Genomic DNA, 57,671 nt, shown 5'->3' on the forward strand with positions numbered 1-57,671 from the left:
GTGCATGCGCTGGAAGGGCACGAACAGCCGGGCGGCGTGCTTCATGTCGAAGCCCGCGCCGTTGTCGCGCACGAAATACTGCCGCAGCACGCGCGTGCCGAGGGGATCGACGATTTCCCGGCAGCCGAGTTCGACGCGCGCCCGCGGCACGCGCGCGGTGAACTTGCAGGCGTTGTCGCACAGGTTGGCGAGCGCGATCCCGAGCAGGCGGCGGTCGCCCCAGACCGTCAGCCCGGGGGCGATCACGAACTCGATGTCGCGCCCCGGCCAGCTCTCGCGCACGCGCTCGGCCACCTCGCGGGCGAGCAGGTCGAGCTCCAGCCACTCGAAGGACGGCTCGCTGCGGGTGACGCGGGCCAGCTGCAGCAGGTCCTCGATGAGCAGGTTCATGCGCGCGCATTCGCCGCGGATGCGTGCGAGGTATTCCTGCGCTTCCACGGGCAGGGCGGCGCCGTGATCCTCCTCGAGCGCCTGCGCCCAGCCGCCGATGCCGCGCAGCGGTGCGCGCAGGTCGTGCGACACCGAGTAGCTGAAGCTCTCCAGCTCGCGGTTGGCGAGTTCGAGCTGGCTGCGCTGCTGGTGCAGGGCCTGCAGGGTCTCGCCGAGCGCGTCGGCCATGTGGTCGAACTGCGCACCGACCTGGGCGATCTCGTCCTTGCCGGACATGCCGAGGCGGTGCTCGTAGTGACCCTTCTCGATCGCCCGCGCGCCCTTGTGCAGTTCCTGCAGCGGATCGAGGATGCGGCGATGCACCAGGAAGAGCTCCAGGCCGATCACGAGGCCCAGTGCGAGGATGAGGCCCGCGATCAGGCGCTCCTGATCGGCATGCAGCCGTTCCAGCCGGGCCTGGCCGAGATCGAGCAGGCGCAAGGTGTCGCTGGCCACCTGCTGCGTCGCCTCCATGAAGTGCACCGAGGCCATGCGCTGCGCGTCGAGCAACTCGGGCGTCGGCGTGCTGCCCGCGGCCTCGCGCAGGCGATCGGCGGCGAGCGCCTCGAACAGCGCCGGCAGTTCCGCGTGGCGTGCGCGCAGGCCCGCGATGATCGGCTCGCCGGGGGTGCCGTCCATCAGCGCGGGCGCGAGCAGCGCGCCGAGCGCCTGGTGGCTCTCGTACCAGCGCGCGCGCGCGGCCGGCGAGGGCTCGGCGAGGAACTCGAAGATGCGCGAGCGCATCTGCGCGGCGCCCACCGGCCCGATCTGCGCCGACATGCGGCCGCGCTCCAGTTCGGCGCGCAAGGCCAGGTTGTTCGCGATCCACAGCCCCGTGGCGACCACGACGGTGATCAGCGACGCGATCGCGATCGCCCATTGCTGCCTGCGGATCAGCACGCGAATCCCTCCGTCTCGATGAGCCTGCTCCTGCTTTCCGACTAGTCCAATCCCCTAGGGGCATGCACGGAATTTTACCGATTGTCCCTAGACGCCCCGGAGCGGGAACATGCAGGCGACGGAAATGCATGCCGCCGGCAAACCCCGGGCGGATGCGGAGTTTAACGGCACTCCCCGGATGGGTTCCATCTTCGCGCGGAGCGCTCCGTGAGCGAAGTCCGCACGGAACAGGAATCGTCGCAGCGCCACAAGGCGGGTGCGGCACAAGTGGAGAAGCCTCAAGTGTCCCAAGCCCCCCAGGCTCCCGCCTCGAAGGATTCGCAGCTCCTGCCCCTGGCTGCGCTCGCCGCGCCCGGGTTGGCGGGGGCGCTGCTGCTCGGCGCGCTCGTGCCGGGCGCGGCGGGCGTCGTCGCGGCGGGCGTCGTCGGCGTCGCCGGCCTCGCCCTGCCATGGTGGATACTGCGTCGCGAGCGCGCCCGCCAGGCTGACGTCGCGGCGCGCGTGGCCACGGCGGAGCGTGCGCGCCTGGCCGAGCGCGAGGCCTACCTCGCCAGCCTGCAGCAGTTGGCGCAGGCCGCGCTGGCGCGCTGGCACGACCACGTGGGCATCTCGCGCAGCCAGACCGAGACCGCCGTGGGCGCGCTCGCCGGCGAGTTCGCGCACATCCTCGAGCGCCTGCAGGACGCGCTGCTGCGCTCGCGCCAGTCCACCGCCGACCGCGGCGAGGACAGCGTGGTCGGGGTGATCGGCCATGCCCGCGGCGAGCTCGACCGCGTGCTCGCCGGGCTCAACGCCGCGCTCGCCGAGAAGCAGAGCCTGTCGCAGGCGGTCGCCCGCCTCGCCCAGGTCACCGAGGAGCTGATGCGCATGGCGAGCGAGGTCGGCGAGATCGCCAAGCAGACCAACCTGCTCGCGCTCAACGCGGCGATCGAGGCAGCCCGCGCCGGCGAGTTGGGGCGCGGCTTCGCGGTGGTCGCCGACGAGGTGCGCAAGCTCTCCGACCTCTCCGGCGCCACCGGCGAGCGTATCCGCGCCAAGGTCGAGAGCGCCCACGCCGCGATGGCCGAGGCGCTCGCAGCGGCCGAGCACATGGCCCGCGGCGACGCCGTCCTGGTGCGCGACTCCGAGGCGGCGATCGGCAGCGTGGTCGGCCGCTTCGACCAGGTCGGCAACGCCATGGCGCAGGCCGCGCGCGCTCTCGAGGAAGACAGCACCGCGGTGCAGTCCCGCATCGAGGGCGTGCTGGTGCAGCTCCAGTTCCAGGACCGCGTCAGCCAGATCCTCGAGGCGGTGCGCGCCGACATGGCGCGCCTCGCCGCCCAGGTCGCCGAAGACGAGGCCCGCCTCGCCGGCGGGCGGGTGCCGGCGCCGATCGACGTCGCCGCCTGGATCGCCGCGCTCGAGCGCACCTACACCACCCTCGAACAACACGCCCGCCGCGCCGACGCGAACCCCGCCCCGGCTGGCGGCGACATCACCTTCTTTTGAGCAGGAGTACTCCCCCATGTCCAAGACCGTGCTGATCGTCGACGACTCCGCCTCGCTGCGCCAGGTGGTGAGCCTGTCGCTCAAGGGCGCCGGCTACCAGGTGATCGAGGCCTGCGACGGCCGCGACGCCCTCGGCAAGCTCGGCGGCCAGAAGGTTCATCTCATCATCTCCGACGTGAACATGCCCAACATGGACGGCATCGCCTTCGTGCGCGAGGTCAAGAAGAACCCGAGCTACAAGTTCACCCCGGTGATCATGCTCACCACCGAGGCCGCCGAGGAGAAGAAGCGCCTCGGCCAGGAAGCCGGCGCGCGCGCCTGGGTGGTCAAGCCCTTCCAGCCGCAGCAGATGCTGGCGGCGGTGTCCAAGCTGGTGATGTGAGCGCGCCGACCATGGACACCCCTGCACTCGACACCCCCGCGGCCGGCGTCGCCCGCCTCGCCCCCGAGGGCGAACTCGGCATCTACACCGTGGCCGCGCTGCGCGAGGCCTGGCTGCAGGCGCTCGCCACCCACGAAGCGCTAGAGATCGACCTCGGCCGCATCGACGAGATCGACACCGCCGGCCTGCAGCTCATGCTGATGGCCAAGCGCAGCGTCGGGCGCAGCGTGCGCTTCGTCAACCACTCCGCCGCGGTGCTGCGCCTGCTCGACCTCGCCCGCCTCGGCGGCGCGCTCGGCGACCCGCTGCTCGAGGACGCCGCGCCGGCCACGCAGGAGGCACGCTGATGGACCTCTCCCAGGCCCTGGCCACCTTCCTCGACGAGAGCCGCGAGCTGCTCGCGCAGATGGAGGAGATCCTCCTGCGCGCCGAGACCGCCGCGCTGCCGACCGACGAGCTGCACGCGCTGTTCCGTTGTGCCCACACCATCAAGGGCTCGGCCGGCCTGTTCGGGCTGGACGCGGTGGTGCACTTCACCCACGCCGTCGAGAGCGTGCTCGACCGCATGCGCAACGGCGAGCTCGAACTCTCCGACGCCCTGATCAACCTGCTGCTCGAGTCGCAGGACCACATCGCCAGCCTCGTCGCCGCGGTCGCCGCCGAACTTCCTCCGCCCGAGTTCGAGGGCGCGCCGCTGCGCGCCCGCCTCGAAGCCTTCTGCGCCACGACGCCCGCCACCCCTGCCGCACTGCCGGCGACCGTGGCGGGGGGGGACCCGGTCGTCTGCTCCGCGACCGAGGCCGCGCCCGCGCTCGAGGTCGGCGGCAGCGTGGCGCTCGGCGCCGAGCACTGGCACCTGTCGCTGCGCTTCGCGCCCGAGGTGCTCAGGAACGGCATGGACCCGCTCGCCTTCATCCACTACCTGCGCACCCTCGGCGAGCTCGTGCACGTCGAGACCATCGCCGACACCCTGCCCGAGCTCGCCGCCGGCGACCCGGAAAACTGCTACCTCGGCTTCGAGATCGCGCTGCGCAGCACGGCCCCCCGCGCCGAGATCGAGGCGGTGTTCGAGTTCGTGCAGGACAGCGCGCGCATCGTGCTGGTGCCGCCGGCGGCGCGCGTCGAGGAGTACCTCGCCCTCATCGAGGCGCTCGACGAGGACCCGCGCCGACTCGGCGAGATCCTCGTGACCTGCGGCTCGGTCACCGCGCGCGAGCTCGAGGCCGCGCTCGCCGCCCAGCACGTGCAGGCCGAGGCGCCGCGCGTGGGCGAGCTACTGGTCGAGCACGCCGGTGTGCCCGCCCAGGTGGTGCAGGCCGCGCTCGGCAAGCAGAAGGCCGCCGAGGAGCGCCGCGCCAGCGAGACGCGCAGCGTCAAGGTGCCCGCCGACCGGCTCGACGCGCTCATCGACCAGGTCGGCGAGCTCGTCATCGCCGGCGCCGCCACCCAGCTGCAGGCGCAGCAGGCCGGCAGCCGCGCGCTGCAGGAGACCGCCGCCAACCTGCTGCGCCTGGTCGAGGACGTGCGCGACGCCGCGCTGCGCCTGCGCATGACCCCGATCGGCGAGGTCTTCAACCGCTTCCCGCGCGTGGTGCGCGACCTCGCGCGCGAGCTCGGCAAGGACATCGAGCTGGTGATCCGCGGCGCCGAGGCCGAGCTCGACAAGTCCATGGTCGAGAAGATCGGCGACCCGCTCATGCACCTCGTGCGCAACGCCCTCGACCACGGCATCGAATCGCCCGAACGCCGCGCCGCGGCGGGCAAGCCGGCGCGCGGCCGGGTCGAGCTGCGCGCCTTCCACGAGTCGGGCAGCATCGTCATCGAGGTCGCCGACGACGGCGGCGGGCTGGACGCGCGGCGCATCCTCGCCAAGGCCGTCGAGCGCGGCCTGGTCGCGGCGGACGCCGTGCTCTCCGAGGCCGAGATCCACCGCCTCGTCCTGGCGCCGGGCTTCTCCACCGCGGCCGAACTCACCAGCCTGTCCGGCCGCGGCGTCGGCATGGACGTGGTCAAGAGCAGCGTCGATGCGCTGCGCGGCACCCTCGACATCCACAGCGCGCCGGGCTGCGGCACCACGATGCGGCTGTGCCTGCCGCTCACGCTGGCGATCATCGACGGCTTCCAGGTCGGTGTCGCCGGCGCCACCTTCATCCTGCCGCTCGACGCGGTGGTCGAGTGCATCGAGCTGCCGGCCGACGCCGGCGCCGCCGGCTACCTCGACCTGCGCGGCCAGGTCCTGCCCTTCCTGCGCCTGCGCGCCCTGTTCGCGCTCGAGGGCGCACCGCCGCCGCGGCAGAACGTGGTCGTGGTGCGCTTCGGCGGGCGCCAGGCGGGGATCGCGGTGGACCATCTGCTCGGCGAATGCCAGGCGGTGATCAAGCCGCTCGGGCCGCTCTTCGAGCGCGTCGCCGGCATCGCCGGCTCCACCATCCTGGGCAGCGGCGAGGTGGCGCTGATCCTGGACGTGCCACAACTGGTCCAGCGTGCGATCGCGCACGAGGGCCGCGACACCGGGGGTGCGCCGCGGGCGCGCTTCCTTGCTGCATGAATGCTGCAGAAGAAACCGGAAACAGGGGAAAGCGAATGTTCAGGAACATGAAGGTGGGTATGAAGCTGGGGCTGGGCTTCGGCCTCGTGCTGGTGCTGCTGGGGACGCTGCTCGCGGTGGGCATCCTGCGCCTGACCGACATCAAGCACGATGTCGACGTGGTGGTGGACGAGCTGTGGCCCAAGACGCAGCTGCTGCAGGACGGACTGGTCGGGGTCAACGAGATCGCCCTCGGCGGGCGCGAGCTGGTCATCGCCGAGAACGGCGAGCAGATCGGCCGTGCCAAGGACCGCATGCTCGGCGGGCGCGAGCGCATCGGCAAGGCCTGGGACGCGCTCGCGCCGATGCTGGTGCAGCCGCGCGGCAAGGAGCTCTTCGCCGAGGTGCTCGACAGCCGCCAGCGCTTCATCCCGGCGCAGAACCGCCTCATCGAGCTCGTCGAGCAGGGCCGTGCCGACGAGGCGCGCGCCTTCCTGCGCGGCGACTACGACGCCATCGCGGTGCAGTACCGCCAGCGCGTGAACGCGCTCACCGCCTACCAGGGCGAACTGCTCTCCGGTACCGGCAGCGCGACCGCCGCGACCGTCGCCGCGGCCACGCTGACCATGTCGGTGCTGGGCGGCATCGCCCTGCTGGTGGGCGTGGCGGTGGCGATCCTGATCACCCGCGGCCTGCTGCGCCAGCTCGGCGGCGAGCCCGACTACGCCGCGGAGATCGCGCGCAAGGTCGCCGCCGGCGACCTCACGGTGGACGTGCAGTTGCGCGCCGGCGACAGCGCCAGCGTGCTGGCGGCCATGCAACGCATGGTGGGCAGCCTGTCGCACACCCTGGGCGAGGTGCGCGGCGCGGCCGACGCCCTGTCGGCGGCCTCCGAGCAGGTGAGCGCGACCTCGCAGTCGCTGGCGCAGGGCTCGTCCGAGCAGGCCGCCAGTCTGGAGGAGACCTCGGCCTCGATCGAGCAGATGTCGGCCTCGATCGGCCAGAACACCGAGAACGCCCGCGTCACCGACGGCATGGCGAGCAAGTCCGCCGCCGACGCCGACGAGGGCGGCGATGCGGTGCGCGCGACGGTGGAAGCGATGCGTTCGATCGCCGACAAGATCGGCATCGTCGACGACATCGCCTACCAGACCAACCTGCTCGCGCTCAACGCCGCGATCGAGGCGGCGCGTGCCGGCGAGCACGGCAAGGGTTTCGCGGTGGTGGCGGCCGAGGTGCGCAAGCTCGCCGAGCGCAGCCAGGTCGCGGCGCAGGAGATCGGCGAACTGGCCGGCTCCAGCGTGAAGACCGCCGAGCGCGCGGGTGCGCTGCTCGAGCAGATCGTGCCCTCGATCCGCAAGACCGCCGAGCTGGTGCAGGAGATCACCGCCTCGTCCGAGGAGCAGTCGGCCGGCGCGGGGCAGATCAACATCGCCATGAGCCAGATCAGCCAGACCACGCAGCAGAACGCCTCGGCTTCGGAGGAGCTGTCGGCGACCGCCGAGGAGATGAACAGCCAGGCCGAGCAGCTGCAGCGCCTGGTGGCGCAGTTCCGCCTCGACCCGCAGGCGCAGCTCGCCGGCGGCGATGGCGGCGCCGCGCGCACCACCCGCGGCCAGCCGGCGCCTGCGCGCAGCACGCGCGAGCCGCGCCGCATCGGCCTCGGCAACGCGCAGCCGGCTTTCGCGTCCGCCGCCGCGGACCCGGAATACGTGCGCTTCTGAGCGGGGAGCGCCATGTCGCAATCCAGCCTTCAGGCGGTCGTCCCCGCCACCGCCAGCCTGCGCGCCGGCGCGGCCGCGGGCGGCCAGTACCTGGTGTTCACGCTCGGCGGCGAGGTCTTCGCCATCGACATCCTGCAGATCCGTGAGATCATCGAATTCGGCGAGCTCACCGAGGTGCCGATGACGCCGCCCACCGTGCGCGGGGTGATCAACCTGCGTGGCGCGGTGGTGCCGGTGATCGATCTTGCCGCGCGCTTCGGCCGCGAGCGCATTCGCAGCGGGCGGCGCAGCTGCATCGTCATCGTCGAGGTGGGTGGCGAGGCCGGCACGCAGACGCTGGGCGTGATGGTCGACGGCGTCAGCGAGGTCATCGACATCGCCGCCGCCGACATCGAGCCGGCGCCGTCCTTCGGGGCCCGCATCCGCACCGACTTCATCGCCGGCATGGCGCGCCGCGAAGGGCGCTTCGTGATCCTGCTCGAGGTCGGGCGGGTGTTCTCGATCGACGAACTCGCCGGCATCGGCGCGCTCGCCGGCGCCGCCGAGCACTGAGCCGGTCCTCCGGGAGGCCACGCATGTCCGAGATCAGCATCACCCAGGCCGAGTTCGAGCAGTTCCGCGCGCTCATGCATCGGGCCGCCGGCGTCGACCTGCCGCCGCAGAAGATCAGCCTGGTCAGCGGCCGCCTGGCGCGGCGGCTGCGCGCGCTCGGGCTCGCCAGCTTCGGCGACTACCATCGCCTGGTGTCGAGCGCCGGCGCGCACGACGAGTTCGAGCGCATGGTCGACCTGCTCACCACCCACGAGACCTATTTCTTCCGCGAACCCAAGCACTTCGACTTCCTCGCCGAAAGCGTGCTGCCCGCGCTCGGGCGCACGCGCACGCCGCGCTTCTGGAGCGCGGCGAGCTCGTCCGGCGAGGAGGCCTACAGCCTGGCGATGGTGCTCGCCGACCGTCTCGGCGGCGACGCGCCCTGGGAGGTGTTCGGCTCGGACATCAGCCGCGAGGTGGTGGAGAAGGCGCGCGGCGGCGTCTATGCGATGAACCGCATCGACGGCATCCCGCCCGACTACCTGCGGCGCTACTGCCTGCGCGGCGTAGGCAGCCGCGACGGTACGCTGCAGGTCGACGCGGCGCTGCGCCGACGGGTGCGCTTCGCCCAGGTCAATCTCAACGGCAACCTCGCCGGTGTCGGCGACTTCGACGTCGTCTTCCTGCGCAATGTGCTGATCTACTTCGACCTGCCGACCAAGCGCCGCATCGTCGAACGCATCGTGCGCCAGATGCGGCCGGGTGGCTGGCTGTTCATCGGCCACTCGGAGAGCCTCAACGGCCTCGACCTCGGCCTGCGCCAGGAGCGGCCCACCATCTACCGGCGAATGTGAGCATGCGGCCGGCTTCGCGCAACACGATCGAGATCTTCCTGCAGCCCGGCGAGTTCTGGTTCGGCGACCGCGACACGCGCATCCGCACCCTGCTCGGCTCCTGCGTGTCGATCACGATGTGGCATCCGCGCCTGCGCATCGGCGGCATGTGCCACTTCATGCTCCCCGAGCGCGGCGTGCGTGCGTGCGCCGATGGCCTGGACGGGCGCTATGCCGGGGACGCGATCGCGCTCTTCCTGCGCGAGCTGCGCGCCGCCCACACTCGGCCGCAGGATTACCAGGTCAAGCTCTTCGGCGGCGGACGCATGTTCCGCAGCCGCCACGCCGCGGGCGCTCCCGCCGCGCTCGACGTCGGCACGCGCAACGTCGAGGCCGCGCGCATGCTGCTGCGCACGCACGGCTTTCGCGTGCGCGCCGCCCACGTCGAGGGCGAGGGCCACCGCAATCTGATCTTCGACATCGGCAGCGGCGAGGTCTGGCTGCGCCACGTCGCTCCGGCGGCGGCGAGCGCCGCGGTGATCCACACCGAAGTCCCCTCCCAAGCCCACCCCGGAGTTCACCCGGAATCCGCGAGCGAGGCCGCATGAACGCCCCCATCCGTGTCCTCGTCGTCGACGACTCCGCCGTGGTGCGCCAGGTGGTGAGCGAGATCCTCTCCGCCGCACCCGGCATCGAGGTCGTCGGCACCGCCTCCGATCCGCTCTTCGCCATGGCCAAGATGCGCCGCGACTGGCCCGACGTGATCACCCTGGACGTGGAGATGCCGCGCATGGACGGCATCAGCTTCCTGCGCCAGCTCATGGCCGAGCGCCCGACCCCGGTCATCGTGTGCTCCACGCTCACCTCGCGCGGCGCCGAGACCACCATGCAGGCGCTCGCCGCCGGCGCCGTCTCCATCATCGCCAAGCCCACGCTCGGCCTGAAGGGCTTCCTCACCGACTCCGCCCAGGAACTCGTCGCCGCCGTGCGCGCCGCGGCGCGTGCGAACCTGCGCGCGCTACGGGCGGGGGCGGGCGTCGGCGGGGGTGGTCCCGGCGTTGGTGGTCGAGCAGGGTCCGGAGCTGAAATCGGCTCCGCAACGGGGCCTGGCGGAGCGGGCGTGGCTGCCGCTCCGGGCGTCGGCGTGGCGGCCGCGCGCGGTGCAGCGGGCGCCGGACCGGCCGGGTCGGGCGCGCGCGGCGGATCGAACGGCGCGCCCGGCGGCGCGCTCGCGCGCCCGGCCGCGGCGACCGCGATCGTGCCCGCCGCCGTGGCGCCCGCGCGCGCCGAGGCCATGGCCGAGACCACCGACCGCATCATCGCGCTCGGCACCTCCACCGGCGGCACCCAGGCCCTCGAGGCGGTGCTGCGCGGCCTGCCGCGCACCGTGCCCGGCATCGTCGTGGTGCAGCACATGCCGGAGAAGTTCACCGCGATGTTCGCCCAGCGCCTCGACCAGGTGTGCGCCCTCGAGGTGCTCGAGGCCCGGGACGGACAGCGCGTCCTCCCCGGACGGGTGCTCATCGCACCCGGCGGGCGCCACATGACGGTGCGGCGCAGCGGCGCGCAATACCTCGTCGAGGTGCGCGACGGCCCGCCGGTGAACCGCCACCGCCCCTCGGTCGACGTGCTCTTCCGCTCGGTCGCCCGCTGCGCCGGGCGCAACGCGCTTGGCGTGATCATGACCGGCATGGGCGACGACGGCGCCCGCGGCCTGCGCGAGATGTTCGACGCCGGCGCCCAGACCATCGCCCAGGACGAGGCCAGCTCCGTGGTCTTCGGCATGCCCAAGGAAGCCATCCGCCTCGGTGCGGCCACCCGCATCCTCGCGCTCCAGGCCATCGGCCCCGCCATCGAGCAATACACCCGCGCCAGCTGAGCCCCCGCCCCGCGGTGCGACGTTTCCGCAGGAGCGACGCGGGACGGCGACCCCCCGCCGCGCGTCCTCGCCGTCCCGCACGCAGCAATCGCGACTCGCGTCGCTCCTACGGTGCGGCTGCGGGTGCGCGCTGGTTTCTGTGGGAGCGACGCGAGTCGCGATCGGGCGGTTCGGCGGCGGTGGGCGGTGGTGGCTCGAAGGCCGCGATCGCGACTTGCGTCGCTCCTACGGTGCGGCTGCGGGTACGCTGGTTTCTGTGGGAGCGACGCGAGTCGCGGTCGTGTGGTTCGGTGGCGGTGCTGGCGGGGGGGCGGGGGGCGTGCTTGAATGCAGGATCTCTCCGCGCTTTGCCGCCCCATGTCCAAGGTCTTCATCTCCTACCGCCGCGACGACAGCGCCGGCTTCGCCGGGCGGCTCGCCGACGCGCTCGAACGCCGCTTCGGCGCCGACAGCGTGTTCCGCGATGTCGACGACATCGCCGCAGGGGCCGATTTCGGTGTGGTCATCGAGCAGGCCCTGCAGCAGGTGCAGGCGGTGCTGGTGGTGATCGGTACGCGCTGGCTCGACGCGCGCGACGGGCGCGGGCGTCGGCTCGACGATCCCGGCGACTACGTGCGCCGCGAGGTCGAGCTCGCGCTCGCCTCGGGGAAACCCATGATTCCGGTGCTGGTCGGCGGGGCGACGATGCCCGCGGCCGAGGCGCTGCCGGCGACCCTGCGCGGGCTGGCCAACCGCAACGCGCTCGCGCTCGGCGATGCCGGCTGGGTTGCGGATCTCGCCCGCCTGGAGGCGGCGCTTGTGCAGTGGGTGGCGCCGCCCGTGTCGCCCGCACCGGTGCGTGGACGGCGGGCGCTCGCGGCCGCGATCGCGGCGCTGGTCCTCGCACTCGGCGGCGGCTGGTGGTGGCTGCGGGATGGCGACGGCGGGCTGCAGGCGATCGTCGGCGCATGGAGCGCCGAGGTCGCCTATCCGTGGAACCTGACGCTGCGCGAGCATTACGTGTTCACGCTGGAGGACGGCCGCATCGGCGGCAGCGCGAGCTTCCTCGGCGTGCCGCGCGCGCTGGAGGCGGTGGCGTGGGGGGACGGGCGGCTGCGCTTCCTCACCCGCAGCGAGACCGTGTCCGGCAACGAGCCGCCGCGCGAGATGGGCCAGCTCTACGAGGTCTGGCGCGAGGGCGAGACGCTGCGCGTGCGCCTGCAGATCCGCCGCAGCCATTCGGTCGATGCAGCACTGGAGTTCACCGCGCAGCGCCAATGAGGCCGGCTCAGCACTGGGCTGCACGGCCCGATCGCGACTCGCGTCGCTCCCACGGCAAGCACCGCGCGTCCGGAGCCGCATCCGATCGCGACTCGCGTCGCTCCCACGGCAAGCACCGCGCGTCCGGAGCCGCACGCGATCGCGACTCGCGTCGCTCCCACGCCAAGCACCGCGCGTTCGGGGCCGCATCCGATCGCGACTTGCGTCGCTCCCACGGCAAGCACCGCGCCTGCGGGGCCGCAGCCGATCGCGACTTGCGTCGCTCTCACGCCAGGCGCCGCGCGTCCGGAGGCGTGCTGTAGGAGCGACGCGAGTCGCGATCGAGCGGCGCGGCTGGATGTCGGTCGGTGCGAATGCGCTGCTTGCTGGCCGTGACCGGCCGGGCGTGGCAAAGTAAGGGCCGGCTCCGACTCCCAACCCGACCCCGCGCGCGCCAACATGTACGGCATCACCGACCTCTTCACCTTCGTCCTCGGCACCATCTTCATCGTCCTGCTGCCCGGCCCCAACTCGCTCTACGTGATGGCGGCGGCCTCGCGCTGGGGGGTGCGCGCCGGCTACCAGGGCGCGGCGGGGATCTTCGTCGGCGACACCGTCCTGATGCTGCTCGCGGTGACCGGCATGGCCTCGGTGCTGCGGGCCACGCCCGAGCTGTTCATGGTGATCAAGTACGCGGGCGCGGCCTACCTGGCCTGGGTGGGGCTCGCGCTGCTGCGCGGCGCGCTGGCGACCTGGCGGCGCGGGGACGAGACGGCGGACGCGGTCGGCGACGGCAAGCCCGACTATCCGCCGCTGCGCAGCACGCCGCACCCCTTCCGCACCGCGCTGCTGATCAGCCTGATGAACCCGAAGGCGATCCTGTTCTTCGTGTCCTTCTTCATCCAGTTCGTCGATCCGGCCTACGAACACCCGGCGCTGTCCTTCGTGATCCTGGGTGTGATCGTGCAGGTGTGCAGCGTGCTCTACCTGTCCACGCTGATCTTCGCCGGCGCGCGCCTGGCTGCGCAGTTCCGCCGCCACCGCCGCATGGCTGCGGGGGCGACCGCGGGGGTGGGCGGGGTCTTCATCGGCTTCGGCGCCAAGCTCGCGACCGCGACGCTGGGCTAGGAGTCTGCGCGGCAGAACTCCAGAGCGTGTTTTCTAGCAGAATGATTGGCGAACCGCGAGGTGCTGCACGAGACTGAGGCCGTGGTCAAGTTGCTTTGCGACGGCGCGGCGCGCATGCCGGACGGCAACGGGGACAGGTTTGCCCCCTTTTCCCGTCATGCCGTCCTCAATGTGCTCATCCTGCGCAGGTTCAGCGCCATACAGACGAGCTTCCACTCCGCTTTGACGCGCTCCAGGCCCCGCAGGCTGAACTGCCGGAATCCCAACACGTTCTTGATCCAGCCGTTGGGCGGTTCGGCGATCCATTTCCGTTTTCGGTAGGCGCTCTTGCCCGCCTCGCTCTCGAGCTTGTCGGCCATCTGCGCGGTGTGCGGATTGCGTTCGCGATCGAAGCCGAGTCGGCGCTTACCTTCCCGGCCCAGCGCCACCACCAGTTCGGTCCCGCACCCGTCGAGTTCCCGGAACGTTTGCTCCGAGCGGTAGCCGGTGTCGGCCAGCGCCTGGCGCGGTCGGTGTTCGACGTTGTCGCGCACGGCCTGCAGTACCCCCGCCAGTTGCCCGGCGTCGCTGGCGTTGTTGGTCAGCTCGGCCGCCACGATGATGTGGGCGGTCTCGTCGACCGCCGTCTGGGCGTTGTAGCTCGGATCGAAACCGCCGCCGGCGCGCTTCATGATGCGGCTGTCCGGATCGGTGAAGTTCTCCTGCGCCTTGTCCTCGGGCACTCCAAAGTCGCGCTTGTAGCGCCCGCCCTTCGGTTTGCCGTCACCGCCGCGCGGGCGACGCTCGTCATCGTCGCTGCGCCCGCGCGCCTGATCGGCCTCGCGCTGGCGCTGCTCGAGCCGCGCCCGGGCTTCAGCAATCGCCGTCAGCCGCGCCTCGCGCCGCGCGATCTCGGCCGGCACATCCCACTCGGGCTCGTTCCGCTCGGCGTCGTCGGCGGCCTTGGCCCGATTGAGCAGCGCCTCGATCTGCCGTTTCAACTCGGCCTCCGCCTTCACCATATGGCCGTAACTCATCGCCTTGTGGCGGCTGGCGTTTGCCTTGACCTTGGTGCCGTCGATGGCCACCGTCCCGAGCTTGACCAGCCCCATCTCGCGGGCCAGTCGCACCACCTGCACGAACAACTCGCTCAGCTCCTTCAAATGGACCGCGCGAAAGTCGCTCAGCGTGCGGTGGGCCGGGAAGTTGTCTGCCGCCAGGACCCGGAACGCCACATCCTCGTGCAGCTTGCGCGCGATCTTGCGCGAACTGAACACGCCCGTGGCGTACGCATACAGCAGCACCTTGACCATCATGGCCGGATGAAACGGCTGGTTGCGCGGTCCGCCACCGGCATACCGGGCGTGGAACGCGCTCAGATCCAACCCGTCGACCGCGTCGCTGATGAAGTACGCCAAGTGGCCTTCGGGTAGCCACTCCTGCAGCGCCTGGGGCAGCAGCATCTGCTGCTGCGGGCAATAGGGCAGATAGCTCGTCATCTCGACAGTCTACCGGCCCCGAAACGCCCGCGAGGACTTAACTCACCGACGCTTGGCTTCTGCCGCGCAGACTCCTAGGAGTCTGCGCGGCAGAACTCCAGAGCGTGTTTTCTAGCAGAATGATTGGCGAACCGCGAGGTGCGGCACGAGACTGAGGCCGTGGTCAAGTTGCTTTGCGACGGCGCGGCGCGCATGCCGGACGGCAACGGGGACAGGTTTGCCCCCTTTCCCCGTCATGCCGTCCTCAATGTGCTCATCCTGCGCAGGTTCAGCGCCATACAGACGAGCTTCCACTCCGCTTTGACGCGCTCCAGGCCCCGCAGGCTGAACTGCCGGAATCCCAACACGTTCTTGATCCAGCCGTTGGGCGGTTCGGCGATCCATTTCCGTTTTCGGTAGGCGCTCTTGCCCGCCTCGCTCTCGAGCTTGTCGGCCATCTGCGCGGTGTGCGGATTGCGTTCGCGATCGAAGCCGAGTCGGCGCTTACCTTCCCGGCCCAGCGCCACCACCAGTTCGGTCCCGCACCCGTCGAGTTCCCGGAACGTTTGCTCCGAGCGGTAGCCGGTGTCGGCCAGCGCCTGGCGCGGTCGGTGTTCGACGTTGTCGCGCACGGCCTGCAGTACCCCCGCCAGTTGCCCGGCGTCGCTGGCGTTGTTGGTCAGCTCGGCCGCCACGATGATGTGGGCGGTCTCGTCGACCGCCGTCTGGGCGTTGTAGCTCGGATCGAAACCGCCGCCGGCGCGCTTCATGATGCGGCTGTCCGGATCGGTGAAGTTCTCCTGCGCCTTGTCCTCGGGCACTCCAAAGTCGCGCTTGTAGCGCCCGCCCTTCGGTTTGCCGTCACCGCCGCGCGGGCGACGCTCGTCATCGTCGCTGCGCCCGCGCGCCTGATCGGCCTCGCGCTGGCGCTGCTCGAGCCGCGCCCGGGCTTCAGCAATCGCCGTCAGCCGCGCCTCGCGCCGCGCGATCTCGGCCGGCACATCCCACTCGGGCTCGTTCCGCTCGGCGTCGTCGGCGGCCTTGGCCCGATTGAGCAGCGCCTCGATCTGCCGTTTCAACTCGGCCTCCGCCTTCACCATATGGCCGTAACTCATCGCCTTGTGGCGGCTGGCGTTTGCCTTGACCTTGGTGCCGTCGATGGCCACCGTCCCGAGCTTGACCAGCCCCATCTCGCGGGCCAGTCGCACCACCTGCACGAACAACTCGCTCAGCTCCTTCAAATGGACCGCGCGAAAGTCGCTCAGCGTGCGGTGGGCCGGGAAGTTGTCTGCCGCCAGGACCCGGAACGCCACATCCTCGTGCAGCTTGCGCGCGATCTTGCGCGAACTGAACACGCCCGTGGCGTACGCATACAGCAGCACCTTGACCATCATGGCCGGATGAAACGGCTGGTTGCGCGGTCCGCCACCGGCATACCGGGCGTGGAACGCGCTCAGATCCAACCCGTCGACCGCGTCGCTGATGAAGTACGCCAAGTGGCCTTCGGGTAGCCACTCCTGCAGCGCCTGGGGCAGCAGCATCTGCTGCTGCGGGCAATAGGGCAGATAGCTCGTCATCTCGACAGTCTACCGGCCCCGAAACGCCCGCGAGGACTTAACTCACCGACGCTTGGCTTCTGCCGCGCAGACTCCTAGGCCGGCGGGGTCTCCACCCCGGCTGCAGCTTCCGGCGCGAACATCACCCAGCGGTTGCGCCCGGCGCGCTTGGCGCGGTAGAGCGCCTGGTCGGCCTCGCGCAGCAGCTGTGCGCCATCCTCGACGCCGTGCCGGTACGCGCTCGCGCCGATGCTCGCGGTGACGCGGGCGAAGCGCCCGCCGGACAGCGCCACCGGCGCGCGCGTCACCTCGAGCACGCGCTCGAGTGCCGGGCGGAAGTCGCCGTCCACCAGCAGCAGGACGAACTCGTCGCCGCCGAGGCGGGCCAAGGTCTCGCCCGCGCGCAGGATGTGCTGCATGCGCTGCGCGAGCTCGACCAGCAGGCGGTCGCCCTCGGCGTGGCCGACGCTGTCGTTGACCGGCTTGAAGCCGTCGAGGTCGAGCATGCACACGACCAGCGGCTTGCCGCGGCGCGCATTGCCCACCGCTTGCTGCAGGCGGTCGTCGAGCAGGCGGCGGTTGGGCAGGCCGGTGAGGGCGTCGAAGTTGGCGAGCGAGCTGAAGTGGTCGCGCTGCGCCGTCAGCGCGCTGATGTCGGTGAACACGCCGACGTAATGCTCGATGCGGCCGGACTCGTCGAGCACGGTGGACATCGACGCCTTCACCACGTAGATCTCGCCCGATGCATGGCGGTTCCAGATCTCGCCCTGCCAGCGCCCGTCGCGCGCCAGGCTGGCGTACATCTCGGCGAAGAAGGCCGCGTCGTGTCGGCCCGAGCCGAGCTCGCGCGGGTTGCGCCCGAGCAGGGACGCCTTGGCATGCCCGCTGAGCGCCTCCATCGCCGGATTCATATCCACGATGCGCACCGCGGCGTCGGTGACAAGGATGCCCTCCTGGCTGGCGTCGAAGACGCGTGCGCCCAGGCGCAGGCGCTCCTGGTCGCGGTGCGTCCCGGTCTCGTCCTGGAGATAGCCGAACCACTCGCCGACGCCGTCAGTCCGCGGCTGGCAGCGCGCCTCGCCGCGGATCCGGCGTTCGCCGTACAGCGGGTGCACCACGCGGAAGGAGGCGTTCCAGTCGTGCATGCCGTGGCGCGCATGGCGGATCTCGTCCCGCACCCGTGCGCCGTCGTCGGGATGCAGGCGGGCGTAGAAGGCTGCGGCGTCATGCTCCGCCTCTTCTGCGCGGCAGCCGATCAGCGCCTCGATCTGGCGGCCGACGTAGGGGAAGCTCACCTTGCCGTCGTCTTCCACGCGACACTCGAAGAGCACGCCGGGCACGCTCTCCGAGAGTTGACGCAGGCGCTTCAGCGCCCCGGCGCGCTCCTGCTCGGCGCGGTAGCGGTCGGTGATGTCGATATGCGTGCCGAACATCCATTCCGGCGCGCCGTCGGCGGTGTGGGTGCGCAGCACGCCGCGATCCTGCACGTGGATCCAGTGTCCGGCGCGGTGGCGCATGCGGGTCTCGTGCTCGTAATACGGCGTCTCGCCGCGCAGGTGACGGCGCACCGCGGCATCCGAGTCGGCGAGGTCGTCCGGGTGGGCGAAGCGCCGCCAGGTGTCGATCGACAGCGGTTCGAGCTCGTCGAGGCGATAGCCGAGCATCTCCGCCCAGCGCGCGTTGAAGATGGCCGCCCCGGTCTGCACGTTCCATTCCCAGGTGCCCGCGCGCGTGCCCGCGAGGATGGACTCCAGGCGCTGGCGTTCGTCGGCGAGGCGCGCGGAGTTGTCCGCGAGTTCGTGCCGCGAGCGTTCGAGCGCGGCATAGGGGCGGCGGATACCGTCCACCACCAGCGCGCGGAAGAGGAGGGCGTGCGCGGCGATCTTGTAGAGATGGCCGGCGAGGTTGTACAGGTCGGTGACCTGCGCGTACATCGTGAAGAAGAGCTCGCTCAGCGCCATCAGCCCGGCCGCACCGAACAGGGCGGGGGCGTCGAAGCCGCAGGGCGCGCGCATGCGGCGCAGCAGCAAGGCGGCGGATGCGGCGAACAGCAGCACCAGGCCGATCTCGATGCCGATCTTCAGCCCCGTCAGCCCCTGGCCCGGGATGAAGGTGCGCGGCGCCCACTCGGGCCGCGGCAGGAAGAGCGCGTGCGCCAGGCCCACGTAGGCGCCCACCGCGAGCAGCAGCAGGCCGGGAGACAGGCCGGGGCGCACCCGCCACGGCAGCAGCACCGCCGTCAGCATGCCGAGCGCAGCCAGCAGGCGCGCGGCGATCCAGAAATCGATCGCCTTCTCGGGGCTGCTCGGCGTGATGAAGTCCGGCATGCCGAGGTAGGACAGCATGTGGGTGAAATCCAGCACCGCCACACCGAGGAAGCAGCACCCCAGGATGCGCGTGTTGGCCGCCGCGCTGCGCTCGGGCGTCAGCCATGCGACCGCGAACACCAGCACGGCGGCGACGATCGAGGCGGTCTCCAGCGCCAGGTGCAGCGGCAGGTAGTGCGCCAGCCCGGCGGCCCAGCGCGTGGGCAGCCACCACAGCGCGAGCACGCCGGCGAGGCCGACGCCGAGCACGCCGAGGCTGCGCTGCGCGGCGCGGGCGTGGGTCGGGTGGACGTACGCCATCTCAGCCTGCCTTCCAGTCCTCGATCGGAACCGGCCGGCCGAACAGATAGCCCTGGAACAGCTCGCAGCCGCGCGTCAGCAGCAGCTCGTGCTGGGCGGCGGTCTCGACACCCTCGGCCACCACCTTCAGGTCGAGCGAGCGGCTGAGCGCGAGGATCGCGCGCACGATCGCCTCGCTGCTGGTGTCCTTCTCCATGTCGCGCACGAACATCTGGTCGATCTTGAGCTGGTCGAAGGGCAGGCGCTTGAGATAGGACAGCGAGGAATAGCCGGTGCCGAAATCGTCGAGTGCGAACCTCACCCCCAGGGCCTTGATCTGGCGCATGCGCAGCACCGTGGTCTCGATGTCGCCGATCACCACGCTCTCGGTGAGCTCGATCTCGAGGCCGCCGGGGCGGATGCGGTGGCGCTCGATCGCCGCCGCCACCTTGCCGACGAAGTCGGGCTGGTGGAACTGGCGCGCGCTGACGTTGATCGACAGGCTCAGCCCGGCCGTGGAGGGCGTGCGCTGCCATGCACGCAGTTGCGCACAGGCGGTCTCCAGCACCCACTCGCCGATCGGCACGATGAGGCCGGTCTCCTCGGCGAGCGGGATGAAGGCGGCGGGCGAGATCATCTCGCCCTCGGCGTCGAAGCAGCGGATCAGCGCCTCGGCACCGATCACGCGGCCGTTGCGGTCGAGTTGCGGCTGGTAGTACAGGCGGAAGCCGTTGCCGGCCAGCGCCGCGCGCAGCTTCAGCTCCAGGTCGGCGCGCGCGGCCACCACCGCCTGCATCGCCTCGCTGAAGAAGCGGATCAGGTTGCGGCCGTCGTCCTTGGCGCGCGCCACCGCCACCTCGGCCTGCTTGAGCACCGCGTCGGCCGCCGCGTTGCGGCCGCGGAACAGGGTCAGGCCCAGGCTCGCGCCGACGTGGTAGGGGCCGCTCGCGAGGCCGAGCTCGCAGGGCGCGGTCACGCAGCGGTGCAGGTGCTCGGCGATCTTCTCGGCGCGGCCGATCGCTTCGTCGCGGTCCGCGCCCAGGTTCTCGACCACGATCGCGAAGTCGTCGTCGCCCACCCGCGCCACCGTGTCCTCCTCGCGCAGCGCGCCGCGCAGGCGCTGCGCCACCTCGCGCAGCAGGGCATCGCCCACCTCGTGGCCCTGGGTGTCGTTGAGCAGCTTGAAGTGGTCGATGTCGAGCAGCATCAGCATGCCGCTCGCGCCGCTGCGCGCGCTCGCTGCGATGGCGTGGCGCAGGCGGTCCCACATCAGGCTGCGGTTGGGCAGGCCGGTGAGGGTGTCGTAGTAGGCGAGCTGGCGGATGCGCGCCTCGGCCTCGCGGCGCCCGGTGATGTCCTCCTTGATCGCCACATAGTGGCTGACGCTGCCGTCGGCCTGCTTGATCGGCGCGATCGTGGCGAGCTCGGTGTAGGTGCCGCCGTCCTTGCGGGTGTTGATGAACTCGCCGCGCCACACCTCGCCGCGGCCGAGCGTGGCCCACAGGTCGGCATAGGTGGCGGCGGGGGTCTTGCCGGCGTTGAGCAGGCGCGGGTTCTGGCCGATCGCCTCTGCGGCGGTGTAGCCGGTGGTGCGCACGAAGGCCTCGTTGACATACTCGATGCGACCATCGGTGTCGGTGATCACGATCGTGTTCGGGCTCTGCTCGACGGCCAGTGCGAGCTGGCGCAGGCGCAGCTCGACCTCCTTCTGCGCGGTGATGTCCTGGCCGATCGAGTGCACTTCGACGCAGCGCCCCTCCTCGTCGAGCACCGGCAGGTCGAGCCAGCGCAGCCAGCGCGTGCGGCCGTCGGCCTGGCGGAGGCGGCGATCGGTGGTGAGCGTGCCGGCGCCCTGCAGCATCCGCGCGATGGCGGCGTGGACCTCCGCGCGCTTCGCCTCCGGCACGTTGTCGATCCAGCGCGTGCCCGGCAGGGACGCGGCCTCGGTGCCGAGCAGTTCGGCGTAGCGCTCGTTGCAGGTCAGCAGCGTGGTATCGGGCCGCCAGGCGCAGGTCGCCTCCCGGCGGCTGTCGATGAGGGCGTCGAAGCTGCGCTTGCTGCGCGCGAGCTGGCGGCGGCTGCGGTGCAGGGCAGCCTGCAGCGCCAGCAGCAGGCCCAGGGTGGCCAAGGCGATGATCGTGGCGACGGTCGCGGTCTGCCGCCAGGGCGCGAATTGCTCGGAGATCGCGCGGCCGATCACCACGTAGAAGGGGTAGTCGCGCAGCGCCTGGAAGGCGAAGCTGCGCTCGACTTCGTCCGCGATGCCGACGTAGCGCGCGCTGCCGGACGTCTCGCCGCGGCGGATGGCCAGGAAAGGCTCGGTGCTGGTGATGTCGGCGACCCGGCTGGCGCCGTGGTCCGGCAAGCGCAGCACCAGGCGGCCGTCGTCGCTGCGCCGGATGCTGACCATGCCCTGGCGACCGGCGTCCACCCCGAGCAGCAGGTCCTGCAGGCGCTGCAGGTCGAGCGCGACCGCGACCACGCCGACGAAATCGCCCGCCGGGTTGCGGATCGCTTCGTAGGCCACCACGACCTCGCGCGGGCCGGCCTTGTAGATCACGGGCTCGGAGGAGGCGAGCGCGTCCTGGCGGTGTTCGCGGGCGTGGCGGAAATATTCGCGGTCGCCGATGTCCCATTGCGGCGGCGTGTCGAGGGTGCTGGCCAGGATCTTGCCCTGCGCGTCGGTCACCAGGATGGCGACGGCTTCCGGAAAGCCGCGCGCCAGATGCTGCAGCTCCAGCTGCAGCTGCACCAGCGAGGCCTCCCACGCGGGGGTGCCCGCGTTCTCGTGCAGGCCGATGCGGATGTACTTGTCGCGCATGAACCCGATGCTCATCTCGATGCGGCGCAGCGCGCCCTCGATCTGCGTGGCTAGCACGCGCACCTCGTTGCGCAAGGCGGTGGTGGTGATCGTCTCGGCCGAGCGGTGGGAGAACAGCAGGAAGGCGGCGAGCAGCCCGAACACCAGCAGCACCGCCACCGCCGCCTGGACCAGCGGACGCTCGAAGACGCCGCCGCGCGGGGCGCTCATCGGACCCCCTGCGCACGCGTGCTGCGCGTCGGCGCCCGGTGCGGGACGAGGAAGCGGCGCGCGGAATCGGACATGGGGAGCAATCGGACAGGGAACAAGCCGCAATTATCCGGACAGCAGCAGACAGGTCACTGCACTATGTCACGACGGGCGACGCAAATCCGCCCGGCATGCGAGCGGGACACGCACGGCGCGGTCCGCGATTCATGGAAAATGGCGGCCTCTTCGATCCTCCGCGGAAGCCACCATGACCCCCACCTTCGCCCCCGTCGCCCTCGAACACGCCAGCCGGCTCCTCAACCACGGACCCACGGTGCTCGTCACCAGCGCCCAGGGTGGTCGGCGCAACGTGATGGCGGCGGCGTGGTCGATGCCGGTCGAGTTCTCTCCGCCGCGCATCGCCATCGTGATCGACAAGCGCACCTTCACCCGCGAACTGATCGCCGCCAGTGGCTGTTTCGGAGTGTGCATCCCGGGCGCGGCGCTCGCCGACCTGACGTTTGCGGTGGGCAGTTGCAGTGGCCGCGAGGGCGACAAGTTCGCGCGCTTCGGCATCGCGGCGCTCGCGGGGCCCGTGCTGGGCGTGCCGCTGATCGAGGCCGGCTGCGCGGCGTGGATGGAGTGCCGCCTGATCCCCGAGCGCCACACCGAGGACGCCTACGACACCTGCTTCGCCGAGGTCGTGGCCGCGGCCGCCGACGCGCGGGTGTTCTCGTCCGGGCGTTGGGACCTGCGCGCCGACAACGCCGAACTGCATACGCTCCACCACCTCGGCGCCGGCAACTTCGCCCGCGCCGCCGACGTCGTCCGCGCACGCCCTCTGTAGGCGCGCCGGCAGGCGCGATCGGCCGGACGAAACCGGTCTTTACCCGCCGGAAGGGGGCGGTCCCTTCGGCGGTGCGGCGATCGCCATGCGCAGTCCCCACAGGCCCAGCAAGGCGAGGCCGAGGAGCGCGAGCACGCCGGGCTCCGGCACGGGCCTGCCGACGGTGGCCGCTGGTGCGCTCGCATCGGGGTGGGTCACGAAGCCGATCGTGAAGGGCGGATCGTCCGCCACGCAGCCTTGTGCGGACGCACAAACACCCAGCAGGTAGTTGCCCGGCGCCAGCATGTCGACGGAGAAGTCCAGCCAGCCCTCGGAGATGCACGGGTTGGGCGGATACTCGGCGCTGCCCACAAAGCAGGCCTCGTCGGGCAGGCCGCTCTCTCGCACCAGGCGGATCGGCAGGGCTTCGTCGTCGAAGCCGTCGAGGCGGGCGAGGATCGCAAGCGGGCCGCCGGCGAAGTGGAAGCGGAACACGTCGATGCTGTCGTCGCCGCCGATGCTGCCCTGGATGCGTTCGATGGAGGTTCCGACCACGTCCTGCGGCGAGGCGAAATCACCGGCGTCGCCGCGTTCCTGGAACACCGCGCCGGCGTGCGCGGCGAACGGGATGCAGCAAAGCAGCAGGCTGCAGAGGATGCGCGCGATCATGCTGGCCTCCTTGCTCCGGAGTGTCGGGTACTGCCCTCCCTTGGGGTGAAGCATTCGCCGTGCCCGACGATCAGGCCATTGATTATCTGCGCCTATTTTTGAAGGTTCGGCACCGGGTGTAAAAAATTCCGACACTTCCATGCCGGCCAGCGGCCGGTTTCAGCTGTGCCGCCGTGCCTTGCCTTCGGCCTTGTCGCGGTACATCGCGGCATCGGCGTGGCGGGCGAGGGTGGTGGAGTCGCTGCCGTCCTGCGGGTAGTGGGCGAGGCCCATGCTCACCGAAACCGCGAGCTCTCCACCGTCGATCATGAACGGGCGGTCGATCGCCGCGCGGATCTTGTCCGCGACCACTCTGGCGTCTTCGGCCGACGCGATCCCGGGCAGCAGCACGACGAACTCGTCGCCGCCGATGCGCGCCGCGGTGTCGGACTCGCGGATGCTCTGGCGGATGCGCGCCGCCACGCCTTCGAGCACGCGGTCGCCGACGACGTGGCCGAGGCGGTCGTTGATCGGCTTGAAATCATCGATATCGACGAACAGCAAGGCCAGCCCGCCGTCGTCGCGGCGGGCGGACGCGAGCGCCACCGCCATGCGGTCGTCGAAGAGCGCGCGGTTGGGCAGCCCGGTGAGCGCGTCGTGGCGGGCGAGGTGCTCGAGCTCGCGGCGGCGGTGTTCGAGCTCGGCCAACTGCTGCCCGATCTGGGTGCGCAGCTCGGCGAAGCGGCGGGCGAGGGCGCCGATCTCGTCCTGACGCTCGACCGGCAGCGCCGGGGCCTGGTCGTTGTCGTAGAAGTTCTGCACCGCGGCGCCCAGCACCTCGATCGGATGGGTGATCGCGCGGGCGAGGATGGCCGCGAGCAGGATGCCGGTGAGGCTCATGCCGATGACGATCTGCAGCATGATCCCGCGCAGCGGATCGAGCTCGGCGAGCACGGCGGCGCGTGGGCGCGCGAGGCCGAGGATGAAGGCGCCCTCTTCGGTGCGCAGCTGCACCCGCGCGGCGATGAAGGCGGCGACCAGCGGCGCCTGCGCGTGCTCGCCGGCATCGCTGTCGATCATCGACTCGCTGCTGCGGCCGTCGATCACGGCCTGCGTGGCGGGGAACTCGTCCTGCACCCGTACCCGGCGTCCCTTGTCGAAGCCGAAGGTGCGCGCGGGGTCGGGGTGGATCAGGTAGTCGCCCGCGCTGTTGGCGAGGTAGAGCAGGAAGTCGGCGGGCAGGTCGGCGGCGAGCAGGGCGAACACGCCGTTGAGGTCGATGCTGCCCACGATCACCCCGCGTGGCCGGCCCGATTCGTCGACGACCGGGGTGGCGAGCTGCACCGCGGGCCGGCCGAGGGCGGCGTGCGAGCCACGCTCGCGATTGATGCTCACGCGCGACATGTAAACCTCGCCCGCTGCCAGCGCGAGGGCGTCGAAGACGTAGGGGTAGTGGCCCTTTTCCTGCAGCGCGTCGCCGTCCACGCGCAGCAGTGCGTCGCCGTCGCGGTCGATCCGCACGCGCTCGAGGCCGTGGTCGGCGGCGCCGATCAGGCGGAGCTGGAAGTAGGCGCGGTTGGCCGCCATCGGCAGGGCGAGCAGGGTCGCGAGCTGCGTCGCAGCCTGCGGGTCGTCGCTCTCCAGCGCCGCGAGCGCGGCCGGGTGGCGGGCGAGCGCGAGCAGGGTGCGCGAGATGTCCTCGCGCACCTGCGTGATGCGCTGCGCGAGCACCCGGGTGGAGGTGAGCAGCTCGGCACGCGCGCTGTCCACCAGCACGGTCTCGCTGGCGCGCTGGGCCTGGAAGGCGGTGATGCCGGCGGAGAGCATGCCGGACAGGGCGAGTACGACGCCAAGACGGGCGGCGATGCCGAATCTCATGGCGCGAGCACCCGTGCGCCGCGGTCGCCGGAGAGGATGCGCTCCCACAGCAGGTTGCGGCGTTCGACGTCCTCGACCGGTTCGAGCCAGACCAGGCGGTCGGTTTCGGCCTGGTGCGGCGCCGGGTCGCGGGTGTTGTCGAGGCCGTGGCGCGCGCTCAGCACGTGCGCCGGGCCGGTGCCGAGCAGGTGGTCGATCCACGCCAGCGCGAGCGCCTGGTTACGTGCGCCGCGCGTCACCACCCAGCAGTCGAGCCAGGCGAGCGCGCCTTCGCGCGGGATCGCATAGCCCACGTCCGCCCCCGCTGCGCGCAGGAGCTGCAGCTGCTGGGTGCCGTAATTGGCGTACATCAGCGCCGCACCGCGGCTGACGAACAGATGCGCGGATTCTTCCGGCTGGGCGTAGAAGGTCAGCAGGTTGCGGCGCAACTCGACCAGACGCTCGACCGCCGGCGCCCAGTCGGCGGCGTCGAGGCGGAAGGGCGATGCCTTGCCCAGCATCTGTGCGGCGAGCGAGAAGTTGTGCGAGCCGCTGTTGTACACCAGCACCTTGCCGCGGTAGCGGGCGTCCCACAGCGCGGCGATGGACTGGGGTGGCGCGTCGAACTGGCGCCGATCGTAGATCAGGCCCATTTCGGCCCAGGCATAGGGGATGGCGTACAGCTTGCCATCGCGAGTCGTGCCGGGCAGCGTTGCCGGGTTGCGGAAGCGCGGCAATTGCGCACCGAGGTTGGGCAGCGCGGCCGGATCGATCGCCACGGCCACGCCGCGGTCGATGTAGCGCTGCAGCTCGGCGGTATTGACCGCGAACACGTCGTAGTCGGTCGCGTCGTTCGTGCTGAGCTTCTGCCACAGCGTTTCGTCGGAATCGACCTGGGTGACTTCGACCCGGGCGCCGGTGCGGGCCTCGAAGGCCTGCACCACGTCGGCGTCGGCATAGCCCGGCCAGCTCAGCACGCGCAACACCTCGGTCGCGCAGGCCGTGCCGGAGAGTGCGAGCGCGAGCACAAGCCAGGGGAGGCGATGCAGGCTCAAGCGACGAAGCATGACGGATCGGCTCCTGGATCTGGCGGCGGGGAAGGATCTTGGGGGGTGCGAGGCAGTTTAAGCGCGCCGAGCCTGCCGCGGAAGCGCGCCCGACGGCTGGCCGCCAGCCGCCGCCGGGCGGTGGACGGGCCGCCCATGCTGGAGCGCCGCAAGTCGCGATCGCGGCCTTGGGGCACTCCGCTGCCGCTCATCGTGCCCGGTGCCGCTCGATCCTGCGGGCCGCCTCGTCGATCTGTTATCTTCGATCCCATGGACCCCATCATCTCGATCTCCGCTCTGTCCAAGACCTACGCCTCCGGCTTCTCCGCGCTGAAGACCGTCGACCTCGACATCCGCCGCGGCGAGATCTTCGCGCTGCTCGGGCCCAACGGCGCGGGCAAGACCACGCTGATCAGCATCGTGTGCGGCCTGGTCAATGCCAGCTCGGGCAGCGTGCGGGTGGATGGTCACGACATCGTGCGCGACTACCGCGCCGCGCGCGCCCTCGTCGGCCTGGTGCCGCAGGAACTCACCACCGACGCCTTCGAGACGGTGTGGAACACGGTGAGCTTCACGCGCGGCCTGTTCGGCAAGCCGCCCGACCCGGCCTACATCGAGCAGCTGCTGAAGGACTTGTCGCTGTGGGCGAAGAAGGATGCCAGGCTGATGATGCTCTCGGGCGGCATGAAGCGCCGCGTGCTGATCGCCAAGGCGCTCTCGCACGAGCCGCGCATCCTCTTCCTCGACGAGCCCACCGCCGGGGTGGACGTGGAGCTGCGCCGCGACATGTGGCAGCTCGTGCGCCGCTTGCGCGACAGCGGCGTCACCGTGATCCTGACCACGCACTACATCGAGGAGGCGGAGGAGATGGCCGACCGCATCGGCGTGATCGCCAAGGGTGCGCTGATCCTGGTCGAGGACAAGGCCGTGCTGATGACGAAGCTCGGCGGCAAGCAGCTCACGCTGCAACTGGCGGCGCCGCTCGCCGAGGTCCCGCCCGCGCTCGCGCGCTACGGGCTGGTGCTGGGCAAGGGCGGCAAAACGCTGGTCTATCGCTACGAGGTCGGCAGGGGCGAAGGCGGGGAAGGGGGCGAGGGCAGCGATCCGGCAGGCGATGGCGCGATCGCAGGCTTGCTGCAGGACCTCGCCGCCGCGGGGATCATGTTCACCGACCTGCACACTACCCAGCGTTCGCTCGAAGAGATCTTCGTCAGCCTGGTGAGCGAGCGCGAAGCGCCGGGTACGGACGAGCGGGGCAACCGGGCCGAGGCCGCAGGGGAGGGCGCACGATGAACTGGCACGCGGTCCGCGCGATCTACCTGTTCGAGATGGCGCGCACGAAGCGCACGCTGCTGCAGAGCGTGCTGGCGCCGGTGATCACCACCTCGCTGTATTTCGTCGTCTTCGGCTCGGCGATCGGCGCGCGCATCCCCGAGATCGAGGGCGTGAGCTACGGCGCCTTCATCGTGCCCGGCCTGATCATGCTCAACCTGCTCACCCAGAGCGTGTCGAACGCCTCCTTCGGCATCTTCTTCCCGAAGTTCTCGCGCACGATCTACGAGATCCTGTCGGCGCCGGTGTCGCACTTCGAGATCGTGCTGAGCTACGTGGGCGCGGCGGCGACCAAGGCGGTGATCCTGAGCCTGATCATCCTCGCCACCGCCACCTTCTTCGTGCCGCTGCGCATCGAGCATCCGCTGTGGATGATCGCCTTCCTGCTGCTCACCGCGATGAGCTTCAGCCTGCTCGGCTTCATCCTCGGCATCTGGGCGGACAACTTCGAGAAGCTGCAGCTCGTGCCGCTGCTGATCATCACCCCGCTGACCTTCCTCGGCGGCAGTTTCTACTCGATCGACATGCTGCCGGCGGGGTGGCGCACGGTGTCGCTGTTCAACCCCGTGGTGTACCTGGTGAGCGGCTTCCGCTGGAGCTTCTACGGCAGCGCGGATGTGGCGGTGGGGGTGAGCCTGGCGATGACGCTGCTGTTCCTGGCGGTGTTCGTGGGGGTGGCGACCTGGATGTTGAGGACGGGGTATCGGCTGAAGCCTTGAGGGGCGCAGGCCCGCCGGCTGGCGTCGCATCCGGGGTGCCGCATCCCGGGCGTCGGAATCGCGACTTGCGTCGCTCCCACGGGAGATTCCGGACCGGTGCGTTTTCCGGTCACCGCGGCGATTCCGTCTACCGCCGCGGGTCCGTGCTTCTCCCGTGGGAGCGACGCAAGTCGCGATTGCAGCGGTGACGGATCGCCACCACTGCAATCGCTTGCGACGGAGGTGCCGCGGCGCAAGGCCCGGCGCCTCGCCCCTTACGGGTACAGCCCGCGCTCCGCGCGCGCCTCCAGCACCCGCGCGCAGGCGATGATGAAGGCGGCGGTGCGCAGCGACACCTGCTTCTCCTGGGCCACCTTCCAGATCGCGGTGAAGGCGGCGACCATGATGCGCTCGAGGCGCTCGTTGATTTCGTCCTCGGTCCAGAAGAAGCTGGAGAAGTCCTGCACCCATTCGAAGTACGACACGGTGACGCCACCGGCGTTGGCGAGCACGTCGGGCACGACCAGGATGCCGCGCTCGTGGAGGATGTCGTCCGCGGCCGGGGTGGTCGGGCCGTTGGCGCCCTCGACGACGATGCGTGCACGCGCGCCGGCAGCCCGCTCGACGGTGAGCTGGCCTTCGAGCGCGGCAGGGACGAGAAACTCGCACTCGAGGCGCCAGAACGCCTCGGGGTCGATCGGCGCGGCGCCGGCGAAGCCCTTCAGGCCGCCGTTCGCGGCGGTGTGCTCGAGCGCGGCGGGGATGTCGATGCCGGCCTCGTTCACCAGGATGGCGGTATGGTCGGCGATCGCGATCACGCGCGCGCCGGCGTCGTGGAACATGCGCGCGCCGATGCCGCCGACGTTGCCGAAGCCCTGCACGACCACGCGCGCGCCCTCGATCGGCAGGCGCAGGTGGCGGGCGGCCTCGCGCGCGGCGATGAAGACGCCGCGGCCGGTGGCTTCCTGGCGGCCCAGGCTGCCGCCGAGCGCGATCGGCTTGCCGGTGACGACGCCGGTGGCGGTGCCGCCGCGGTTCATCGAGAAGGTGTCCATCATGATCGCCATCGTCATCGCGTTGGTGCCGACGTCGGGCGCGGGGATGTCCTTGTCCGGGCCGATGATGATGCCGATCTCGGAGGTGTAGCGGCGGGTGATGCGCTGCAGCTCGCCCTTGCTGACGCTCGCCGGATCGACGCGGATGCCGCCCTTGGCGCCGCCGAAGGGGAGCCCGACCGCGGCGTTCTTGATCGTCATCCAGCCGGCCAGCGCCATCACCTCGTTGAGGGTGACGTCGGGGTGGAAGCGCACGCCGCCCTTGCCCGGGCCACGCGACAGGTTGTGCTGCACGCGGTAGCCCTCGTAGTGGGCGACGGTGCCGTCGTCGCGCTCGATCGGCACATCCACGATCAGCGCGCGCTTGGGATGCTTGAGGGTCTCGATCCAGCGTTCGAGCGCGCCGAGATGGGGGCGCACGCGCTCGATCTGCTCGACGAAGCTCGCCCACGGCTCGGGCGCCGCCGGGTTCAGGTAGGAAAGGCCGCCGACGCGGTCGAGGGCCGCCTTGTCTTGTGGTGTCGCACTCATCTGTCTGCCTCGTGTGGTGTGAGAAGGTGCGCGCATTGTGTGGATTGCCCTGGCCCGAAGGCATGCCGTTGCTACATCGGGTCATGCGTCTTGCGCATAGGGTGGCCGGAGGGGCCGGTGAGTCGGTGTGCAGCCGCGTGCCTCGGCTACCCGCGGCGCTCGGGTTCTGGTGTAGGAGCGACGCGAGTCGCGATTGCGGCGAGTCGGATCCCGCAGGATGTTGATCGCGGGCGGGCCGCCGCAATCGCGACTTGCGTCGCTCCTGCAGCGGTTCCTACAGAGGCTTTGCGGCGAGGTGCTGCCACAGGCGCAGCAGCTCGGGCTTGGTGTTGGCGCGGTCGCGGTAGAGGCGGACCTCCATCTCCAGGCTCCACTCCGGGCCGCCGGCGACCACCACCTCGCCGCGTTCCACCTCGCGCGCGACCGCGCTCGCGGGCAGGAAGGCGAGGCCGTGACCGGCGAGCAGCATGGCCTTGAGGCTCTCGGCCATGTCGGATTCGTACTGCAGGGCGAGGTGGGCCGGATGGGCGGCGCGGTCGAGGATGGTGTCGACCATGCGGCGCAGGTAGGTGTTGGGTCCGTAGCGCAGGAAGGGGATGGGCGCCTCGGCCGAACCGGGCAGCTGCCAGCCCGCGCTGCGCGCGAGCCGGCGCGGCAGGTAGGGGCGCACGCGCTCGACCGCGAGCTGGATGCCTTCGAAGCGCGCGGGATCGAGCCACACCGGGTGGGTCGGATGGTGGTAGCACAGCAGCAGATCGCAGCCGCCTTCCACCAGCATGGTCACCACGTCATGCACGTTGCCCGCGATCAGCCGCGTGGGGACCTCGCCGAACTCGGCCTTGAGCCGCCCCAGCCAGGTCGGGAAGAAGGCGAAGGCGAGCGTGTGCGGGACGGCGAACACGAGCGCGTCGCCCGCGGTCGTCTGGTGGCCGCGCACCAGCGCGCGCGCCGCATGCAGGCGGTGGATGAGATCCGCCGCCGGTCCCTTGAAGGCCTCGCCCGCTTCGGTGAGCCGGGTCGGGAAGGTGCTGCGGTCGACCAGCGCCACCCCCAGCCAGGCCTCGAGCGCGCGGATCCGGCGCGAGAAGGCGGGCTGCGAGACGTGGCGCTGCTCGGCCGAGCGCGAGAAGCTCCCGCTGTCGGCGAGGCTGAGGAAATCTTCCAGCCATTTGAGTTCCATGGGCGGGCCCTGCAGGGGGAGAGACCCCATTGTATGCAGGAAATCCGCCGGCGTTCCCCGCGTACCGCCGCTCGGCGCCCGTCGCCCATCGGGTCCGGTGCTCGCCGGGCCGGGGCAGGACGCGCGCGGCCGACATGCCCGGGTATGCATGCGGGATTCGCAGGCCCTATAATGGGGCGTTTCGTGAACTGGTTCGCATGATTCAGGTAACCGGGCGCGACTGCGCCGCAAAATTGCGGCAGAGTTCGCGCACTGTCCCCCAATCCCCCATGCGCCGGAGAGCCCCCGTCGACGCCCGTCGCGGTACGACCGATGATCCGTACCTCGCTCAATTTCCGCCTGTGGCTGACGATCGCGATCGCGGTACTTCCAGTGCTGCTGTTCGTCTTTTTCGACTTCCACGAGCGCCGTGAACAGGCGGTGGCCGAGACCCGCGCCGAGATCGCGCTGCGCCTGGCGGATGCGAACCGCGAGGCGCAGGCCGCGCATCGCGCGGTCGCGTTGGTGTTGCGGATCATGGCGCGCTCCAACGACCTGCAAGCGCTGGATTCCGCGCAATGCTCGGGCATCGCCGGGCGCCTGCTCGAGTCGCTGGACGGTTTCGCAAACATCGGCGCCGCGCTGCCCGACGGGGAGATCTTCTGCAGCGGGAGGCCGATGAGCGCCCCGGTGACGGTGATCGATCGCGCCTGGTTCCGCACTTCTCTCGACAGTGATGAAATTTCCCCCGGGGAGTTTGTCATCGGCAGGGTGTCGGGAACGCCGAGCATGGCTTTCGGCTACCCGCTGCGTGCGGCGGACGGCACGCTGCGTGCGGTGATCTTCGCCACCATCACGGTGGCGTGGTTCGATCGCCTGATCGAAGGGTTCCGCCTGCCTGAGGGTTGGGAGGCGAGCGTGATCAGCAATTCCGGCCTGGTGCTCGCGCACCAGCCCGAGCGTGCGCCCGAGGGCTGGCGCGCGCACAAGGTCCCCGCGACGACGCTCGCGCGCATGGCCGCCGTCGTGCGCGACGAAGGCGGCATCGCCGAACTCGCCGGCATCGATGGCGTGCAGCGCCTGTACGGCATCGGCGTGCCGGATTTCGCCCCTGGCAGCGGCTTTTTCGCGATCGGTGCGCCGCTGGAGCGCTCGCTGGAGGCGGCGGGGCAGCGCCTGCTGATGTACCTGGCCCTGGTCGCGGCCATCGCGCTGGCCTCCGCGCTGATCGCGCGCTTGTACATCTACCGGCTGATCGAGGTGTGGGCGACGCGGGTGCGCGGTGCGATTGCCGAGATCGCTGCCGGGCGGCGCGATGCGCGCATCGGGCAGGCCACCGGCGTTGCCGAGCTCGACGCGCTCTCCGAGGGCATCGACCAGATGGCGTTGGAGATCGGCAAGCGCGAGGGCGAGCTGCAACGCCTGTCGATGGTGATCGAGCAGAGCCCGGAGTCGATCGTCATCACCGACACCGCGGGGTGCATCCTGTATGTGAACGAGGCCTTCCAGCGCATCACGGGCTATGCGCGCGACGAGGTGCTCGGACGCAACCCGCGCATCCTCAACGGCGGGTTGACGCCGCGCGCAACCTACGAGCAGATGTGGGCGACCTTGCTTGCAGGCGAGGTGTGGCGCGGCGAGTTCCACAACGTCCGCAAGGACGGCTCCGCCTATCTCGAGCTGGCGACGATCGCGCCGATCAAGGACGCGGGCGGCACGGTCACCCACTACGTGGCGGTCAAGGAGGACATCACGCAGCGCAAGCAATCCGAGGCGCTGCTGCACCGGCTGGCCTACTTCGATGCGCTGACCGGGCTGCCCAACCGCGCGCTGCTGCACGACCGCATCGCCCAGGCCATCCGCAGCGGTGTGCGCCGCGAGAGCTTCGGCATGCTGATGCTGGTCGACATCGATCGCTTCCGCCAGCTCAACGACACCCTCGGTCACGCCGCCGGAGACCGCCTGCTGTGCGAGGTCGCGGCGCGCCTGCGCGCGAGCGTGCGCGAGGAGGACACGGTCGCGCGCCATGGCGACGACGACTTCGCCGTGCTCGTCGAGCGCATCGGCGAAACCGAGGCCGATGCGCTGAGCCACGCCGAGCACGTCGCACGCAAGCTCCAGCGCGCGCTGCAACAACCCTATGTGCTCGGTGGTACGGAGGGCGACCGCCACTTCGCGACGCTGAGCTTCGGCATCAGCCTGTTCCACGACGGCGTGAGCTCGCTCGAGAGCCTGCTCAAGCAGGCCGAGGTGGCCTTGTACCGGGCCAAGCAGGACGGGCGCGACATCGTGCGCTTCTTCAACCCCGAGATGCAGGCGGTGGTCGATGCCCACGCCCGTCTCGAGGCCCGCATGCACGAGGCGCTGGAAGCGAACGCCTTCCGGCTCTTCTTCCAGCCCCAGGTCAACCGGCGCGGCGTGGTGATCGGCGCCGAGGCCCTGCTGCGCTGGCCGCTCGACGGTGGCGCCATGGTGTCGCCGGCCGAGTTCATCCCGCTCGCCGAGGACACCGGCCACATCGTCCGTCTCGGCTTGTGGGTGCTGCGCAGCGCCTGTGCCCAGCTCGCGCGCTGGCAGATGAACGAGGGCACGCGCCACCTCAAGATCGCGGTCAACGTCAGCGCGCGCCAGTTCCACCAGCCCGACTTCGTCGCCAGCGTGAAGGACTCCGTGCGCGCCGCGGCCATCGACCCTTGCCGCCTCGAGCTGGAGCTCACCGAGAGCGCGATCCTGTCGGACGTGGACGAGACCATCCGGCGCATGAACGAGCTGCGCGCGCTCGGCATCCGCTTCGCGCTCGACGACTTCGGCACCGGCTACTCCTCGCTGTCCTACCTCAAGCGCCTGCCCTTGGACCAGTTGAAGATCGACCAGTCCTTCGTGCGCGACATGGCCGAGGACGAGGGCAGCGAGGCGATCGTGCTGGCGATCCTGTCGCTGAGCCACGCGCTCGGCCTGGAGGTGGTGGCCGAGGGGGTGGAGATGCCGGAGCAGCGCGACTTCCTGCGCCAGCATGGGTGCGATTCCTTTCAGGGTTACCTGTTCGGCAAGCCGCTGCCGATGGAGGCCTGGGGCGACTTCCTCGAGATGATCTGAGGCCGGCCGCGCGCCCTGCCTACACCGGCACGCCCAGCACGTGCGTCGCCGCCACCGCACGGTCGTCCCCAAGCATCATCAGCACGAAGAGGCGCTCCTCCAGCGTCGCGCAGGCGGCGCTGCGGCGCTCGAGCAGGGGCGTTGCGCGCGGGTTCAGGACGACGAAGTCGGCCTCCTTGCCGGGCGCGAGGTTGCCGATGCGGTCGTCGAGGTAGAGGCTGTGCGCGCCGCCCAGGGTGGCGAGGTGGAAAGCGCTCGCCGCCGACAGCGACTGGCCGGCGAGCTGCAGCACCTTGTAGGCCTCGTTCATGGTCTGCAGCATCGAGAAGCTGGTGCCGCCCCCCACGTCCGTGCCCAGTCCCACGCGCACGCCGAGCGCGCGCGCGCGCCGCAGGTCGAAGAGCCCCGAGCCGAGGAAGAGGTTGGAGGTGGGGCAGAAGCTGATCGCCGCGCCGGTCTCGGCCATGTGCCGGCGGTCGGCGTCGTCGAGCCAGATGCAGTGCGCGAACACCGCGCGCGTGCCGAGCTGGCCGGCGCGGGCATACACGTCGAGGTAGCTGCGCGCCTGCGGGTACAGCTGCGCCACCCAGGCCACCTCGGCGCGGTTCTCGGCGAGGTGCGACTGCAGGAAGACGCCCGGGTGCTCGTTGAAGAGGCGACCGGCGAGCGTCATCTGCGCGGGCGTGGAGGTGGGCGCGAAGCGCGGGGTGATGGCGTACAGCAGGCGGTCGCGGTTGTGCCAGCGCTCGATCAAGGCCTTCGACTCCGCGTAGCCGGTCTCCGCCGTGTCGCGCAGGAAGTCGGGGCAGTTGCGGTCCATCAGCACCTTGCCGGTGATCATGCGCATGCGGCGCGCGCGCGCGGCCTCGAAGAGCGCATCCACCGAGGCCGCGTGCACCGTGGCGAAGGCCGCCGCGGTGGTGGTGCCGTTGCGCAGCAGCTCGTCGCAGAAGAAGCCGGCGACCTCGGCGGCATGCGCGCGGTCGGCGAAGCGGCGCTCGGCGGGGAAGGTGTATTTCTCCAGCCATTCGAGCAGCTGCTCGCCGTGGCTGGCGATGATGTCGGTCTGCGGGTAGTGCACGTGGGTGTCGACGAAGCCGGGCAGGATCAGCTTGCCGCGGTGGTCGGCGAGCGGCGTGCCGGCGGGCAGCTTGGGCAACAGCGCGGCGGCGGGGCCGCATTCGGCGACGTGGCCGTCGCGCACGATCAGCACGCCGTCGGCGAAGTGCTCGAGCGCGCGCGGGTCGGCCGCGGGGTCGGCGAGGAAGTGGACGATCTCGCCGCGTACGGCGGAGAGCCGCGGGGAGGGTGGGGCGGAGGGCTTCATGTCTCGTGGCCGGATTCCGTGGGTTGCGTGGCCGGTGCGCCCGCTGCGGGCCGGCGCGGCGTGCTCGGGGGATGCGCTTGCGGGCGCAGGCGCATCACTTCGGCGGCGATCGCGAGCGCGATCACCTCGGCTTCCTTGCCCGGCAGGCCGGGCAGGCCGACCGGGCAGCGCAGGCGTGCGATGCGCGCTTCTTCGATTCCGCGCGCGTGCAGGCGGTGGGCGAAGCGCGCGCGCTTGGTCTGCGAGCCGATCAGGCCGCAAAAGCGGAAGTCGTCGCGCGCGAGGATGGCTTCGACCAGCTCGAAGTCGAGCGCGTGGCTGTGGGTGAGGACCAGGAAGACCGCGCCCGCGGGCGCCGCGCGCACCTCCGCCGTCGGCGTGTCGGTGCAGTGCGGTTCGACATTGGGCGCAAGCGCGGGCGGGAATTCCTGCGCGCGCGCGTCGACCCAGCGCACGCGCAGCGGCAGCCGCCCGAACAGCTCCGCCAGCGCCCGCCCCACATGGCCCGCGCCGAACATCACCACCTGCAGCGCCGGCGGCGGGCTCGCATCGAGCAGGATCGCCGTCCCGAGCGCCGCGGCGGATCCGGGCGCTGTCGCCGATCCGTCGGCCCGATCGCGACTCGCGTCGCTCCTACGAGGAGCGGCGAGGTCTTCCTGTGGGAGCGACGCGAGTCGCGATCCGGCGCCCGGGGCCGGGGGCGCGGCGGATCCCGGCGCCGTCGCCCCCTCGTCGGCCCGATCGCGACTCGCGTCGCTCCTACGAGGAGCGGCGAGGTCTTCCTGTGGGAGCGACGCGAGTCGCGATCCGGCGCTCGGGGCGGGGGGCGCGGCGGATCCCGGCGCCGTCGCCCCCTCGTCGGCCCGATCGCGACTCGCGTCGCTCCTACAGCCGAGCATGAACAGGAGGAGGGCGGTGTCCTCGCCGGCGGCGAGGAGGTCGCGGGCGTGGGCGGAGAGGGCCGGGTCGGTGCAGGTGTGTCCCACCGATTCGCGGTCGAACACCGCGACCGCGCCGGCGTGCGGGCCGTCGATGAAGATCCGCCGCCCCCAGGCGCGGCCTGCGGCGGCGAGCGTGGCGGCGCGCCCGACCCACTCCCGCTGTGCCGGGCCGACGCGCTCGAAGGCCAGCACCACGACGCCGCCGCAGCACTGGCCGAGGCTGGCGCCGAGGGCGAAACGTTCGAGGCGCGGGGAAGGGGCGTCGGCGACGAGCAGCTCGCGCGCGATCCCGATGGCGCGCTGCTCCAGCCGGCCGCCGCCGACGCTGCCCTGCACCTGGGCGGCCGTCACCACCATGTGCGCACCCGCGGCGCGCGGTGCCGAACCTCGTGTGGCGGCGACCGTGACCAGGACCGCGCGGGCGTCGGTCTCGAGCAGACAGGAGAGGGTGGAGATCCAGGAGGGCAAGGGGAGGTGAGCTGCGAAGGACGAAACGTCGGGGGGTCAGGCGTCAGGCGTCAGATGGGAGGCGTCGGGCGTCGGGCGTCGGGCGTCGGGCGCCGGCGCACCGCGTCGAGCGCGTCGAGGATGGCCTCGGGGGTGGCGGGTGCGCGCAGGGGCGGGTTGCTGTGGCCGTCGCCGGCGGCGGCGATGGCGTCGCGCAGCGCGAAGAAGACCGAGAAACCGAGCAGCAGCGGCGGTTCGCCGACCGCCTTGGAGCGCAGGAGGGTGTCGGCGCGGTTGGGGTTGTGGAACAGGCGCACGCGCAGGTCCGCCGGGCAGTCGTGCGCGGCGGGGATCTTGTAGGTGGAAGGCGCGTGGGTCATCAGGCGGCCCTCGGCGTTCCACCACAGCTCTTCCATGGTGAGCCAGCCCATGCCCTGGATGAAGGCGCCCTCGACCTGGCCGCGGTCGATCGCCGGGTTGATCGAGCTGCCGGCGTCGTGCAGCAGGTCGGCGCGCAGCAGGCGCCATTCGCCGGTGAGCGTGTCGACCACCACCTCGGACACCGCCGCGCCGTAGGCGAAGTAATGGAAGGGGTGGCCGGTGAGCGTGGCCGCGTCCCAGTGCAGTCCGGGCGTGGCGTAGAAGCCGTCGGACCACAGCTGCACGCGGGCGCGGTAGGCCGCGCCGACGAGCTCGGCGAAGGGGATCGTGTGTGCACCGACGTACACCTGGCCGTCGGCGAAGCGCACCGCGGCCGGGTCGGCGGGCCGGCGGCCTGGGCGCGCATCGCCGCGGTCTTCGCCTTGGCCCCCCTCGCCCCCCTCGGCGAAGCGGCGCAGTGCGAACTCCGCCAGGCGCATGCGGATCGTGCGCGCGGCGGCGGCCGCGGCCTGGCCGTTGAGGTCGGCGCCGGTGGAGGCCGCGGTGGCCGAGGTGTTGGCCACCTTGCTGGTGTCGGTGGCGGTGGCGCGCACGCGCTCGAGCGCGATGCCGAGCTCGGCGGCGACCACCTGGCAGACCTTGGTGTGCAGGCCCTGGCCCATCTCGGTACCGCCGTGGTTTACCAGCACCGAGCCGTCGGCATACACATGCACCAGCGCGCCGGCCTGGTTCAGGTGGGTGAGGTTGAAGGAGATGCCGAACTTCACCGGGGTGAGCGCCAGCCCGCGCCGCAGCACCGGAGCGGCGGCGTTGAAGGCGGCGATCTCGGCGCGGCGGGCGCGGTAGTCGCTGCTCGCTTCGAGTTCGTCGACCAGCGCGTGCAGCACGTTGTCGGCGACCACCTGGCCGTAGGGCGTGGTGTCGCGCCCCGGGCCGCCGTAGAAGTTGGCGCGGCGCACGTCGAGCGGATCGCGCCCGAGCGTGCGCGCGATGCCGTCGATCACCCACTCGGCGAGGATCGCGCCCTGCGGTCCGCCGAAGCCGCGGAAGGCGGTGTTGGACTGGGTGTGGGTGCGCGCGAGCCGGGCACGGAGGTCGGCCGCCGGCAGGTGGTAGGCGTTGTCGACATGGCAGAGCGCGCGCGTGGCGACCGGGCCGCTGAGGTCGGCGGAGCAGCCCGCGCGCGCGACCATGTCGACGCGCAGCGCGAGGAGGCGGCCCTCTTCGTCGTGACCGACGGTGTAGTCGTAGTGGAAGTCGTGGCGCTTGCCGGTGATGGCGATGTCGTCGTCGCGATCGGGGCGCAGCTTGATCGCACGGCGAAATCTCGCCGCCGCCAGCGCCGCCACGCAGGCGAACAGCGCCGACTGCGACTCCTTGCCGCCGAAGCCGCCGCCCATGCGGCGCATCTCCACGACCACGCGGTGGGCGGCGATGCCCAGGCAGTGCGCCACCACCTGCTGCATCTCGCTCGGGTGCTGGGTGGAACACCACACCTGCATGCAGCCGTCCTCGCGCGGCTGGGCGAGCGCGACCTGGCCTTCGAGGTAGAAGTGCTCCTGGCCGCCGACCTGCCATCGCCCCTCCACGCGATGCGGCGCCGCGGCCAGCGCCGCATCGACGTCGCCACGCATGAGGCGCATCGGCGGCAGCACGAGCTCGCCCGCGCATGCGGCCTCCAGCGGGTCGAGCCGCGCCGGCAGCGGTGCGTAGTCGATGCGGGCGAGGCGCGCGGCGCGGCGCGCGGCGTCGCGCTCGTCGGCGATCACCGCGAAGATCGGCTGGCCGACGTAGTGCACTTCGCCTGCGGCGAGGATGGGGTCGTCGTGCACGATCGGCCCGCAGTCGTTGCGTCCCGGAATGTCGGCGGCCACCAGCACGCCGAGCACGCCGGGCGCCGCGAGCACCGCGCCGAAGTCCATCGCCACGATGCGCGCGTGCGCCTGCGTCGACAGGCCGAGCGCCGCGTGTGCGGTGCCGGCGGGTTCGGGGAGGTCGTCGACGTAGGTGGCCTCGCCGGCCACGTGCAGGTGGGCGGACTCGTGCGGATGCGGCTGGCCGGCGGGGGGGGCGGATGCCGGCGGTGACGAGGTGGGCTCGATCGGCTCGTTCATCACGTTCTCCTCAGCGCCCGCCGCCGGCGAGATCTTCCGCGGCGAAGGCGCGCGTCTGCGCCGCGGCGAGCGGCGCGTCGGGGCGGGTCTCGAGGAAGAAGCGCGCGAGCAGGCCGGCGGCGGCGCGGCGGCGGTAGCCGGCGCTCGCGCGCAGGTCGTCGAGCGGGGCGAAGTCGTGTTCGAGCGCGCACTGTGCGGCGGCGAGCGCGGCTTCGTCCCAGGGCCGGCCGGCGAGCGCGGCCTCGGTGGCGGTGGCGCGCCTGGGCGTCGCCGCCATGCCGCCGAAGGCGATGCGCGGAGCGTGGATCCGGCCCGCGCGCAGCTCGAGCGCGAAGCCGGCGCATACCGCGGAGATGTCGGAGCCGAAGCGCTTGGCCAGCTTCCAGCTGCGCAAGCGTCGCGCGGGTGCGGGCGGCGGCAGTTCGATCGCCTCGACGATCTCGTCGGCGGCGAGGTCCTTCTTCATGTAGTCGAGATAGAAGTCCTCCAGCGCCAGGCTGCGCCGGCCGCGCACGCTCGCGAGCACCACGCGCGCGCCGAGCGCGATCAGCGCGGGCATCGAGTCGCCGATCGGCGAGCCGTTGGCGACGTTGCCGCCGAGCGTGCCGGCGTTGCGCACCGGCGGCGAGGCGAAGCGCTCCCGCAGCTCGGCCAGCTCCGGGTGCAGGCGGACGAGCGCGGCGAAGGCGGCCGTGAGCGAAGCCGCTGCGCCGATGCGCAGGCCGCCGGCGTGCGGCACGATCGCGCGCAGGGCGGCGACCTCGCCGGTGTGGATCAGGGTGTCGAGCCGGCGCAGGCCCTTGTTGACCCACAGGCCGATGTCGGTGCCGCCGGCGAGCAGGGTGGCCGCGGGGTGGCGGCTGCGCAGGGCGAGGAGTTCGTCCACGCTGCGCGGGGCGACGAAGCGGCCGCCCTCGTGGCCGAAATCGAGCGTGTCGTCGCGGCGCAGCGCGAGCAGGGCGGTGCGCAGGCGATCGCGGTCGAGCAGGCGCGACGGGGCGTCGAACATGCGCTCGCCGGCCTCCACGATCGGCCGATAGCCCGTGCAGCGGCACAGGTTGCCGGCGAGCGCGCTGCGGATGCGGGCGGGATCCGCGGCGGCCTCGCCCTGCGCGTGACGGTCCTCGTACAGCGCCCACAGCGACATCGTGAAGCCGGGGGTGCAGAAGCCGCATTGCGAGCCGTGGCAATCGACCATCGCCTGCTGCACCGGGTGCAGGGCGCCGCCGGCGAGGCTGCGCAGGTGTTCGACGGTGAACACCGCCTTGCCGTCGAGCGTGGCCAGGAAGCGGATGCAGGCGTTGACCGCGTACAGGCGCGGCGCGTCCGCGGGATCGTCGGCGAGCTCGCCCACCACCACGGTACAGGCGCCGCAGTCGCCCTCGTTGCAGCCTTCCTTGGTGCCGACGAGGCCGCGCGCGCCGCGCAGCCAGGCGAGCAGGCTGGTGGTGGGGGCGAGGCCGGTGATCGACACCGCCTCGCCGTCGAGCAGGATGCGTATCGTCTGGCTGTCCATCTTCGGATCCCGGGGGCGCAGGCCCGAAGATGGTAGCGCGTTCGGCGCCGCCGTGCCGTGCCGGCGGCCGCCCGGCGCCGCCTCAGTGCGCCAGCGCCGGCTCGATCGCCTCGGCGCTGGCGCTGCGGCGGCCGCCGTTGAGGAAGAGGTTGAGCGTCACCGCGGTGATCGCCGCGAGCAGGATGCCGCTGTGCAGCAGGGGTTCGAGCGCGTGCGGCATCTGCTGGAAGAACTTCGGCGCCACCATCGGGATCATGCCGGCGCCCACCGACAGCGCGACGATGTAGAGGTTGAAGCGGTTGTTGCGCAGGTCGGCCGCGAGCAGGATCTTGATGCCGGTGGCGGCGACCATGCCGAACATCACCAGGCCGGCGCCGCCGAGCACGTACTGCGGCACCGAGGCGATGATCAGCGCCATCTTGGGGAAGAGGCCGAAGGCCATCAGGATCGCGCCGCCCGCCACGCACACCCAGCGGCTCTTGACGCCGGTGACGCCGACCAGGCCGACGTTCTGCGAGAAGCTGGTGTGCGGGAAGGTGTTGAGGAAGCCGCCGATCATGGTGCCGAGGCCGTCGGTGCGCAGGCCGCGGGTGAGGTCGTCGCGCGACAGCCGGCGGCCGGTGAGCTCGCCGAGCGCGAGGAACATGCCGAGCGACTCGACCATCACGACCACCATCACCAGGCACATGGTGGCGATCGAGATCGGGTCGAAGATCGGCGCGCCGAAGTGCAGCGGCGTCACGATCGACACCCAGGGCGCGTCGGCGAGGCCGTCGAAGCCGACCTTGCCGAGCGCGATCGCGATCGCGAAGCCCACGCCCATGCCGACCAGCACCGCCACGTTGGACAGGAAGCCACGACCGTAGCGGGTGATCGCCAGCACCACGACCAGCACGATGGCGGCGATGGCGAGGTATTCCGGGGCACCGTAGGCGGGGTTGTCCACCATCAGTCCGGTCGCCGCGTCGCGGATGCGCGGCTGGCCGCCGGCCGACCAGTTGATCGCCACCGGCATCAGCGAGAGGCCGATCACCGCGATGATCGAGCCGGTGACCACGGGCGGGAACAGCGGCAGCGCGCGCGCCACCAGGGGCGCGAACAGGATGCCGAAGAGGCCGGCGGCGATGCCCGCGCCGAGGATGGCGTTGATGCCGAGCGCGGGGTTGCCCGCCATCGCCACCATCGGCCCGACCGCGGCGAAGGTGACGCCCATCATGATCGGCAGGCGGATGCCGAAGCGGCCGACTCCGAGCGCCTGGATGATGGTGACCAGGCCGCAACACAGCAGGTCGGCGTTGATGAGAAAGGCGATCTGGTCCTTGGGCAGCTTGAGCGCGCCGCCGACGATCAGCGGTACCGCGATCGCGCCGGCGTACATCACCAGCACGTGCTGCAGGGCGAGGGTGAACAGGCGCCCGCCGGGCGGGCACTGGTCTACCGGGTCGAGCTCGAGCGGCCGGCTCGTGCGGGTTTGATCGGACATCGTGGCGTCTCCTTGTCGTTATGGACCGATGAGTCCAGTCTAGGATCGCGCCGTGATATGGAAACCCTTATGGGCTTATAGGACGGATCAGGGGATCCGTATGGTGTGTGCGGGGAGGGGGAGGCGTGGTGGGGCAGGGGAAGGAGAGCGGGAGCCTGCGGCGGAAGGGCGAAGGCGGTCTCTCGGGCGCCGCATCGCGACTTGCGTCGCTCCCACGAAAACCGTCGCGTCTCTGGACACGCCGGATCGCGACTCGCGTCGCTCCCACGAAAACCGTCGCGTCGCGGGACACACCGGATCGCGACTTGCGTCGCTCCCACGAAAACCGTCGCGTCTCGGGACACGCCGGATCGCGACTCGCGTCGCTCCCACGAAAACCCCCGCGTCTCGGGACACGCCGGATCGCGACTTGCGTCGCTCCCACACGAACCGCCGCGCCTCGGGAGGTGGTCGTAGGAGCGACGCAAGTCGCGATTCCCGCGCTTGCGCTGCGATCACCCCGCGGCGCTCACAGGGCTTCGATCACCCCGGGGCGGTCGAGCTGCACCTCGTCGCAGTTGTGTCCCGGGCCGCTGCGGTCCACAACGAGGAAGTCGCACACCCCTTCGAGCGCGAGCAGCGGGTGGTGCCACACGCCGGTGGCGTAGTTCACCCCCTGGTCGGCGCGGGCGAGGAAGACCTTCAGGTCCTCTGCCGCGGGCGGCGCGCCGGCGGGGGCGACGACGACGAGGTAGGGCTTGCCCGACATCGGGACGAAGGCCTGCGAGGCGAGCGGGTGGCGCTCCATCATCTGCACCGTGAAGGGCAGGCCGCGCGGCTGGCCGCGGAAGATGGAGACGATCACGCGCCCGTCGGGCCCGGGCTCGATGTTGGCGAGGTCGTGGTAGCGCTCGGTGTTGCCGGCGTTGATGGTGAAGTGGCGGACCGCGTCGCTGACCTCGACGACCTCGCCATAGGGGGCGAAGGCCTCGCGGGTGAGCGGATGGACGGCGAGCGGGAGGGGGGCAGCGGTGCGCATGACGGGGTCTCGGTGACGGTTGGGGGGCGTGTGTCCGCCGGAGGGGGCTGAGAGGGGGGATCGCGACTCGCGTCGCTCCTACGCGAACCGACGCGGCTCCGGCAGCACCGGTGGGATCGCGACTCGCGTCGCTCCTACGAGAACCGACGCGGCTCCGGCAGCACCGGTAGGAGCGACGCAAGTCGCGATTGGCGGTTTCGGCAGCACGGGCAGGAGCGACGCAAGTCGCGATGGTCGGCGCGGGCATCCGCGGCGGCGCGGGCGCGGCCGCCGCCGGTCTCACTTCGCCTCGACCTTGCCCCACAGGCGCAGGCGCGAGACGCCGCCGTCGGGGAAGATGTTGAAGCGGACGTGGGTGATCGGCCCCAGTTTCGCGACCTGCTCCGTAAAGGTATGGATCGCGTCCATCTCCAGCTTCTGCTCGGGCAGCAGGGTCTGCCAGAACATCGACTGGGTGGTGATCGAGCGGTCGGTGCCGCCGCTGACGTAGGCGGCCTGCACCGAGCAGCGGTCCGGGTAGTTGCCCTTGAAGAAGGCGGTGTCGACCTCGATGCGCTCGACCGTGCCGGGGGCGCCGAGCTCGAGCACGCACCAGTCGTTGCCGGGCTCGCGGCGGCGGCGGGTCTCCCAGCCGTCGCCCATGTTCATGCCGCGCCCGGGCAGCAGCAGGGCGGCGGCGGATGAGCCGAAGCTGGCGTCGTTCCACGACAGCGCGCGGCCGCCGTTCTCCATCGCTACCAGGTCGACCAGCTCGCCGCCGGCGGCCTTGGCCGCGAGTGTGCCCACCGGGCGGCCGTAGACGCGCAGGCGCGCGATGCCGCCGTCGGGGTACATGTTCACGCGCAGGTGGGTCCACGCCGCGGTGCTGGCGCACTCGAGAAGGTGGTGGCTGTTGGGGCCCATCGGGCTGGCGGGGAGGATCTCGGTCCACTCGGCCGCCTGCAGGGCGGCGACGTCGTCGGTCTCGGACACGCAGGCCTCGATCGACACCGCGGGCGGGTAGTTGCCGGTGAAGTGGGAGGTGTCGACGTCGAAGCCGCGGATCACGCCCTTGACGCCGAGTTTCACGAGCGCCCAGTCGTGGCCGGCGACGCGCTTCCTGCGCGACTCCCAGCCGTCCATCCACTTGCCGTTGGTGTCGAACTTGCCGGGGACGAACTGCGCGGGTTCGGGGTTGAGCATGCGGCCGACTTCGGCGAAGAAGTCGTCGGAGGCGGCGATCGCCTTGGCGCCGAGGCGCGGGTTGGCGAGGTCGACCGAGCGCAGCGCCCAGTCGGGCAGCTCGGCAGCTGGGGCGAAGACGGGGGCGCCGGGGGTGTGGCTGGCCATGGGGGTTCTCCTTTGGGTTCGGGTCGTGAGGCAGGCGGGAAAGAGCCGGGAGTCGCTCGGGAAATCGTGGTCTGTCCCCGATTTCCCGATTTCCCCCCGGCTTACTTCGCTTGGTAGGGGTGGCGCTCTATCCAGTGGCGGGCGACGTCGACGCGACGGCACACCCACACGCGGTCGTGCTTCTCGATGTGGTCGAGGAAGCGCTGCAGGGCGCGGAAGCGGCCCGGGCGGCCGAGCAGGCGGCAGTGCATGCCGATCGACATCATCGCGGGACGCTCCTCGCCCTCGGCGTACATCACGTCGAAGGCGTCACGCAGGTATTCGAAGAACTCGTCGCCGTGCGAGAAGCCCTGCGGCAGCGCGAAGCGCATGTCGTTGGTGTCGAGCGTGTAGGGCACCACCAGATGCGGCACGGTCTCGCCGTCGGTCCTTCTCACCTCGGTCCACAACGGCAGGTCGTCGCCGTAATAGTCCGAGTCGTACAGGAAGCCGCCGTGGTCGGCGACCAGGCGGCGGGTGTTCGGGGAGTCGCGGCCGGTGTACCAGCCCAGTGCGCGCGTGCCGGTGAGGCGCTCGATGATCTCCATGCCGATCTTCATGTGCTCGCGCTCGATCTCCTCGGGCACGTTCTGGTAGTGGATCCAGCGCCAGCCGTGGCAGGCGATCTCGTGGCCGAGCTCCTTGAAGGCGGCGGTGAGCTCGGGGTGGCGCTCGAGTGCCATCGACACGCCGAAGATCGTCAGCGGCAGGCCGCGGCGCTCGAACTCGCGCAGGAAGCGCCAAACGCCCACGCGCGAGCCGTACTCGTAGATGCCCTCCATCGACAGGTGGCGGTCGGGGTAGCTCGCGGCATTGAAGAGCTCGGAGAGGAACTGCTCGCTGCCGGCGTCGCCGTGCAACACGCAGTGCTCGCCGCCTTCCTCGTAGTTGAGCACGAACTGCACCGCGATGCGGGCGCGGCCTGGCCAGTCGGCGTGGGGCGGGTTGCGGCCGTAGCCGACGAGGTCGCGGGGGTAGGTCGGGTTCGAGGTCATGGTGTTCTGTCCAGACAGGCGATCAGGGATTCAACAGGCCAATCGGCCTTGGGGGGCGTGTGGGAGCGACGCCAGTCGCGATCCGGGCGATGACTTGGCGCCGAATGTCGGCTTCGCACGGGCGGGGGCGTTTGATCGCGACTGGCGTCGCTCTCACGGAACCGACCTCGCCTGCCTCGCCGCGCGCTAGGCGCGACGCGCGTTTGATCGCGACTTGCGTCGCTCCTACCGCGCGGCTGCGTTGGCGGGGTGCTCCTGCAGGAGCGACGCAAGTCGCGCTTCCCGCGCCGAGATGCCGACCACCCGCGCCCTCGCGGCGGCCGTTCAGCTGTTCGTCCCGAACATCGCATCCAGCCGGAAGCGGGCGATCTTGCCGATCTCGGCCAGGCAGGTGCGGAATTCGGCGTCGCGCACGTTGGCCAGGCGGGCCTCGACGCGGTCCAGGATCTGGTGGCGGGTGAGGCCCTTGACCGCGACCACGAAGGGAAAGCCGAAGCGCGCGCGGTAGTCCTGGTTGAGCCGGCGCAGGCGCTGGAGCTCTTCCTTGCTGCACTGGTCGAGCCCGGCGCCGCGCTGCTCGCCGGTGGAGGCGGTGGTCAGCGTGCCTTCCTCGGCCTCCTTGCCGGCGAGCTCGGGGTGGGCGCAGATGAGGCCGAGCTGCTCGGCAGGGTCGGCGGTGTCGACCACCAGGCACATCGCGGCGTGCAGCGCGTCGATGCTGGCGAAGGGACCGGCGCTCCAGGCACGCTCGGCGATCCACGGCGAGTGCTCGAAGATGCCTTCGAGGCGGGCGACGAAGGCGTCCTGCGCCAGGCGGGAGAGTTCATCCAGGGCGGCGTCCAGCGCGGCGGCCGGGCGGTCGGGGGCGGTGCTTGGGGCGGTGCTTGGGGCGGTGCTTGGGGCGGTGGCGGGGGTGCTCATGGTGTCTCTTCCTGTCCTGTTGCTGTCGTTCAGTCCGCGGTGCGCGCGCCCTGGGCGAACCAGATCGCGATCTTCTCGCGCTCCTCTTCGGTGATGGCGGTGAGGTTGCCGAGCGGCATGTAGCCGCTGGCCACGGTCTGCGCGCTCATCACGGCATGGGCGGCGATCTGCTCGGGCGTCTGCAGCATCACGCCCTTGGGCGCCTGGGCGAAGCCCTCGAAGGTCGGCTTGTCGGCGTGGCAGGCGATGCAGCGCTGGGCCATGATCGCCTTGACGGTGGCGAAGCTCACCTTCTCGCCGCCGGCATCGACCTGCTTCGGTGCCATCAGCACCATCAGCAGCGCGATCAGCGCGACGCCGGCCGCCGGCAGCCACCACTTGACCTGGCCGCGGTGGCGCAGCACGAAGAACTGGCGGATCAGCACCCCGGCCAGCATCAGCACGCCGAGCACCAGCCAGCCCTTGGCGTTGGCGTAGGTCATCGGGTAGTGGTTGCTGATCATGATGAACAGCACCGGCAGCGTGAAATAGGTGTTGTGCACCGAGCGCTGCTTGCCGACGGTGCCCGGCATCGGATCGACCTGCTCGCCGCGGCGGATCTGCTCGACCATCTTCTTCTGCCCGGGGATGATGTGGAAGAAGACGTTGGCCGCCATCATGGTGCCGAGCATGGCGCCGACGTGGATGTAGGCGCCGCGGGCAGAGAACACCTGGTGCAGCACGTAGTTCGCCACCATCACGAAGACGAACACGATCGCGGCGAGCACGCCGTCCTTGCCGATCATGTTGCGGCACAGGATGTCGTAGAAGACCCAGCCGGCGACCAGGAAGGCGATCGAGATGCCGACCGCGGCGGCAGGCGAGAGCGCCATCACGCTGCTGTCGATCAGGTAGCTCGAGGCGCCGATCCAGTAGATGACGGCCATCATGCCCATGCCCGACAGCCAGGTGGTGTAGGCCTCCCACTTCGACCAGTGCAGGTCCTGGGTGAGCGGCTCGCCCTTGGGGCCGGTGAGGTATTTCTGGCTGTGGTAGAAGCCGCCGCCATGCACCGCCCACAGCTCGCCGAACACGCCGCGCTTGGCGTCGTTCGGGTTCTTCGGCGGCTTCAGCGAGTTGTCCAGCATGACGAAGTAGAAGGACGCGCCGATCCAGGCGATGCCGGCGATCAGGTGCAGCCAGCGGACCAGCAGGTTGGCCCAGTCGAGCAGGTAGGCTTCCATGGTCTGTTCTCTTGTTCTCGATTCGGTTCGGTGTGGAGGTGGAAGCGCCGGGTTCAGCTGCCGCGGTAGGTGGAATAGCTCCACGGCGACACCAGCAGGGGCACGTGGTAGTGCTCGGCGACATCGGCGATGCCGAAGCGCAGCGCGACCTCGTCCACGAACGGCGGCTCGGGCAGGTTCAGGCCCAGCGCGCGGAAGTAGTCGCCGGCGGCGAAGACGATCTCGTACTTGCCGGCCTCGAGTGCGGCGCCTTCGAGCAGCGGCTTGTCGCAGCGGCCGTCGTGGTTGGTGACGCTGCGCGCGACTTCGCGGCGCTCGCCGTCGAGCCGGTACACGGTGACGGCGATGCCGGTTCCGGGCTTGCCGTGGGCAGTGTCGAGGACGTGGGTGGTCAGGCGGCCCATGCGCTTGTCTCCTGGTCTGGTCTGGTGCGGGGCTGGGGGAATCGTGTGAGACGCAGTGTAAGCCGGGTCCGTGTTAACGGAACGCATATGTCCTTATATGTGATATATGCTCTCGCATATCTGTCTGCTGGCGGCCAGTCGCTCCCGCCCCGGATCCACACAAGAACGACGAGGAGACCCACCATGAGCCTGCGGCGCAGTGACGACCCGCTCGACACCTACCTGTTGCGCGTGTTCGTGCTCCTGATCAGCGAGCGCAGCGTGTCGCGCACCGCGCTGCGCCTGAACCAGTCGCAGCCCGCAGTCAGCGCGGCCTTGAAGCGTCTGCGCGAGATCCTCGGCGATCCGCTGCTGGTGCGGGAGAAGGGCGGCATGGTGCCGACCGAGCGCGCGCTCGCGCTGATGTCGCACGCCAAGGGCGCGCTCGCCGAGATCGACCGCATGACCGATGCGCCGGAGTCCTTCGAGCCGCACAGCACCCGCCACGAGTTCCGCGTCGGCTCGCCCGACTATCTCGCGCCGGTGTTCATCGCCAGCGTGGCCGAGCGCTTCCGCCGCGAGGCACCGCAGGCGCGCCTGAGCCTGCACGCGCTGGGGCCGAGCTTCGACTTCGAGCGCTCGCTCGCGGAAGGCGACCTGGACGTGGTGATCGGCAACTGGCCCGAGCCGCCGCACCGCATGCACCTGTCGATGCTGCTGGAGGACGAGATCGTGTGCCTGGTGGCGGCCAGCCACCCGTGCGCGAAGAAGGGGATGAGCGTCGACGACTACATGCGCGCCGCGCACGTGGTGCCGATGCCGTATTCGATCAGCCAGCGCGGGGTCATCGACGGCGTGCTCGCCTCGATGCGCATCAGCCGCGACGAGCGCGTGGCGGTGCAGTCCTTCACCGCCGCGCCCTACCTGCTGCAGGGCACCGACCTGGTGTTCACCACCACCCGGCACTTCGCGCAGTTCTACGCCAACCTGCTGCCGCTGGCGATCATCCCCTCGCCGATCGCCTTTCCACCGATGCGCTTCTACCAGCTCTGGCACGAGCGCAACCACCATTCCACCGGCCACCGCTGGCTGCGCCGACTGTTGTCGGATTGCGGGCGCAGGATCGCGCCACCGCATGCGTGAGCGGGATGGGGGCTTGCGGTCCGCGTGGTGCCTGCGGAGGAGCGCGGTGTTTCTGGAAACGGTGGATCGCGACTTGCGTCGCTCCTGCGGAAACCGTTGTGGCGCTGGAACGCGGCGCGCCCCGAACCGCAGCGGGTCCGGAGCCATGCCGTAGGAGCGACGCAAGTCGCGATTGCCGCGCTGGATCGGCCGCGGTGCGAATCCCATGCGCCGGATCGCGACTCGCGTCGCTCCCACGCAGAAAGCACAGCGCCCGGGGAGGGACGTAGGAGCGACGCAAGTCGCGATTGCCGCGCTGGATCGGCCGCGGTGCGAATTCCATGCGCCGGATCGTGACTTGCGTCGCTCCCACGCAGGAAGCACCGCAGCGCTCAGCGGTCGATCGGCACCAGCATCACCGGGATGTCGGCCTTCATGGTGACCTTGTGTGCCACCGAGCCGAGCAGCAGCTCGCCGATGGTGCTGTGGCCGCGCGAGCCCATGACGATCACGTCGGCGAGCACATGCTTGGCGACGTCGAGGATGCGGCGCGAGGGGTCGCCCTCGAGCGCGCGCACGCTGGCGAGCACGCTCTTCACGTCGAGCTCGGGGTTGGCCTCGGCGAAGACGTCGATGCGATGGCGCAGCAGGGCCTCGGCCTTCTTGTGGCCGGCGAGCTTGATCTCGTCCATCTTCTCCTCGCTGAGGAACTCCTCGTAGGGCAGGCTGCTCGATGGAAGGGTCACGGTGACGGCGTGCAGCTTGGCGTTGAACTTCATCGCCAGGCCCACGGCGTGGCGGAATACCGCGGGCGAGCGCGGGGTCAGGTCGGAGGCGTAAAGGATCGAGCGGATTTCGTAGCTCATCGAGGGAACTCCCGGTTGCGGTGGTGTGGTCGGTGCCGGAGCGCGGTGTCCCGGCGGGCATCCTGCATTCTCGTGGCCGGTGGATCCGGCGATGCCTGCGCAGGCGTCCTGGACAAAGTGTAGAGGCGTGCGCCGCGCCGGCGCAGCCGCGCCGCCCGATAGCGCATATACGGAATGCGTGATGACGCTCACACGTGCGGCCTGCTTGCGGCCGGGCCGGCACGGGCGGGATGATGATGCAAGAACGGGCCGCGGCCCGCAGCCATGGAGAATCGCATGATCGATCTGTACACCGCCGCAACCCCCAACGGCCACAAGGTCTCGATCGCGCTCGAGGAGCTCGGCCTGGCGTACTCGCTGCGCGTGCTCGACCTGTCCGCCAACGAGCAGAAGGAGCCCTGGTTCCTCGCCATCAACCCCAACGGTCGCATCCCGGCGATCGTCGACCACGACGAGGGCGACTTCGCGGTCTTCGAGTCGGGCGCGATCCTGATCTACCTCGCCGAGAAGACCGGCCGGCTGATGCCGCAAGACGCCAGGGGGCGCTCGCGCGTGCTGCAGTGGCTGATGTTCCAGATGGGCGGCATCGGCCCGATGATGGGCCAGGCCAACGTCTTCTTCCGCTACTTCCCGGAGAAGATCCAGCCGGCGATCGACCGCTACCAGGGTGAGGTCAAGCGCCTGTTCCGCGTGCTCGACGGCCATCTGGCGAAGAACGAGTACCTCGCCGGCGACTATTCCATCGCCGACATCGCCAACTGGGCCTGGGTGCGCACGCACAACTGGTCGGGGGTGGCGATCGACGACCTGCCCGACCTCGCGCGCTGGCGCGACCAGATCCGCGCCCGCCCCGCCGTGCAGCGGGGCATCGAGATGCCGCCGTCCAGCTTCGACCGCGACGGTGACGGCGAGGAACAGGCCAAGGCGTTCTCGGCGAAGGTGCGCAACATGGTCGAGACCGGCCAGTCGCGCAGCGATGGAGTCTGAGGGCCCCCGCGGCCCTGCCGGTTCAGGACATTCCAGGAGACCCCATGAAGCTCTATGTATCACCCCGGGCGCCCAATCCGCGCCGCGTGCAGATGTTCATCGCCGAGAAGGGCATCCGCGGCATCGAGGAGGTCGCGGTCGACCTCGTCAAGGGCGAGCACCGCAGCTCGGACCACCGCGCACGCAGCCCGCTCGCCAAGGTGCCGGTGCTGGAACTCGACGACGGCCGCTACCTCGGCGAGACGCGGGCGATCTGCAGCTACCTCGAAGGCCTCTACCCCGAGCCCAACCTGATGGGCGACACCTTCGAGGAGCGTGCCTTCGTCGAGATGACCGACCGCCGCGTCGAGCTCTACCTCTTCGGCGGCATCATGAACTGCGTCCGCCATACCCACCCCGGCCTCGCGCCGCTGGAACAACCGCAGTTCGAGGACTTCGGCCGCTCGCAGGGCGAGAAGGTGCGCGAGGTGGCGCGCTGGCTCGACGAGGAGCTCGGCCGCCAGCCCTTCGTCGCCGGCGAGCGCTTCACCATCGCCGACATCACGGCCTTTTGCGCGATCGAGTTCGCGCGCGGGCTGATGAGGTTCAGGCCCGGCGCCGAGGGCATGGCCAACCTGCAGGACTGGCGCGACCGCATCGCCGAGCGCCCGAGCGCGCGGGTCTAGGTGCGCGGCTGCGCGGGAAGGATCAGGAACCCGCGCGTTCGCGGCGGCTGCGGTCCAGCCAGTAGAGCAGCTTCGAGTACAGCACGGCGGGCATGATCGGCTTGGTCAGGAAGTCGTCCATGCCGGCTTCGAGGCAGCGGACCCGGTCCTCGGCGAAGGCATTGGCCGTCAGGGCGATGATCGGCACCTCGCGCCCCCAGTCCTGGGTCCGGATCCTGCGCGTCGCGGCGATCCCGTCGACAACCGGCATCTGCATGTCCATGAGGATCAGTGCCGGCTTGCAGCGTTCGGCGAGCGCCGCGGCCTCTTCTCCGTCGGCTGCGCATTCCGGCGCCAGCCCGGCGCGCGACAGCAGCACCCGGGCGATTTCCCGATTGACCTTGTCGTCGTCGGCCAGCAGCACGCATGCGCCGCCATGCCGCTCGGCGAGCGCGCCGCGGATCTCCAGGGGCGAACCCGTGGGCGCCACGACCTCGTCGGCCTTCACCTTGCGCAGGCGCGTGGTGAACCAGAATCGACTGCCGCGACCAGGCTCGCTCTCGGCGCCCGCCTGCCCGCCCATCAGCTCGGCGAGACGCGCGGTGATCGCCAGCCCGAGCCCGGTGCCGCCGTGCTCGCCCGTCGAGGTCGCCTCGGTCTGGGTGAAGGGCTTGAACAGACGCCGCAGTTCGGCGGCAGCGATGCCCGGCCCGGTGTCCTCGACCACGAAGCGGACGTCCACCGTGTCCGTGTCGACCACGCTGGCGCTGCAGCGCACGGTGATGCCACCCCGCTCGGTGAATTTCAGCGCATTGATGAGGTAGTTGACCAGCGCCTGGCGCAGACGCGTCGCGTCGCCGAGGAAGGTGCCCGGCGGCAGATCGAACTCTGCACGCAGGCTCAGCCCCTTGGCTTCGGCCTGGTGGGCGAGCATCGCCAGCGCCTCCTCGACCACGCCGCGCAGGTCGAGTGCGGCCTCGTCGAGCGTGAACTTCCCCGCTTCGATCTTCGACAGGTCGAGGATGCCGTTGATGATCGAGAGCAGGTGCCTGCCTGCGTTCTCGATCACGTCGAGCCGCTCCCGCTGGGACGCCGGCAACTCCTCCTGGTGCATCAGGTGCGACATGCCCAGGATTGCAGCGAGCGGTGTGCGGATCTCGTGGCTCATGCTGGCGAGGAAAGACGATTTCGCCTCGCTGACACTTTCCGCGTTCTCCTTGGCGCGCTTGAGCGCCTCGTGCGCCTTTTGCAGTTCGGCTTCCGCCTGGCGGCGACGGTTGATCTCCCGCGTCATCGCCATCGTGCGGTTGGCGAGCTTGTCGTACATCACCAGCACGGTCTCGACCAGGACGCGCATCGAACCCGACATGGTTTCGTCGGCTTGCGTCCTCGCCTGCTCGAGCGTCAATCCGCGCTGCACGCCGTGTACGACCAGGGCCATGCGGCGGTCCGCCTCGAGGATGTGCAGTGCCAGCCAGCGGGTCAGAAAGTTGACGATGTTCTCGATCACCGTCTCGAAGGGTTTGGTGGATTCCTCCGCCTTCAGACGCAGGACCTCGTCGATGAAACGGACGTGAGATTCATGGTGGCCCGCGACGCCGGCGTACTCGCCCAGATGCGCCTGCCAGAGCGCCTCCTCGGTGGTGAAATGGACCTCGACGTAATCGCGCAGCTGGTCGAACACCGAATTGAGCGTGGGGGCGTCGGATTGGAAGGCGAGATGCGTGACGAGACGGTTCAGCAGTGCCACGAGCTGCTGGTGCTGTGCATCGATGACCGCGATGCCGGTGGCGAAGTTGCTGTCCCACGGGAAGATCTCCATCTCGGTGATCATTGCTGCGGTGCTCCGGGCAGAGGATGGCATCTTGAAGGTGGCGAATATTGTAAATATTCCAGATATGGCGACGATGGTGGATATTTCACGCGTCGACGCGAATTCTGCCGGCTGCCGGCCTTGCCCTCAAACGCCCTCCTCACGGGGCGAGGTGGCGAGCGAGCTTCTGCAGCAGGATCTCGCGGTCGAACGGCTTCACCAGGAAGTCCACCGCACCGGCCTTGAGGCTGGCTTCGAGAACCTGGCGTTCGCTGTGACCGGTGATCATCACCACCGGGATGGCCGCAAAACGCGGGATGGCCTTCAGGCGTCGGGTGAGTTCCACACCGTTGAAGTCGGGCAGCGCGACATCCATCAGGATGAGATCGGGGGGCTGGCGGCCGAGCACCGCAAGGGCTTCGGCACCCGAGTGCGCGATGATCGAACGGTAGCCGGAATTGCCGAGCAGGCGTTCGAGCAGCTTGCACTGGAAGGCGTCGTCGTCGACCACCACGATGAGGGGCGGTGTCCTGCCAGCGAGTTCGCCGAGTTGGCGAGCCGCATCGAGTTGCGGCTTGACGTCCGCCTTGAGCCCGCCGATCCATTCGGTGAGCGGCACCACCTTCTTTTTCGCCTCGTCCACACGCAGCTTCGCTTCCTGGATGACGTCTTCTTGCGGTGTCACGGCGAACTGGGTCGGCCGATCCAGGCCCGAGGGCACGTCGCCGACGTCGAGCTCGAAGCTGTCCGTGAATGCGGGCAGGACGTCGAGGCCTGCGTCCGGGATGGTGGCGCTGTCGCTGGAGGGCGCTGCGGGCGCCGCAGGGCGGGGCTGCGCGCTGGAGGCTTCGATTTCCGCTGCCTGAAGTGCGCGCTCGAGCGCGTCCGCATGCTGGCGACCGACCTCGATGCGATCGTCCAGCACGGTCTCCAGCTGGCTGATCGAGCGTGCATGCGCGGCGACCTCGCGTGCGTTCGGCGTGTCCCGCTGGGCCTGCAACGAGCGGCCGGCGATGAGGACCGACATGGCCAGGCGTGGCGTGTCGAACACCATGGGCCAGTACAGGACGTAGTCGTCGAAGTACTCCTTGCGGCACAGCTCGAATGCGCGATGGACGTTGTCCTTGTCGCACAGCACGATGCTGCGGTGAGGCAGGGAGTGCACCACCTCGCTGTGACGATAGAGGCCGAGCGAGTAGCGCTCGGCGCGCTCGAGGCTGGTGAAGGCCAGCACCACGACGTCGGGCTGGACGCGCTCGAAATCGGCGATGAAGCGGCTCTCGATCGTCGACGTCTCGATGTGCTCGAAATGGTCCGCGAGCAGGCGCGCGATCTGGGCCGCATCGGCCGCGACGTCGGTAACGACCAAGACCTTGAGGGTCTCGAGGTTCATCGGTTCCGGCTCTGTCGGTGGGATCCGTATTCTAGCGGCTACCCAGGCCGGGGGGTATCGCCACGCGCAGGCGGAACTCCTGCGGCCTGTGTGCCTTGCATCGCGGTGAGCGTGGCTGCCAGGGCCGCCTCGAGCAGCCCGCCCTGGCGCTGCACTTGGTCGCCATCGTCGTCGCGACCGGCCTGTTCGAGCGCGGCGCAGATTTCGCCGAGCTGCATGGCGCCGACCGAGCGCGAGGAGGACTTCAGGCGGTGGGCGAGCTCGCCGGCCCGGCGCCAGTCGCCGTCCTCGCACGCCTTGCGGATGCTGCGCACGGTGTCGCATGCGGAGAGCCGGTATTCGCCGAGAAACTCCGCGATCAGCGCCGCATCGTTGCCGATCAGTCCCGGCAAGGCCTGCGGATCGAACACCGCAGGGGGCGCCGCCGGGGCTGCCGGCGCGGTGCCGGCGGGAGTCCGCTGCTCGGTGTCCGGTTGCAGCCAGCGCGCGAGCACCTCCTGCAGCGCCGCAACCTGTACCGGCTTGAGGATGAAGTCGTCCATGCCGGCGTCGATGCAGCGCTCCTTCTCTCCGCGCAGGGCGTTTGCGGTGACCGCCACGATCGGCGTACGCCGGCCCGGCGCTTCCTCGCTGCGGATCCTCGCCGTGAGTTCGTAGCCGTCCATCCCGGGCATGTGGAGATCGGTCAGCAGCAGGCTGTATTGACCCTGCCGCCAGCGCTCGAGTGCCTCGAAGCCATCCTCGGCGGTGTCGCATTGCAGCCCGAGGAGTGCGAGCTGTCGCGCGATGACGCGACGATTGATGTCGTTGTCCTCGGCGACGAGGATGCGGCGACCGGCCTCGCCGGCTCCGGGTGTCGCAAGCGGCGGGGTGGGCGAGGGGCGAGCGAGCGCCGTGCTGCGGGCTGGCTCGCTGCGCGTGGCCGAGCCGTTGGTCGCGGCAAGCGGGAGCGTGACCACGAAGCGGCTGCCACGCCCGGGAAGGCTGTTCACCTCCATCCGGCCCTTCATCATGCGCACGAGGCGCGTGCAGATCGACAGTCCGAGTCCGCTGCCGCCGAAGCGGCGGGTGGTGCTGGATTCGGCTTGCGAGAAGGGGTCGAAGATCTTTTCGATCGCCTCGGGGGCGATGCCGATGCCGTTGTCGGTGACCATGAAGCGGATCCGGCCTGCGCCGGCGGTCTCGACGCGAATCTCGACGCGGCCGGGGCGGTCGAGGCCGGAGGAGAACTTCACCGCGTTGCCGACGAGGTTGCACAGGATCTGCTGCAGGCGCAGCGCGTCGGTGCGCACGACCGCGGGCACGTCGGGGTCGATGCGGGTGCTCAGCCGGACCGACTTGCGGTTCGCGACCGTCTGCAGGATGCCGACGACACGCGCGATCAGGTCGGGGATCGATGCAGGGCCGACGTCGAGCTCGAGATTGCCCGACTCGATCCTGGAAAAGTCGAGGATGTCGTCGATCAGCCGCAGCAGGGTCTCGGCGGATTCGCGCATGATGCCGACCATCTCGACCTGTTCCGTGGAGAGCTGCGAATGGCTCAGCACGTCGAGCAGGCCGATCACCCCGTTCATCGGCGTGCGGATCTCGTGGCTCATCGTGGTGAGGAACTCGCTCTTTGCGCGGCTGGCGATGTTGGCCGCATCGAGTGCGTGCTGCAGTTCGGCCGTCCGGCTCTCGACCAGGCCCTCGAGGTGTTCGTGGTAGCGCAGCAGTTCCTCTTCCATGCGCCGTTGCGCGGTGATGTCCTGCTTGACCGCGACGTAGTGGGTGATGTGCCCGCTTTCGTCGTGGATCGGCGTGATCGTCACGCGCTCGAGGTACTCGCTGCCGTCCTTGCGGCGGTTGAAGAACTCGCCCTGCCAGGAGCGGCCGTGGGTGAGCGTGTTCCACAGGTCCGCATAGGTGGCCGGGGTGGTGCGTCCGGACTGCAGCAGGCGCGGGTTCTGGCCGATGGCCTCGGCACGGGAATAGCCGGTCTTGTCGATGAAGGCCTGGTTGACGTACTCGATCTCGGCCCGGGTGTTGGTGATGACGATGCTCTCCGGGCTCTCCTCGACGGCGCGCGACAGCTTGCGCAGCTCATCCTCGGCCGCCTTGCGCGCGCTGATGTCGAGTCCGAATGCGAAGCGCGCGACGGCGCGGCCGCGGTCGTCGAGCAGGGCGGTCACTCCGATCACGAGCGGCAGCCGGCTGCCGTCCTTGCGCAGGTGAACGGTCTCGAAACTGGCGTTGCCGATGCGATCGGCCTCGGCGAGGTGAGCATGGAGTTGCTCGCGCTCGTCCTCGGGGTAAAGTTCGTCGATCCGCATGCCGCGCAGCTCCTCGATCGAGTAGCCGTGCTGGCTCGCATAGGTGGCATTGACGTCGATGATCGTGTTGTCGGACACGTCGTGCATTGCGAGGCCGAGGTTCGACAGGCGGAAGAAGCGCTCCCAGCGTCGCGACAACGCTTCGGCCTGCTTGCGCTCGGTGATGTCGTGCACGATCGAGAAGACCATGGAGCGGTTGCCGTCCTCGGTCGGTCCGCTGTGGACCTCGACGTCGCGGACGGAGCCGTCGGCGCGGCGATGGCGGAACTCGAAGTGCTTGCGCTCTTCCGCATGGGCCGCCTTCAGTTCGACGAGCAGCGCCTGCGGGGACAGGGTGTTGATGTCCCCGATCTGCATCGTCTGCAGCGTTTCCCTGGACCAGCCGTAGAACTCCTCCGCGGCGGGGTTGGCGTCGAGGATGCGACCGCTCTCCGGGTCGAGGATCAGCATCACCGCGTGGCTGTTGTTGAAGATGTGCGC

At 70.5% G+C, this 57,671-nt stretch carries 43 protein-coding genes (2 of these 43 running past the window's edge); 18 read left to right on the top strand and 25 right to left on the bottom strand.

The annotated features are described in order from the left end of the window. On the bottom strand, window positions 1-1,329 hold the 5' portion of the coding sequence (locus tag ACZ5PP_RS18920) for a sensor histidine kinase (RefSeq protein WP_004326303.1). The gene continues 177 nt to the left of window position 1, outside the view; 1,329 of the gene's 1,506 nt are visible here — the first part of the coding sequence; it begins with the start codon at window positions 1,327-1,329; its stop codon lies off the left edge, out of view. 282 nt (window positions 1,330-1,611) lie between these two features. On the opposite strand from ACZ5PP_RS18920, the gene ACZ5PP_RS18925 reads away from it, so the two are divergent. From ACZ5PP_RS18925 to leuE, 11 genes are all read left to right on the top strand, one after another. Further along, entirely contained in the window at window positions 1,612-2,817 is a 1,206-nt protein-coding gene (locus ACZ5PP_RS18925; RefSeq protein ID WP_156147756.1) for a methyl-accepting chemotaxis protein, read from the top strand. Window positions 2,818-2,833: 16 nt separating this feature from the next. Continuing rightward, the gene (locus ACZ5PP_RS18930; RefSeq protein WP_004325667.1) at window positions 2,834-3,199 is read left to right on the top strand and encodes a response regulator; all 366 of its coding nucleotides are present in this window, start codon (window positions 2,834-2,836) and stop codon (window positions 3,197-3,199) included. 11 nt (window positions 3,200-3,210) lie between these two features. After that, window positions 3,211-3,546 (top strand): STAS domain-containing protein, encoded by a 336-nt coding sequence (locus tag ACZ5PP_RS18935; protein WP_004325666.1) that lies wholly within the window; start codon window positions 3,211-3,213, stop codon window positions 3,544-3,546. After that, entirely contained in the window at window positions 3,546-5,747 is a 2,202-nt protein-coding gene (locus ACZ5PP_RS18940) for a chemotaxis protein CheA (RefSeq protein ID WP_004325665.1), read from the top strand. The genes ACZ5PP_RS18935 and ACZ5PP_RS18940 overlap by 1 nt, the downstream gene beginning before the upstream one ends. A gap of 47 nt (window positions 5,748-5,794) precedes the next feature. Then, window positions 5,795-7,450: a methyl-accepting chemotaxis protein gene (locus ACZ5PP_RS18945; RefSeq protein ID WP_464827068.1), complete on the top strand. Its 1,656-nt coding sequence runs from the start codon at window positions 5,795-5,797 to the stop codon at window positions 7,448-7,450. A gap of 12 nt (window positions 7,451-7,462) precedes the next feature. Next, entirely contained in the window at window positions 7,463-8,002 is a 540-nt protein-coding gene (locus ACZ5PP_RS18950) for a chemotaxis protein CheW (protein WP_464826459.1), read from the top strand. 23 nt (window positions 8,003-8,025) lie between these two features. Then, window positions 8,026-8,835 (top strand): CheR family methyltransferase, encoded by an 810-nt coding sequence (locus ACZ5PP_RS18955; protein WP_004327599.1) that lies wholly within the window; start codon window positions 8,026-8,028, stop codon window positions 8,833-8,835. A gap of 2 nt (window positions 8,836-8,837) precedes the next feature. Then, the gene (locus tag ACZ5PP_RS18960; protein ID WP_004327600.1) at window positions 8,838-9,422 is read left to right on the top strand and encodes a chemotaxis protein CheD; all 585 of its coding nucleotides are present in this window, start codon (window positions 8,838-8,840) and stop codon (window positions 9,420-9,422) included. Then, window positions 9,419-10,693 (top strand): protein-glutamate methylesterase/protein-glutamine glutaminase, encoded by a 1,275-nt coding sequence (locus ACZ5PP_RS18965; RefSeq protein ID WP_012584967.1) that lies wholly within the window; start codon window positions 9,419-9,421, stop codon window positions 10,691-10,693. Before ACZ5PP_RS18960 ends, ACZ5PP_RS18965 begins: the two co-directional genes overlap by 4 nt. 357 nt (window positions 10,694-11,050) lie before the next feature. Further along, window positions 11,051-11,953, top strand: coding sequence for a toll/interleukin-1 receptor domain-containing protein (locus ACZ5PP_RS18970; protein ID WP_464827069.1), 903 nt, complete (start codon window positions 11,051-11,053; stop codon window positions 11,951-11,953). A 438-nt stretch (window positions 11,954-12,391) separates the two neighbouring features. After that, window positions 12,392-13,060: a leucine efflux protein LeuE gene (gene leuE / locus ACZ5PP_RS18975; RefSeq protein WP_004309129.1), complete on the top strand. Its 669-nt coding sequence runs from the start codon at window positions 12,392-12,394 to the stop codon at window positions 13,058-13,060. A gap of 155 nt (window positions 13,061-13,215) precedes the next feature. Here leuE and ACZ5PP_RS18980 read toward each other — a convergent pair whose 3' ends face one another. The 4 genes from ACZ5PP_RS18980 to ACZ5PP_RS18995 all read right to left on the bottom strand — a co-directional run bounded on the left by ACZ5PP_RS18980 (window position 13,216) and on the right by ACZ5PP_RS18995 (window position 21,710). Then, window positions 13,216-14,538 (bottom strand): IS1182 family transposase, encoded by a 1,323-nt coding sequence (locus ACZ5PP_RS18980; RefSeq protein WP_004301215.1) that lies wholly within the window; start codon window positions 14,536-14,538, stop codon window positions 13,216-13,218. Window positions 14,539-14,771: 233 nt separating this feature from the next. Continuing rightward, the gene (locus ACZ5PP_RS18985; RefSeq protein WP_004301215.1) at window positions 14,772-16,094 is read right to left on the bottom strand and encodes an IS1182 family transposase; all 1,323 of its coding nucleotides are present in this window, start codon (window positions 16,092-16,094) and stop codon (window positions 14,772-14,774) included. A gap of 74 nt (window positions 16,095-16,168) precedes the next feature. Continuing rightward, window positions 16,169-18,700, bottom strand: a complete 2,532-nt coding sequence (locus tag ACZ5PP_RS18990) for an MASE3 domain-containing protein (protein WP_464826460.1) — start codon at window positions 18,698-18,700, stop codon at window positions 16,169-16,171. Window position 18,701: 1 nt separating this feature from the next. Continuing rightward, on the bottom strand, window positions 18,702-21,710 hold the full coding sequence (locus tag ACZ5PP_RS18995; protein WP_464826461.1) for a bifunctional diguanylate cyclase/phosphodiesterase: 3,009 nt from the start codon (window positions 21,708-21,710) through the stop codon (window positions 18,702-18,704). Between the two features lie 247 nt (window positions 21,711-21,957). Between ACZ5PP_RS18995 and ACZ5PP_RS19000 the strand changes: the two genes are divergently transcribed. After that, a complete protein-coding gene (locus ACZ5PP_RS19000) occupies window positions 21,958-22,536 on the top strand; it encodes a flavin reductase family protein (protein ID WP_004309126.1) in 579 nt (192 codons plus the stop codon). Between the two features lie 39 nt (window positions 22,537-22,575). Here ACZ5PP_RS19000 and ACZ5PP_RS19005 read toward each other — a convergent pair whose 3' ends face one another. From ACZ5PP_RS19005 to ACZ5PP_RS19015, 3 genes are all read right to left on the bottom strand, one after another. Continuing rightward, window positions 22,576-23,184 carry a PEP-CTERM sorting domain-containing protein gene (locus ACZ5PP_RS19005; protein WP_043742945.1) on the bottom strand — a complete coding sequence of 203 codons (609 nt, stop codon included), beginning with the start codon at window positions 23,182-23,184 and terminating at the stop codon, window positions 22,576-22,578. 159 nt (window positions 23,185-23,343) lie between these two features. Continuing rightward, entirely contained in the window at window positions 23,344-25,041 is a 1,698-nt protein-coding gene (locus ACZ5PP_RS19010; RefSeq protein ID WP_464826462.1) for a diguanylate cyclase domain-containing protein, read from the bottom strand. Then, window positions 25,038-26,087 (bottom strand): ABC transporter substrate-binding protein, encoded by a 1,050-nt coding sequence (locus tag ACZ5PP_RS19015; RefSeq protein WP_004309123.1) that lies wholly within the window; start codon window positions 26,085-26,087, stop codon window positions 25,038-25,040. The genes ACZ5PP_RS19010 and ACZ5PP_RS19015 overlap by 4 nt, the downstream gene beginning before the upstream one ends. A gap of 249 nt (window positions 26,088-26,336) precedes the next feature. On the opposite strand from ACZ5PP_RS19015, the gene ACZ5PP_RS19020 reads away from it, so the two are divergent. Continuing rightward, on the top strand, window positions 26,337-27,359 hold the full coding sequence (locus ACZ5PP_RS19020; protein WP_464826463.1) for an ABC transporter ATP-binding protein: 1,023 nt from the start codon (window positions 26,337-26,339) through the stop codon (window positions 27,357-27,359). After that, entirely contained in the window at window positions 27,356-28,117 is a 762-nt protein-coding gene (locus ACZ5PP_RS19025) for an ABC transporter permease (protein WP_012584972.1), read from the top strand. The genes ACZ5PP_RS19020 and ACZ5PP_RS19025 overlap by 4 nt, the downstream gene beginning before the upstream one ends. Before the next feature lie 254 nt (window positions 28,118-28,371). Here the strand turns inward: ACZ5PP_RS19025 and ACZ5PP_RS19030 are convergent, their stop codons facing one another. Both ACZ5PP_RS19030 and ACZ5PP_RS19035 read right to left on the bottom strand, forming a co-directional pair. Beyond that, window positions 28,372-29,682 carry a Glu/Leu/Phe/Val family dehydrogenase gene (locus tag ACZ5PP_RS19030; RefSeq protein WP_273423593.1) on the bottom strand — a complete coding sequence of 437 codons (1,311 nt, stop codon included), beginning with the start codon at window positions 29,680-29,682 and terminating at the stop codon, window positions 28,372-28,374. Window positions 29,683-29,956: 274 nt separating this feature from the next. Beyond that, a complete protein-coding gene (locus ACZ5PP_RS19035; RefSeq protein ID WP_004309117.1) occupies window positions 29,957-30,862 on the bottom strand; it encodes a LysR family transcriptional regulator in 906 nt (301 codons plus the stop codon). A gap of 312 nt (window positions 30,863-31,174) precedes the next feature. Between ACZ5PP_RS19035 and ACZ5PP_RS19040 the strand changes: the two genes are divergently transcribed. Then, window positions 31,175-33,937 carry a bifunctional diguanylate cyclase/phosphodiesterase gene (locus ACZ5PP_RS19040; RefSeq protein WP_464826464.1) on the top strand — a complete coding sequence of 921 codons (2,763 nt, stop codon included), beginning with the start codon at window positions 31,175-31,177 and terminating at the stop codon, window positions 33,935-33,937. Window positions 33,938-33,956: 19 nt separating this feature from the next. Here ACZ5PP_RS19040 and guaD read toward each other — a convergent pair whose 3' ends face one another. From guaD to uraH, 11 genes are all read right to left on the bottom strand, one after another. Then, window positions 33,957-35,264, bottom strand: a complete 1,308-nt coding sequence (guaD, locus tag ACZ5PP_RS19045) for a guanine deaminase (RefSeq protein WP_004309111.1) — start codon at window positions 35,262-35,264, stop codon at window positions 33,957-33,959. Then, window positions 35,261-36,673, bottom strand: coding sequence for a xanthine dehydrogenase accessory protein XdhC (gene xdhC, locus ACZ5PP_RS19050; RefSeq protein WP_464826465.1), 1,413 nt, complete (start codon window positions 36,671-36,673; stop codon window positions 35,261-35,263). The genes guaD and xdhC overlap by 4 nt, the downstream gene beginning before the upstream one ends. A gap of 50 nt (window positions 36,674-36,723) precedes the next feature. Continuing rightward, window positions 36,724-39,147, bottom strand: a complete 2,424-nt coding sequence (gene xdhB, locus ACZ5PP_RS19055) for a xanthine dehydrogenase molybdopterin binding subunit (RefSeq protein ID WP_043742936.1) — start codon at window positions 39,145-39,147, stop codon at window positions 36,724-36,726. 10 nt (window positions 39,148-39,157) lie between these two features. Next, window positions 39,158-40,663, bottom strand: coding sequence for a xanthine dehydrogenase small subunit (gene xdhA / locus ACZ5PP_RS19060; RefSeq protein WP_464826466.1), 1,506 nt, complete (start codon window positions 40,661-40,663; stop codon window positions 39,158-39,160). 82 nt (window positions 40,664-40,745) lie between these two features. Continuing rightward, on the bottom strand, window positions 40,746-42,146 hold the full coding sequence (locus ACZ5PP_RS19065) for a nucleobase:cation symporter-2 family protein (protein WP_464826467.1): 1,401 nt from the start codon (window positions 42,144-42,146) through the stop codon (window positions 40,746-40,748). 508 nt (window positions 42,147-42,654) lie between these two features. Continuing rightward, on the bottom strand, window positions 42,655-43,164 hold the full coding sequence (locus tag ACZ5PP_RS19070) for an ureidoglycolate lyase (protein WP_464826468.1): 510 nt from the start codon (window positions 43,162-43,164) through the stop codon (window positions 42,655-42,657). Window positions 43,165-43,443: 279 nt separating this feature from the next. Next, window positions 43,444-44,493 (bottom strand): allantoicase, encoded by a 1,050-nt coding sequence (gene alc / locus ACZ5PP_RS19075; RefSeq protein WP_276662594.1) that lies wholly within the window; start codon window positions 44,491-44,493, stop codon window positions 43,444-43,446. Window positions 44,494-44,594: 101 nt separating this feature from the next. Then, window positions 44,595-45,527, bottom strand: coding sequence for an allantoinase PuuE (gene puuE / locus ACZ5PP_RS19080; protein WP_004304763.1), 933 nt, complete (start codon window positions 45,525-45,527; stop codon window positions 44,595-44,597). Between the two features lie 324 nt (window positions 45,528-45,851). Beyond that, on the bottom strand, window positions 45,852-46,448 hold the full coding sequence (gene uraD / locus ACZ5PP_RS19085) for a 2-oxo-4-hydroxy-4-carboxy-5-ureidoimidazoline decarboxylase (protein WP_464826469.1): 597 nt from the start codon (window positions 46,446-46,448) through the stop codon (window positions 45,852-45,854). A 29-nt stretch (window positions 46,449-46,477) separates the two neighbouring features. Next, window positions 46,478-47,671, bottom strand: a complete 1,194-nt coding sequence (locus tag ACZ5PP_RS19090; protein ID WP_464826470.1) for a urate hydroxylase PuuD — start codon at window positions 47,669-47,671, stop codon at window positions 46,478-46,480. 53 nt (window positions 47,672-47,724) lie between these two features. Beyond that, window positions 47,725-48,075 carry a hydroxyisourate hydrolase gene (gene uraH / locus ACZ5PP_RS19095; RefSeq protein WP_043742923.1) on the bottom strand — a complete coding sequence of 117 codons (351 nt, stop codon included), beginning with the start codon at window positions 48,073-48,075 and terminating at the stop codon, window positions 47,725-47,727. Window positions 48,076-48,258: 183 nt separating this feature from the next. On the opposite strand from uraH, the gene ACZ5PP_RS19100 reads away from it, so the two are divergent. Continuing rightward, window positions 48,259-49,197, top strand: coding sequence for a LysR family transcriptional regulator (locus ACZ5PP_RS19100; RefSeq protein WP_464826471.1), 939 nt, complete (start codon window positions 48,259-48,261; stop codon window positions 49,195-49,197). A 371-nt stretch (window positions 49,198-49,568) separates the two neighbouring features. Here ACZ5PP_RS19100 and ACZ5PP_RS19105 read toward each other — a convergent pair whose 3' ends face one another. Further along, a complete protein-coding gene (locus ACZ5PP_RS19105) occupies window positions 49,569-50,042 on the bottom strand; it encodes a universal stress protein (protein ID WP_004304752.1) in 474 nt (157 codons plus the stop codon). A gap of 276 nt (window positions 50,043-50,318) precedes the next feature. Here ACZ5PP_RS19105 and ACZ5PP_RS19110 point away from each other — a divergent pair, with 276 nt between their 5' ends. Beyond that, complete coding sequence (locus tag ACZ5PP_RS19110; protein WP_464826472.1) at window positions 50,319-51,029, top strand: glutathione S-transferase family protein; 711 nt, start codon at window positions 50,319-50,321, stop codon at window positions 51,027-51,029. Between the two features lie 44 nt (window positions 51,030-51,073). Beyond that, window positions 51,074-51,694: a glutathione S-transferase family protein gene (locus tag ACZ5PP_RS19115; RefSeq protein ID WP_273422399.1), complete on the top strand. Its 621-nt coding sequence runs from the start codon at window positions 51,074-51,076 to the stop codon at window positions 51,692-51,694. A gap of 22 nt (window positions 51,695-51,716) precedes the next feature. Here ACZ5PP_RS19115 and ACZ5PP_RS19120 read toward each other — a convergent pair whose 3' ends face one another. From ACZ5PP_RS19120 to ACZ5PP_RS19130, 3 genes are all read right to left on the bottom strand, one after another. Further along, window positions 51,717-53,507: a bacteriohemerythrin gene (locus tag ACZ5PP_RS19120; protein WP_464826473.1), complete on the bottom strand. Its 1,791-nt coding sequence runs from the start codon at window positions 53,505-53,507 to the stop codon at window positions 51,717-51,719. A gap of 139 nt (window positions 53,508-53,646) precedes the next feature. Continuing rightward, window positions 53,647-54,879: a response regulator gene (locus ACZ5PP_RS19125; RefSeq protein WP_004304744.1), complete on the bottom strand. Its 1,233-nt coding sequence runs from the start codon at window positions 54,877-54,879 to the stop codon at window positions 53,647-53,649. Between the two features lie 38 nt (window positions 54,880-54,917). Further along, window positions 54,918-57,671, bottom strand: partial view of a PAS domain S-box protein gene (locus tag ACZ5PP_RS19130; protein WP_276662267.1) — the 3' portion only. The gene runs 471 nt beyond the window's last position; the window shows 2,754 of its 3,225 coding nt (coding positions 472-3,225); the start codon falls outside the window, past its right edge; it ends in the stop codon at window positions 54,918-54,920.

This window comes from Thauera sp. DNT-1 (assembly GCF_055393985.1).

Excerpts from the sequence above, each read along its gene's own strand:
- xdhA (WP_464826466.1), bottom strand. The coding sequence starts at position 40,663 with ATGGACAGCCAGACGATACGCATCCTGCTCGACGGCGAGGCGGTGTCG.
- alc (WP_276662594.1), bottom strand. The coding sequence starts at position 44,493 with ATGGCCAGCCACACCCCCGGCGCCCCCGTCTTCGCCCCAGCTGCCGAG.
- ACZ5PP_RS19105 (WP_004304752.1), bottom strand. The coding sequence starts at position 50,042 with ATGAGCTACGAAATCCGCTCGATCCTTTACGCCTCCGACCTGACCCCG.
- leuE (WP_004309129.1), top strand. The coding sequence starts at position 12,392 with ATGTACGGCATCACCGACCTCTTCACCTTCGTCCTCGGCACCATCTTC.
- ACZ5PP_RS19120 (WP_464826473.1), bottom strand. The coding sequence starts at position 53,507 with ATGATCACCGAGATGGAGATCTTCCCGTGGGACAGCAACTTCGCCACC.
- ACZ5PP_RS18950 (WP_464826459.1), top strand. The coding sequence starts at position 7,463 with ATGTCGCAATCCAGCCTTCAGGCGGTCGTCCCCGCCACCGCCAGCCTG.
- ACZ5PP_RS18955 (WP_004327599.1), top strand. The coding sequence starts at position 8,026 with ATGTCCGAGATCAGCATCACCCAGGCCGAGTTCGAGCAGTTCCGCGCG.
- ACZ5PP_RS19015 (WP_004309123.1), bottom strand. The coding sequence starts at position 26,087 with ATGCTTCGTCGCTTGAGCCTGCATCGCCTCCCCTGGCTTGTGCTCGCG.
- uraH (WP_043742923.1), bottom strand. The coding sequence starts at position 48,075 with ATGGGCCGCCTGACCACCCACGTCCTCGACACTGCCCACGGCAAGCCC.
- ACZ5PP_RS19115 (WP_273422399.1), top strand. The coding sequence starts at position 51,074 with ATGAAGCTCTATGTATCACCCCGGGCGCCCAATCCGCGCCGCGTGCAG.
- ACZ5PP_RS19125 (WP_004304744.1), bottom strand. The coding sequence starts at position 54,879 with ATGAACCTCGAGACCCTCAAGGTCTTGGTCGTTACCGACGTCGCGGCC.
- ACZ5PP_RS19020 (WP_464826463.1), top strand. The coding sequence starts at position 26,337 with ATGGACCCCATCATCTCGATCTCCGCTCTGTCCAAGACCTACGCCTCC.
- ACZ5PP_RS18935 (WP_004325666.1), top strand. The coding sequence starts at position 3,211 with ATGGACACCCCTGCACTCGACACCCCCGCGGCCGGCGTCGCCCGCCTC.
- ACZ5PP_RS19065 (WP_464826467.1), bottom strand. The coding sequence starts at position 42,146 with ATGTCCGATCAAACCCGCACGAGCCGGCCGCTCGAGCTCGACCCGGTA.
- uraD (WP_464826469.1), bottom strand. The coding sequence starts at position 46,448 with ATGAGCACCCCCGCCACCGCCCCAAGCACCGCCCCAAGCACCGCCCCA.
- guaD (WP_004309111.1), bottom strand. The coding sequence starts at position 35,264 with ATGAAGCCCTCCGCCCCACCCTCCCCGCGGCTCTCCGCCGTACGCGGC.
- ACZ5PP_RS19035 (WP_004309117.1), bottom strand. The coding sequence starts at position 30,862 with ATGGAACTCAAATGGCTGGAAGATTTCCTCAGCCTCGCCGACAGCGGG.
- ACZ5PP_RS19100 (WP_464826471.1), top strand. The coding sequence starts at position 48,259 with ATGAGCCTGCGGCGCAGTGACGACCCGCTCGACACCTACCTGTTGCGC.
- ACZ5PP_RS19025 (WP_012584972.1), top strand. The coding sequence starts at position 27,356 with ATGAACTGGCACGCGGTCCGCGCGATCTACCTGTTCGAGATGGCGCGC.
- puuE (WP_004304763.1), bottom strand. The coding sequence starts at position 45,527 with ATGACCTCGAACCCGACCTACCCCCGCGACCTCGTCGGCTACGGCCGC.
- ACZ5PP_RS18960 (WP_004327600.1), top strand. The coding sequence starts at position 8,838 with ATGCGGCCGGCTTCGCGCAACACGATCGAGATCTTCCTGCAGCCCGGC.
- ACZ5PP_RS18995 (WP_464826461.1), bottom strand. The coding sequence starts at position 21,710 with ATGAGCGCCCCGCGCGGCGGCGTCTTCGAGCGTCCGCTGGTCCAGGCG.
- ACZ5PP_RS18970 (WP_464827069.1), top strand. The coding sequence starts at position 11,051 with ATGTCCAAGGTCTTCATCTCCTACCGCCGCGACGACAGCGCCGGCTTC.
- ACZ5PP_RS18985 (WP_004301215.1), bottom strand. The coding sequence starts at position 16,094 with ATGACGAGCTATCTGCCCTATTGCCCGCAGCAGCAGATGCTGCTGCCC.
- ACZ5PP_RS18990 (WP_464826460.1), bottom strand. The coding sequence starts at position 18,700 with ATGGCGTACGTCCACCCGACCCACGCCCGCGCCGCGCAGCGCAGCCTC.
- ACZ5PP_RS19110 (WP_464826472.1), top strand. The coding sequence starts at position 50,319 with ATGATCGATCTGTACACCGCCGCAACCCCCAACGGCCACAAGGTCTCG.
- ACZ5PP_RS19030 (WP_273423593.1), bottom strand. The coding sequence starts at position 29,682 with ATGAGTGCGACACCACAAGACAAGGCGGCCCTCGACCGCGTCGGCGGC.
- ACZ5PP_RS18945 (WP_464827068.1), top strand. The coding sequence starts at position 5,795 with ATGAAGGTGGGTATGAAGCTGGGGCTGGGCTTCGGCCTCGTGCTGGTG.
- ACZ5PP_RS19000 (WP_004309126.1), top strand. The coding sequence starts at position 21,958 with ATGACCCCCACCTTCGCCCCCGTCGCCCTCGAACACGCCAGCCGGCTC.
- ACZ5PP_RS19005 (WP_043742945.1), bottom strand. The coding sequence starts at position 23,184 with ATGATCGCGCGCATCCTCTGCAGCCTGCTGCTTTGCTGCATCCCGTTC.
- ACZ5PP_RS18940 (WP_004325665.1), top strand. The coding sequence starts at position 3,546 with ATGGACCTCTCCCAGGCCCTGGCCACCTTCCTCGACGAGAGCCGCGAG.
- xdhB (WP_043742936.1), bottom strand. The coding sequence starts at position 39,147 with ATGAACGAGCCGATCGAGCCCACCTCGTCACCGCCGGCATCCGCCCCC.
- ACZ5PP_RS18980 (WP_004301215.1), bottom strand. The coding sequence starts at position 14,538 with ATGACGAGCTATCTGCCCTATTGCCCGCAGCAGCAGATGCTGCTGCCC.
- ACZ5PP_RS19090 (WP_464826470.1), bottom strand. The coding sequence starts at position 47,671 with ATGGAAGCCTACCTGCTCGACTGGGCCAACCTGCTGGTCCGCTGGCTG.
- ACZ5PP_RS19010 (WP_464826462.1), bottom strand. The coding sequence starts at position 25,041 with ATGAGATTCGGCATCGCCGCCCGTCTTGGCGTCGTACTCGCCCTGTCC.
- ACZ5PP_RS18930 (WP_004325667.1), top strand. The coding sequence starts at position 2,834 with ATGTCCAAGACCGTGCTGATCGTCGACGACTCCGCCTCGCTGCGCCAG.
- ACZ5PP_RS18965 (WP_012584967.1), top strand. The coding sequence starts at position 9,419 with ATGAACGCCCCCATCCGTGTCCTCGTCGTCGACGACTCCGCCGTGGTG.
- ACZ5PP_RS19070 (WP_464826468.1), bottom strand. The coding sequence starts at position 43,164 with ATGCGCACCGCTGCCCCCCTCCCGCTCGCCGTCCATCCGCTCACCCGC.
- ACZ5PP_RS19040 (WP_464826464.1), top strand. The coding sequence starts at position 31,175 with ATGATCCGTACCTCGCTCAATTTCCGCCTGTGGCTGACGATCGCGATC.